We start from the raw sequence: 53,510 nt of genomic DNA on the forward strand, positions 1-53,510 counted from the left end.
CGGGGTCGGAGTGGGCGTCGGCTTCGCCTCGGCGCCGAACGAGTCGCGCTGGACGGTCCGCTCGACGGCGTCCGCGACGACGAGCCGCTGCGCGGAGTCGCCGTTGAAGCGCGCCGGGGCCTGGTAGTAGGGGGAGGCGACCGCGCCGCTGGACGGATCGACGACGTTCACCATGGCGAACGCGATCGACGCCGTGAAGGCCAGCACCGTCACCGGGATCCGAGCCCAGGAGCGCCGCACCGGGGTCTGGTGCGGGACCGCCGGGCGACCGCTGGTGCGGTTCGCGGGCGTGTGGGCGACGGAGGTCTGAGGATGCTGAGCCACGATTACGAAAGCATAACGGACGATGACCTGATCGGCCAGCAGATCCGGCTCCGGTCAGCGGACCGCCAGCATCACATCGACGACCGTGTCGAGCAGCAGGTCGACCTGCGCCTCGGCGTACCCGCCGCGCTGCGGGGCGAAGGAGACGGTCCGCACGTCGTCCACGGTCAGCACCGATCCGTCGCGGAAGTACCCGGAGATCCGGTCGGCGAAGGCGTCGACCTGGCGGATGTTGTAGCCCGTCGTGAGAGCGCCGGCCCGGGTGAACCGCTCGCGGGGAGCGCGGGCCAGCCGGTTCACGATCTCCTGGGCGGTCGACCGCGCGTCCGCGAGCCACGCCTCCTCGCCCCGGGCCGCGATCGCGTACTGGCGCTCCCGCAGGGCGAAGGCGTCCTCGAGGCGCTCAAGCGCCGCATCGACGTGGGGCGCGGAGTAGCCGCCCTTGCGCAGGGTGAACGCGGTGTGGCGCAGGTCGGCGGCGCGGAGGTCCGCCGGTCCCCCGGAGAGCTGCGAGTAGGCCTCGCGCGCCGACGCGAGGAAGGAGTCGACCTCAGCCGTGTCGTAGCCGGGACGGGACTCGCGGGCTCGGGGGAAGGGAGCGGTCATCCCGACATCATGCCAAGCCGCGCGCCGGGAGCGGAATCGGCACGCCCCGGCGAGGCGTGCGCTCAGTGGGCGAAGAGGAAGTACAGCACGTAGGCCGCTGCGGCCGACGGCAGGATCGAGTCCAGCCGGTCGAGGACTCCCCCGTGGCCGGGCAGCCAGGAGCTCATATCCTTGATGCCGATGTCGCGCTTGATCAGCGACTCGGCGAGGTCGCCGAGCGTCGCGGTGAGCAGCACCACGGCCCCGAACACCGCACCGACCCACCAGGGCTGGCCGAGCATCAGCAGGGCGAGCAGGACGCCGACGACGATCCCCGCTACGGCCGCACCGGCGAACCCCTCCCAGGTCTTCTTCGGGCTGATCCGCGGTGCCATCGGGTGCTTGCCCCAGGTGAGTCCGCTCACGTAGGCGCCGGTGTCGACGACGATCACGAGCACCAGGAACGCGAACGCCCAGAGCTGGCCGCCGGGCTCGGCGACGAGACGGATCGCGAAGGCGCCGAGGAAGGTCGTGTAGCCCTGGACGAACGCGCCGAGGCCGATGTCGAGGGCGAGGTCCCTCCGGCTGGAGGCGGTGCGCCGGAAGAGCTGCTCCCCCAGCCGCCAGAGGCCGACGAGGACGGATCCGCCGAGGACCGTGGCCCACGCGGCGCCGAGGCCGCCGTAGTAGGCGGCCGGCACGGCGACGACCGCCACGATCCCGGTCGGGATGCGCGGGATGTCGCGACCGGCGTGGCGCAGGGCGTTCGAGAGCTCCAGCGCCGCGAGCAGCACCACCACCCCCGCGAGCACCATGAAGAGCTCCTTGACCAGGAGGAGGCTGACGACCATCGCACCGCCGCCGAGGAGTCCGATCGCGGTCGCCGACACGAGGTTCCGGCCCGAGCGCGCGGTCAGGCGGTCGTTCGTCGCCTCGAGCTGGGCGCGGGTCGCCTCGAGCTGGCGCTCGACGTCGGCCCGGCCCTGCTGGGCGCGCGCACGCAGCGCGTCGCGGGTGACCATCCGGGATCCCCGGGCACCCGGGACGTGCGGAGACGGTCTCTTCTCGCCGCCCTCGGGTCCTTCGGGGATCTCGGGCACCGCTACACCTCGAGCAGTTCGGATTCCTTGCGCTTGAGCGCCTCGTCGATCGCGTCGACGTGCTGCTTCGTGAGCGCCTCGAGCTCCTTCTCGCCGCGGGCGAGCTCGTCGTCGCCGATGTCGCCCTTCAGCGCGTCGAGGTCGTCCTTGCCCTTGCGGCGGATGTTGCGCACCGCGATCTTGGCGTCCTCGGCCTTGGTGCGGACGATCTTGACGAATTCCTTGCGGCGCTCGGCGGTGAGCTCCGGCAGGGTCACGCGGATGATCGTGCCGTCGTTGGTCGGGTTCGCGCCGAGGTTCGGCATGTCCCGGATGGCCTGCTCGATGTCGCGCAGCGAGCCCTTGTCGTAGGGCGTCAGGACGAGCGTGCGGGCCTCCTGGTTCTGCATCGAGGCGAGCTGCGACAGCGGCGTCGGGGTGCCGTAGTAGCTCACCAGCACCTTCTGGAACATGCCGGGGTTCGCGCGTCCGGTGCGGACCGTGGAGAAGTCCTCCTTGGCGACCTCGACGGCCTTGCGCATCTTGGTCTTCGCGTCGGCCAGTACATCCGAGATCACAGGGAGCTCCTTAAGAGAGGGAAGTGGTCAGTCTAGTTCGAGACGAGCGTGCCGAGCTCGGCACCGCGGATGGCCTTCGCGACGTTGCCCGAGGGCTCCATGCCGAAGACCTGCATCGGCATGCCGTTGTCCATGCAGAGGCTGAACGCGGTGGAGTCGACCACCTTGAGGCCCCGCTGGAGCGCCTCCTGGTAGGTCAGCGCGTCGAGCTTCTTCGCGTCGGGGTTCGTCCGCGGGTCGGCGTCGTACACGCCGTCCACGCCGTTCTTGGCGACGAGGACCACGTCGGCGTGCGTCTCGAGCGCGCGTTGCGCGGCGACCGTGTCGGTCGAGAAGTACGGGAGTCCGGCGCCGGCGCCGAAGATGACGACGCGGCCCTTCTCCATGTGCCGGATCGCCCGGCGGGGGATGTAGGGCTCCGCGACCTGCGTCATCGCGATCGCTGACTGCACGCGCGTCTCGGCGCCCGCCTGCTCGAGGAAGTCCTGGAGGGCGAGGGCGTTCATCACCGTGCCCAGCATGCCCATGTAGTCGGCCCGGCCGCGGTCCATGCCGCGCTGCGAGAGCTCGGCTCCGCGGAAGAAGTTGCCGCCGCCGACGACCACCGAGATCTCCACCTCGGTCGCGGCATCGGCGATCTCGCGCGCCAGGGCGCTGATCACGTCAGGGTTCACGCCGAGCGTGCCGGCTCCGAACGCCTCCCCCGACAGCTTCAGAAGCACCCTGCGGCGCTTGCCCGTCGTCATCGCATCCGTCTCCGTCATGGACGTTTCCTCCCGTAGACCCGTACAAACCTATCCCGCGCGGAGCGGGCCCCGCGACCACGCCCGGGACCGCCCCGGGCAGAGCGAAGGGAGCCCGGGTCGACTGAACGACCCGGACTCCCTCCTGCAGTGCTGTTAGGCGCCGACCTTGAAACGGGCGAAGCCCGACACGGTCAGGCCCGCGTCGCTCAGGACCTTGCTGACGGACAGCTTGTTGTCCTTCGCGTAGTCCTGGTCGAGCAGGGCGACCTGCTTGAAGTACGCGTTCACGCGTCCCTCGATGATCTTCGGCAGGGCGGCCTCGGGCTTGCCCTCGCCGCGCGAGATCTCCTCGACGATGCGGCGCTCGTTGTCGACCTCGGACTGCGGCACGTCCTCGCGCGAGAGGTAGGACGGGTTCGCGAACGAGATGTGCTGGGCGACGGAGCGCGCGGTCTCGGCGTCCTCACCCGCGTAGCCGACGACCACGCCGACCTGCGGGGGCAGGTCCTTGTTCGTCTTGTGGAGGTAGATCGCGAAGTGCTCGCCCGAGACGGAGGCCACGCGGCGCAGCTCCACCTTCTCGCCGAGGATCGCGGCCTCGTCGTTGATGAGGTCGGCGACGGTCTTGCCGTCGGCGGGGGCCGCGAGGGCCTCCTCGACCGTGGTGGAGCCGGCGGCGACCACCGCGGCGAGCACGGCGTCGGCGAGGGCGATGAACTTCGTGCCCTTGGCGACGAAGTCGGTCTCGCAGGCGAGCTCGATCATCGTGGCGACGCCGTCCTTCTCGGCGGCGGCGACGAGGCCCTCGCTCGTCGAGCGGTCGGCGCGCTTCGCGTTGCCCTTGGCGCCCTTGAGGCGGAGGATCTCTACCGCCTTGTCCAGGTCGCCGTCGGCCTCGACCAGCGCGTTCTTCGTGTCGACCATGCCGGTACCGAGCTGCTCGCGCAGCGTCTTGACGTCAGCGAGGCTGAAATTTGCCATGTTCTCGGAACTCCTCTTGGTTCGGAAACCCTGTGGCGCCGTCACTCGCGGCGGGCTCACGGGAGGAGCCCAGCACGCCGAGGTGACGGCGGTTCTTACTCGTGGTGAACGTGCACCGACCGAGCGGGGGCCGGACGACCGCGGGTGCGGCGTCCGACCCCCGTCACGGAACGGGGTGTCAGGCGGTGGCGGTCTCGTCGGTCGAGGTCGCGGCGGCGTCGGCCTCGGGGGCCTCCTCCGCGGCGGGGGTCTCGGCCTCGACGACGGCCTCGTCGGCGGTCTCGGCCTCGGCGTCGGCGACCTTCTCGGTCTCCGCGCCGGCCTGCTCGTTCGGCTCCTGCACGTCGGCGGCGGGCGCACCGGTGGAGAGCAGCTCCTGCTCCCACTCGGCCAGCGGCTCGACGGCGGAGACGTTGCCCTCGGCCTCGGGCTTCTGGTGGCGCTGGATGAGGCCCTCGGCCGCGGCATCGGCGACGATGCGGGTGAGCAGGCTCACCGAGCGGATCGCGTCGTCGTTGCCCGGGATCGGGTACTGGACCTCGTCCGGGTCGCAGTTCGTGTCGAGGATGCCGATGACCGGGATGCCCAGCTTCTTGGCCTCGTCAATCGCGAGGTGCTCCTTCTTGGTGTCGACGACCCAGAGGGCCGACGGCGTCTTCGAGAGGTTGCGGATGCCGCCGAGCGACTTGTGCAGCTTGTCGAGCTCGCGCTTCTTGATGAGGAGCTCCTTCTTGGTGAAGCCGCTCTTCGACGTGTCGTCGAAGTCGAGCTCCTCCAGCTCCTTCATGCGGGCGAGGCGCTTCGAGACCGTCTGGAAGTTGGTCAGGAGGCCGCCGAGCCAGCGCTGGTTCACGTAGGGCTGGCCGACGCGGGTCGCCTGCTCCGAGATCGCGTTCTGCGCCTGCTTCTTGGTGCCGACGAAGAGGATGGTGCCGCCGTGGGCGACCGTCTCCTTGACGAAGTCGTAGGTCTTGTCGATGTAGGCCAGCGACTGCTGGAGGTCGATGATGTAGCTGCCCGAGCGCTCGGTCAGGATGAAGCGCTTCATCTTCGGGTTCCAGCGACGGGTCTGGTGCCCGAAGTGGACGCCGCTGTCGAGCAGCTGGCGCATGGTGACGACTGCCATGAGTCGTTCTCCTTGTCTCGGGGCCCGGGCGCACGACGGCGCCGAACTCCCGTTCGGTTGTCTGCGACGGCCGGTCGGCACGTCGCCCTGGCGCCCGGCGCACTCCCGCCCCGGCCGCGTGAGCGGAAAGGGACCGTGGGGAGCGGAGGCCGAATGGGCGCGCGTAGTCACCCCGACGAGCGAGGTGCTCCGTGGAGTCTAGCACCAGGACGGCCGCCTCCCCCGCTGCTGCGGGAGGGCGGCCGTCGGGGCGCGGGAGGCCGGTGCTACTTGCGCGCCGACTTCATCACGGTGCGGATGTGCAGGGTGTCCATCTCCTCCAGCGAGCGGCCCTTGGTCTCGGGCACGAACATGAAGACGAACACGAACGAGATCGCCGCGAAGGCGGCGTAGAGGCCGTAGGCCAGGGTGAGCGACACGTCCTGCGAGAGGATCGGGAAGGTCACCGTGATGGCGAAGTTCGCGATCCACTGGGCCGAGGCCGCCAGGCCGAGCGCGGCCGCTCGGATCCGGTTCGGGAAGATCTCGCCGAGGAGGACCCACACCAGCGGGCCCCAGGTCGCACCGAAGAAGACGACGAACGCGTTCGCCGAGACGAGGGCGATCGGCCCCCACGCGCCGGGCAGCGAGACGTCCTCTCCGCTGATCGTCGACTGGCTGAAGGCGATGGCCATCAGTGCGAGCGAGACGGCCATGCCGGCCGATCCGACCAGCAGCAGCGGCTTCCGGCCGACCTTGTCGACCAGGAAGATCGCCACGAAGGTGACGACGACGTTCACGACCGAGGTGAAGACCGAGATCGCGAAGGAGTTGGACTCGTCGAATCCGACCGCGCTCCAGAGAGAGGTGGAGTAGTAGAAGATCACGTTGATGCCCACGAACTGCTGGAACACCGACAGCAGGATGCCGACCCAGACCACCGGGAGCAGGCCGAGGGCGGGGCCGCGGAGGCTGGAGCGCTTCGCGTTCTCGGAGTCCTCGTCGATCTTCTTCTGGATGTCCGCGAGCGCCTCGTCGACCTCGTCGCGCGGCGTGACCGTCGCGAGCACCGCGCGGGCGTCCTCGGAGCGGCCGCGGGTCGCGAGGTAGCGGGGCGACTCCGGCAGGGTCAGGGCCAGGAGGCCGTAGATGACCGCAGGCACGGCACAGGCGATGAACATCCAGCGCCACGCGGCGACGCCGAACCAGAAGGGCTCGGAGGCGCCGTCCGCGCCGTTCGCGATGAGGGTGTCCGAGAGCAGGGCGGCGAAGATGCCGAGCGTGATCGCCAGCTGCTGCAGCGACGCGAGGGCTCCGCGGATGGCCTTGGGCGCGATCTCCGAGATGTAGGTCGGAGCGATCACGGAGGCGATGCCGATGCCGAGGCCGCCGACCACGCGCCAGAGCACGAGGTCCCAGACCGCGAACGCTGCGCCGGCGCCGATGGAGGAGATGAAGAAGAGCCCGGCGCCGAGCAGCATGACCTTGATGCGGCCCCAGCGGTCGGCGAGGCGGCCCGCGAGGTACGCGCCGAGTGCGCAGCCGAGCAGCGCGGAGGCGACGGCGAAGCCGATCAGCGCGGCCGAGAGCTGGAACTCGCCCTGCACCGCCTCCACGGCACCGTTCACCACCGACGAGTCGAAGCCGAAGAGGAAGCCGCCGACCGCCGCCGCGATCGCGAGGCCGATCACCTTCCTCTTCAGCTTCGCCGCCGAGGGGTTCGGGATGTCCGCTCTCCCGCTGGTCGTGTCAGATCGTCCGCTGGTCATGGTCGTCTCCGATTCTCGCCGCCGGTGGGGGCGGGGTGCCGCTCCCGAGCCGGATCACCGGCACGTTACTCCTCGCCGCGGCACCGCCGGGACGGGTTGCGCTCTCCCCCGGCCGATGTCCTCCCTCCACAGCCGGGCCCGTCGCGCTCTCCTCCCCTGATCCGCTCGGCCGACCACCGGTCCCGGACCGGCTCCAGGAGGGTGGCCGCATGCTCCGATCCCGACTCCTGCGCCCGGGCGTGTTCGCCCTCGCCGCTCTGCTCGTCGGGGCGCCTCTCGGCGCCTCGCCCTCCGGCACCTCGTCCCCCGGCCGGTCCGACCCGCGGTGGACCTCCCCCGTCGCGGGCTTCTCCGTCGTGGAGCCGTGGGGCGCGCCAGCGCACCGCTACGCCCCCGGGCACCGCGGGATCGACCTCGCCGCAGCGGCCGGGCAGCCCGTGGTCGCCGTCGCTGCGGGTACCGTGTCGTTCTCGGGCAGGGTGGTCGACCGGTCCGTGGTGAGCATCGTGCACGCGGACGGTCTGGTCTCGACGGTCGAGCCGGTCGACGGATCGGTGACGGCCGGGCAGGTCCTCACCGCGGGCCAGCCCGTCGGAGCAGTGGGTGCGGGCGGCCACTGCGACGGGAGGTGCGTGCACCTCGGCGTCCGCGAGGGTGGCGACTACGTCTCGCCGATGCGGTTCTTCGGCGGGATCCCCCGGGCGGTGCTCCTGCCGATGGACGACATGGCGCAGGGTGTTCAGCGAGTGGCGCGGAAGGGTGCGTCCAGCGACTCGCGCGTCCGGTCAGGCGCGGGGGTGGGCGAGGCGGTAGGCGTCGCGGATCCGCTCGGTCGAGACGTGGGTGTAGATCTGCGTGGTGCCCAGGCTCGCGTGGCCGAGCAGCTCCTGGACGGCGCGGAGGTCGGCTCCGCCGTCGAGCAGATGGGTCGCCGCGGTGTGGCGGAGGGTGTGCGGACCGGACGGTCCGGAGCCCTGCCCGCCGTCGAGGAGCCTCGCCACCACGCCGTAGACCGTGCGCGGGGTGAGGCGCGCGCCCCGCCGTCCCAGCAGCAGGGCCCCGCTCCCGTCGCCGGTGGCGAGAGAGGGTCGGGCGCGCTCCAGGTAGTCGACGAGCGCCTCCTTCGCGGGGACGCCGAACGGGACGACCCGCTGCTTGGCGCCCTTGCCGGTGACGAGCACGGTGAGCCGGCCGAGATCGACGTCGCCCAGGTCGACGGCGACCAGCTCGGAGACGCGGATGCCGGAGGCATAGAGCAGCTCGACGATCGCGAGGTCCCGCAGCGCCACCGGGTCATCGGTCGCGCCTCGCGCCGCGACCGTGTCGAGCACCTGTTCCGCCTGCGGGAGCGTGAGGACCCGCGGCAGTGTCCGTCCCGACTTGGGCGTCTTGAGGCGTGCGGCGACGTCGACGGGGAGCCGCTCGGTCCGATGCGCCCAGGAGGAGAAGGAGCGGACGGCCGCGGTGCGCCGGGCGAGGGTCGCGCGGGCGATCCCCGACTCCGACTCTCGCCAGAGCCAGTCGCGCAGCAGCTCGAGGTCGAGCTCGGCGGTGAGGAGCCGCCCCTTCTCCTCCGTGTGGGCGATCAGGCGCGCCAGGTCGGAGCGGTAGCCCTTCGCGGTGGCGGGCGAGAGGGACCGCTCATCGAGGACGTACCGGAGGAAGTGCTCGACCGAGTCGGCGAGCGTCTCGCCGGTCATGATCCGTCCGGAATCCGCGACCAGAGGTCGATGCGCCCCTGCTCGTCGAGCCTCTCGAGCCGCTCGATCAGGTCGGTGCCGAACCGCGTCGCGATCGGGGCCGGTGCCGTCGGCACGAACGAGGCGGCCACCGTCTCCGGGTGGACGTGGACGAGCGAGAGGCTCTGCGCTCCGTCGACGCCGGCGAGCTCCCGCTCGGGCGCTCCGAGGTCCATCGTGTAGCTGGTGGCGCCGGCGACGAGCACGGGCACGCCCGCGAAGGTCGCAGCCGTGGGGTAGTGCAGGTGGCCGCCGAGGATCGCGCGGACGTCGGTTCCGCGCACCACCTCCTCGAGGCGGTCGATCCCCCGCAGCTCGAGCACGGTCATCGCGCCGAGCGGCGTGGGCAGCGGAGGGTGGTGCAGGGCGAGGATCGTCCCCAGCGGGGCCGGTGCGGCGAGCTCGTCCTTCAGCCAGGCCAGCTGGGCGTCGGTGAGGTCGCCGTGGTGGAAGCCGGGCACCGCGCTGTCGAGCGCGATGAGCCGGAGCCCGCCGAGGTCGACGACCTGGTCCACGGGTCCCGCGCCCGCCGGGTCCTGCCCGAGCAGCACCCGCCGGAACGCTCCGCGCTCGTCGTGGTTGCCCATCACCCAGACGATCGGGCAGCCGAACCGCTCGCCGACCGGGTCGAGCTGCTCGCGCACGAGCAGGTAGGCGTCCTCCTCGCCACGGTCCGCGACGTCCCCGGTGACGACGATCGCGTCCAGGCGTCCGCCGCGCTCGGCCAGCCGGCCGACCGCCTGCGCGAGGCGGGCGGCCGTGTCGACCTTCCCGTAGAGCGGAGCGCCGTCGGCCAGCAGGTGCGTGTCGCTCAGATGCGCGATGACCCTGTCGGCGGCGCGGAAGTGCCCGAGCTGCGGGCGCTCTCCGCCGTGTCCTGCTGCCGTGGCGTCCATGCCGCTCCCCTCGCCGATGCCCCTTCAGCGTAGGGCGGACCGCCGACAGCGCCGCGGCGGCGGGGCCGCTCACCCGGGCGCCCGCTCCCAGTCCCCGTCCTCGGAACGGTGGACGCGTCCGTCTGCGAGGAGCGCACCCAGCGCCGACAGTGCCGAATCGAGCGATTCCCCGGAGAGCCGGGCGACGGTTGCGGCGTCACAGCCTCCTTCGGATTCGACGACGGCCAGGACTCGCGCCTCAGCCGCGGTCAGCGCTCGGCACGATCCGTCGGCGTCGCCGACGGCGAGCAGTTCGAGCACATCCGCCGGCGAGGTGACGCAGGTCGCCGCGTACTCGCGGAGGAGCCGGTGGCAGCCGGCGGAGGAGGCACTGGTGACCGGGCCCGGGACCGCACCGAGGGGGCGGCCCAGGGCAGCCGCGTGGCCGGCGGTGTTCAGGGATCCGGAGCGGGCGCCGGCCTCGACGACGACGGTGCCCACGGTGGAGGCGGCGATGAGGCGGTTGCGCTGCAGGAATCGCCAGCGGGTGGGCGTGGTGCCCGGTGGGACCTCGGTGGCGACGGCGCAGCCGGGTGTGGCGATGATGCGGTGGAGGAGGTCGGCGTGGGCCGTCGGGTAGAGGCGGTCCGCTCCCCCGGCGAGGAAGGCGACCGTCCGGCCTCCGGAGCCGAGGGCGGCACGGTGGGCGACCGCGTCGATCCCGAAGGCACCGCCCGAGACGACGGAGACGCCTCGCGCCGCGACGCCCGCGGCGAGCTCGGCGGCCACGTGCTCGCCGTAACCGGTCGCAGCGCGGGCGCCGACGAGGGCGAGGCGGTGCGTCGGATCGAAGGCGGCGGGATCACCGCGCAGCCAGAGCAGGAGTGGCGCGTGCGGCCCGAGGTCGTCGAGCGACTCGGGCCACACGGGAGCCCCGGGCAGGAGCAGCCGGGCGCCGAGTCGCTCGGCGATCTCGAGACGTCGGAACAGGAGCCTGCGGTCCAGGCGCGGTCGCCAGCGCGCCAGCCCCGACTGCAGGGCGGCGACCTCGGAGTCGAGGGGCGCGGGTGCCGGGCCTTCTTCGTCGGAGGGAGCGCGATGCGGGGGCGCGAGGATCTCCTCCGCGGACGACGAGGACACGACGTGGGCGAAGGCCTCGGCCGCGCCGACCCTCTCGATGAGGAGGGCGGCGACGGAGTCGCCGGGCTCGGTCAGAGAGTTCCAGCCGCACCGGGCAGCAGCGTCGACGAGTGACCCCCGACCACCGTCAGACTCATCGGTCGCCTCGCCGTCGGCAGCTGACCGGGGCTCGGCTGGACCGCTCGGCAGCAGTCGGCGAACAGCGTCGAGCTCCGCTCCGTCGAAGAGCGCGTCGGGCCGGATCACGCGGCACCTCCTCGAAGGACGAGCGCGCGCGCGAGGTGGGCTGCTGACGGCCGGTCGGCTGCGTCGAGGTCCGCGAGCGTCCAGGCCAGGCGCAGGACCCTGTCGTAGCCGCGCATGGTCACCAGACCTCGCTCCAGAGCCCGGTCGAGCGTGCGGGACTCGGCACTGGTCGGGCGCACCGCGTCCGAGCGCAGCCAGGCGCCGGAGACCTCCGAGTTGAGCGTCCACGGCGTGGAGGCGAGGCGAGCCGCTGCGAGGGACCGCGCCGCGGCGACATGGGCGCGAGCCTGCGCCGTCGACATTCCGGACGTGTCTCGACGTGCGGCCAGCTGAGCCGCGCTGATCCGGCGGACCGTCAGGCGGATGTCGACGCGGTCGAGCAGCGGTCCGCTGAGCCGCGCGAGGTAGCGGCGGCGGACCGAGGGAGCACAGGTGCAGGTCTCTCCGGGGATGCCGAAGCGGCCGCACGGGCACGGGTTCGCCGCGAGGACGAGCTGCACCCGCGCGGGGAACTCGGCGACGGCGTTCGCGCGGTGGATGCGGATCACTCCGGATTCGAGCGGCTGGCGCAGTGCGTCGAGGGCGACGGACGAGAACTCGGGGGCCTCGTCAAAGAATCTTGACGACTCCACGCAGGAGGCGCATACTCATGTTCAGTAATACGCATATGAAAGACCTGATCAGCCCAACTATCGACCAGCCAAATCGCCCCGCTGCGATCTACGTTCGCATCTCGAAGGACCGCGTTGGCGCTGGGCTCGGCGTCGAGCGTCAGGAATCGGACTGCCGAAAGCTCGCAGAGCGCGAGGGCTATGACGTCGTGACCGTGTTCAGCGACAACGACGTCAGCGCGTACAGCGGCAAGAGACGTCCTGGGTACGAAGGCCTGCTAGCAGCGATGAAGTCTGGAGCCGTCCAGGCAGTCTTCGCGTGGCACACCGACCGGGTCCACCGACGTCCCACTGAGCTAGAGCCCTATATAGAGGCATCGGATCAGTTCAACATCCCAACCTTCACCGTCCAGGCCGGCCCCCTTCGACTCGACTCCCCCAGCGGTCGGATGGGCGCTCGGATCCACGGCGCCGTCGCCAGCTACGAAGTTGAGATCGGCATCGAGCGACAGAAGGCGGCGAAGCTCCAGGCCGCGCAGAACGGTGAGTGGAGCGGTGGACAGCGGCCGTTCGGATGGCTCAAGGGATCGATGATCCTCGACGAGTCAGAGGCAGTCATCGTCCGCGAGATGATCGACCGCTTCATCAGCGGGGACTCCTGGCGGACCATCGCGCTCGATCTGAACGCGCGAAAGGTACTCACACAGCACGGCAAAGGCTGGAACGCCTTGAAGGTGCGCAACGTGGCGATCCGTCCGCGAAACGTTGGACTGAGAGACCACAACGGCACCGCGCTGTACGCAGCGAAGTGGCAGCCACTCATCGATCACGACACGTGACAGCGACTCCAGACGGCGATCCTCGTCAGCCAGAGCCACCACAAGCAGCGCGGGCCGTTCCGGAAGTACCTGCTCCTCGGCTTCGTCTACTGCGGCTATTGCGGTAACCGCATGAACAGCTTCAGCAAGCAGCAGCGCGACGGCTCCCACTCGCCTACCTACAGGTGCCGAGCACTCGACGACGAGAAGGGCCTGATTGGTTGCGGCAAGGTCTCGCGCGTCGGTGGTGCCGTCGAGGATCTTGTGAAGGAGGCGGTGCTTTTCCGGCTCGACTCGGATCACCTCGGACGCATGGTCGCCGCGTCCGCCACCGAATCCCCGAAGCTACGGACCCTGCTCAACGAGCGGCAGCAACAGCAGGTTCGTCTACAAGAAATCGTCACGCTCTACGGCAGCGGTGACCTCTCGTTCGACGAGTACAGGTCAGCCAAAACGACGGCCACCGCCCGCCTCGACAGCCTTAGCAAGCGCGTCGACACGATGACAGCGGCCTCCGCATTCGCGAATGTTCCTGTTGGCACGAGCCTGCGCGATGCGTGGGACACGGGTGATCTCCAGTGGCGTCGCCAGCTACTTGACCTGACGGTCGACCGAGTGTGGATCGATCCAACACCGAAGCCTGCTGGACGTAAGCAGGTGCGCTACAAGCGGTGGGTCTTTGATCCGGGATACGTACGTATCGTATGGAAGAGCTAAGAGACCAATCGTTCGTCTTCTTGCTCAGAAAATGAAGGCAACTGGTACCTGTCTATCGACGTTTTGACCGCTTCAAAGAAAGCGGCACGCTCGATGTTGACCTGCCGTATCCGCGCAGACTGCACAACGTCATATGCGGCTGCCTCAACATTCATTTCAAATGCGCTAAGGATCCCACGCTCTAAACGGTTGCGCCAGGTCCTGCTGTTGTGCACAATCCGAATTCTGTTGTCCAACGCTTCAAAGCCACGCTGCTCAGAGCGAAGAAGGGTGCTTAGACTTAGGTTATGGAGCCGGCAAAAGTTCTCTCGACGCTCCGTCAACTTTGCAAGCCCATCGTCTTTCTCTATCTCGCGCGGCCAAAGAGCATTATTCATCGCTGCCATATCACCAGCGTTCCGAACCTCGATAGTTGCCCATTGAAGCGCGACAACGAACTCTTCCCAGGTTCGAAGGTCGTAAAGCGGAGGAAGCTCTTGCATCGGGCGACCGGGCGGCTGAAACCCACGCCCAATGCTGAGCCGCGTCAGCGCCTTGACGGCCTCGGCCGAACGTCGCAGTTGCCGTGACTTCAAACTTTCCACGGTTGACATGTTTGACGGACCACCCTAGAGTGCGTTGGACGCAGAACCTTTCAGATCTGACAGGTTTTGGAGCTGACGTCGCGTTGAGTCAGCTGCCCCTGATTTTGCCACGAACGGAGCGCTGTGTACGAAGACAATCGCGGGATCAACCCAACTTCGTCCGCTGCGGTGCCCCTCGCACGCATCTGGGATGCGCTCATCGCCGGAGAGCTGGCCGACGACCGACGCGCAGTTGCCGAAGACATCCTGATTTCCCGACTTGTCGAGTTCATCGACACCGACCACCCCACCTGGACAGACGGAGGAAGAAGCGCGTGACGGATCCCGCAAGAAGCGGGCGACGCTCTCGCGGCCGTTCTCCGGCTGAGGAGCGCACGAGCGCGGCTCGCGGCCCAGCGTCTCTTCGACCCATCTCCCGCGCAACGGTAAGAATATTCTGCGCCCCTAACTGTATCTGAATATCTATATCCAGACGAAGAGAGGTTACCATGCCAACCGGAAATCCCCCCGAAAATGCCTTCTCAAACGCCATCGTGACTAAAAACGATCGTGAAGCCTCCCGTCTTCATCGCAGTATCGTGCGCGAAGGTGAAACGACTCGGATCATCGAAGACATCGAACGACGTCTGGTCGAAATGGATATATCCGACGTCAAGGAGGTCTACCAGGTAGCAATGCAGTCTTGCGGCGGAGACCCGGCACTCGCCGCCGCCGTCCTGCCGCTGTACGAGGCATATTTGATGAATAAGCAGCGCAAGATCATGAACCGCTCCATTGGCTACGGCCTGTTGTTCTGAATAGCATGGCTACTGCAATGTTTGTCGCCGTTCAACTGATCCTCTTGATGATTGTATTCTGCGCTGGCTGGGCTTTTGCGGACGAGTTGACAGACTCGATAAAGAAATTATCCGCATTTGTCAACACAAGATGGCGAAACGCGAGCACGCTGATTGCCGGCGCTCGGGAGTTCGCGCACGACGTGAAGCAGCTCCAACGCCTTCGAGGTATCCAACGCCGCGCTGATGCGATCCGACGGGGCGAGGCGGACGAAGCAACGCGAGCCGAGGCGATGATGAAGCTGTTCGCCAATGAAATGAAAAAGGGGTGAGCCGATGCGTCGAGCCTGGAGCGCCCTGGTCTTCTTCATCGTGGCCGTGATCCTGCTACAGATCGCCGCGGCCGCGCTAAAGCCCTACATGCCCCTCATCGGCGGAGCCCTCGCCGTCATCATCGTGATCGTCGCCGCTCTACTCGGCTACCGAGCGATTCGGTTCTTCTCTCAAAGGTAACTCTTGACGATTCTTCACAGTCGTCGCACAGTGATGGGCAGCCATGGCGCTGCTCATCACTGTGACCCTCCTTCTTCTTCTACCTGCAACCGCATGGGTGGTGTTGTCAGTAATGTCCAACAGTCAACGAGACGCCGACGCTTCACGACTCAGCTACACGATCACGTTCCCCGCCGACGTTCGCGCCGACTCGATCGCTTCCTGGATCGAGACACTCGCCGGTCCGCTCTCCACCAAGATGTTTGGTCCCGTCCCGTCCATCGTGTTCGAGACACGAGCCAGCGACAGCGGTTTCACGATCGGAACGATGCTGCCCAAGCACATCGCCGATCACATCGAGTCACAAGCTCGCGCCAAGATCCCGGGCCTCAACTTCGCCCGCGAAGAGACACGACCTGCGCGTTCGTTCGACGCTGCACTCGAGATCGGGATGCACTCCCCCTCGCGTCCTCTGAAAGTTGACGCCCGAGCGCTTTCCACCTCCATCCTCGCAAGCATGCAGGCTCTCCTACCGGGCGAAGAGGTGGTCGTGCAGTGGGTCATCGGTGCCAAACGTCGTGAGGCCCTACCCGCGAAGGACGCAAAGAATCACTCCAACGAGTTCTCGATTACCAGGAGCATCCTCGGGGCACCGAGAGCCAACAACGACGAGCTGGAAGAGCGGCGCAGGAAGCTCGGAACTACCAACTTCCTCGCGCACGGTCGAATCGGGGTGATCGCACCAACGCCGGAACGGGCAAAGCGCCTAGCCCTGAACGTCTTCCAGTCGACGTCGGCCTCCAGCACGCACTCGAACTACCTGACGAAGCGGCAGGGAACGCTCGCGAAGCTGACTGAACAGATCAACTTCGCGATGACACCCGCGCGCTTCAGTGCACAGTTCGACGTCGTAGAGACGGTCGGGCTCGTCGGATGGCCCATCGACAGCCCATTCATCTCGGGACTGCCTCACGCCGGCATACGTCTGATCGCTGCTGGTGCCAACATCCCCCGCGAAGGGCGCGTGATCGGCACGAGCAACCACCCGACAGACAAGCGGCCGATCGCGATGGACTACAAGTACGCCGTTCACCATACCTACATCGGCGGGCAGAGCGGAACCGGTAAGACCAGCCTGCTTGCAGAGCTCGCTCGCCAGGACATGGTCAACGGCTACGGCGTGATCTGCTTCGACATGAACAACACCGGATCAGCTGAGACGCTAGCCAACCGCATCCTTGACTTCGTCCCCGCTCACCGTATTGACGACACGATCGTCATCAGGCCGGCGATGAACCCGGGTTGGGCCGCAGCCTTCAACCCCCTCGACCAGGGCAACCCGATAACCGTCGCTCGCGACATCGAGGCGCTGATGACCGCGCTCTACAGCGAAGTTCAGGGCGTGCTCCTCCGGAAGCTGCTGTTCCACGGGGTGCAGACGCTCACCGAGGCGGGTGGCTACACACTCAACGACCTGCCCTACCTGGTTGCGCCGGAGACGCCGACCCAGAAGGAGTGGGCCGAGCAGGTGATGAAGGGCGCCAAGGATGCAGAGCTGAAGCGTTTCTGGTCCATGTGGCTGGCCAAGAAGGAAGACAAGCGCCTCGCTGAGTCCGGTCCCTTGCTGAACCGCTTCTGGCAGCTCACCACGCGCCCTGAAGCTCGCGACCTCTTCGGCCAAACACGAAGTTCCTTCAGCATGGACGACGTCGTGAAGCAGAACCGGATCCTCATCGTCGACCTTGCAGGGGTGTCCTCGGACACCGCTCTACCGATGGCCACGCTGCTCATCAACTCTCTCTGGACAAGTGTGAGCCGGAGTCGGCCAGAGAAGGCGAACTTCTTGTTCCTCGACGAGCTCCAGCTGATCAGCAAGCTCCCTGTGAACATCGATGACATGTTCAGAAGAGCGCGCCAGATGAACCTTGGTGTGAATGCCGCGACCCAGTATCTCGAAGGTCTAGACAAGCAGGTGAAGGCCGCCATTCCCAACACCGTGCGCAACCGCATCATCTTCCGAAGCGGCAACGAGGAGGCTCGGATGTGGCGGGACGAGATGGATCGCAGCCTGGTGACGGACCGGGATCTGCAGGGTAATGAGCCATTCGAAGCCTTTGCGCAGTTGAGCACCGAGCACGGTCGACCCTCACCAATTTCCATCAGAGCACACGCTCCGAGCCCACCGACCGGGACTCGGGCAGCAGTCCTTGAGCGCAGCCGGCGTCTCTACCTGAGACCGAGCGAAGAGATCCTCCGCGAGGGCGAGCAACGCCGCACGGCGAAGAAGCGACCCGATGACCCAAGTGGCGGACCGAAGCACGTCGGCTTCGACCCAACGAGACCCTGGGAGGGGTAGAACCATGGCTAGAACGGACGAGCTGATCTCCGACATCACCCGGAAGACCTACGAGCTGGAGTCGCTCGGTGACCGGCTGACGTCGGAGGCACGAGAGATGCGACGGGCGGCTGACCAAGTGCGGGCCACCATCGTTCGTATCACCGGTGACGACGAACCGCTCGACTACAGCAGCGGCCTTCGGGACGTCCTTGACGCCATGACGAACGGAGTCGAACGGGAGATCCAGCACCAGGTCGACTTGCTTCACGACCTGGCCAACTCCATCCAGGGATGACGAACGCCCCGCACAGCAGCTGTGCGGGGCGTTCGAATGCATTCAGCTAGTGCGCGGCTTCGTAAGCCTCAACGATCGAGGTCGGGATGCGACCGCGGTCGGAGACCTTGTGGCCGTTGGACTTCGCCCACTCACGGATCGCCTGGAGCTCCTTCGGGTTGCTCTTCTTGGCAGACGAGTTGGACGGCGCGGAAGAGGCGCCTGCGCGCCCACCGGTCTTGCGGCCGGCGTCGATGAACGTCGCCAGCGCCGCGTGAAGCTGCTCGATGTTGCTGTCGTTCAGGTCGATCTCGTACGAAACTCCTTCGAGCGCAAAGCGCACGGTTCCGCCCTTGCCATCTTCGATCGGGTTGCCGTCGAGGTCATCGACGAGTGTGAGCTTCTGAGCCATATCAGCCTCCGGGTAGTGAATGGTCGACCATGACTATACACAAATTCGCATTAGGAGCCGCCCTAGCGCGCTTGAATCGCCGAAGGTCTCAAAGACCCACGTCTGCGCTTGCACTGGCTTCACCGCGCCCTGAGTGACCTTGTAGCGCACTTCTTCCCAACGTCTGACGGTTTGCTTAGACTGCGTTCATGGATTGGCGCGAGTCGAGGGACGCTCTACTGGCCGCCGTGCCACATCCTCCGGGGGATCTTCTAGACCAGCACGGACCGGGTCTGTACGCATGGTGGGACCTGTCTGGAGCGCTGGTCCCGTTCTGGCCGGCCGAGCTGCTCCCGGTCAAGACCGAACGTCCGATCTACATCGGTTCGGCCAGAACGACGCTGGCGCTGCACGCTTCGGAGATGCACCTGCGGTCAACGCGACGGTCAGCCCTACGACGATCGCTCGTCGCGCTGCTCGCGGACGAGCTGGAGTTACGGGACCAGATCATCCCAGGGCCAGGCCAGAAATTTGGGCTGACGGAAGAGGGCGACTCGCTCCTCAGCTTCTGGATGGCGAACAATCTGCACGTGACGTGGGACGAGGCGTCGGAGCCGGGCGCGGTGGAGCGATTAATCGTCTGCAACTTGACACCGCCGCTGAATCAGATGGTTATGCAGGTCTAATTGCGTGCAATGGTCGATTCACAACCTTCGCGGGTTGTCAATCTTTCGACGGACCACAGTCTCCAGTATCTTTTGTCAGCGCTTTCAGCCGTCTTCCTGGAGCTCCCGAAGCAGACGACTGACCAGTGCATCACCTGATTCTGTAGTTGAATCCACAGCCGTGAAAAGTCGCTCCAGCTCATTGTTGAGTTCAAGGCTCTGATGGTCAATTAGACGTGCACTTGAGGAAACGGCTCCTGCCGTTTCCAACCGGTTGTCTACAATCCGCCAAAAAGCAAACTCATACGGACCCCGGCCGGCGGGGTCCGCTGATACGATCTCGTACATTGCACTCTTTTGTCTTGCAGAGTAGATGCGACCACGCAGTGACGGTGGTCGATTAAATTTCTTTCCGCTATCCTCATAGCGCCGCTCTTTCTCTGCCCAACGTAAGGCTGCATGCAAAGTCGCGCTTCGCAAACCGCGTAACAGTTTTACCCACGTTTCGTTGTCCATTATACCTTCTTCTCTAAGTCATACTTCAGTTTTACAGTTGCGAGACCAAGCTGTGGAACGAGAACATGCAATCGTTGGACAGGCTCGCCGATTCGCGTCTCGACTGAGTATTCGACGTTGCGGTACAACTCAGAACGAGCTGTGCTTGCCGCGTCGGCGCAGGCCTTGATCTCCTCAAGCAACTCGGTGAGCGCAGGGTCCGCCTCCTTGAGCAGTCCGTACGCCTCGTAAGCCTTTCCGCTAAAGTCACCAAGTGCCTTGCTGGCCAGGTCGGGATCGTCACGTCGAATAGCATCATTGATTTGGTCAATCCAAACCTCGAAAACCGACAGCACACCCACAAGCTGCGTCTTCATGACATCAGCTTTAGCTTCACGAAGAACTCTAGTGGCTTCTTTCAATGCACCACGGCTTCGAAGTAGCTGAATGATCGTGAATCCAATACCGAGAGCTCCTAATACGAAGCCCCACCAGTCAAGGACCCCAGGAACGTTCGTCGGGTCGACGAACATTGGAGGGGGAGGTGTCGACATGACGCCACGCTACCAGCGTCGGGCTAAACCACCATGACCGTCGCGATGGTGCTCGTGATGGAGCGCGTCGTGCTCGCTAGGTCCCACTGCACCGTCACGTCCGGCGACATGTCAGCCGTGGTGTCGAGCGTCGTCATCGCTCCGGCGTTGTCGATGTCCTGGAAGAACTTGCTCGCACCGATGGAGTACGAGGCCTCACCGCCGACGATCACCTTGCCGGCCGTGCCGACCTCGCGGACCACGATGAGGCAGTCGAAGGTGCAGGCCTTGTTCGTCGCGCTCGCGAGCAGCGCGGACGTCACCACCGAGGCGACGACCACTCCCCCGAGCTTGACGCGGATAGTCAGCGATGACCCGACGAGCGGTGTTGAGTAGATCCCCTCGCCGTGGATGCGGATGCGCTTGCCCACGGTGAGCGCGTTGGCCTTAATCAGGTTCGAGCCGACGCCGGTCCCGAGCAGGCTGGTCTCTGCTGCGGTGTTGGTGATCGTCCGGTTGGCCGTCTGCGAGAAGATCAGGCTGTCAGCGTTCGGGTTGTACGTCATCAGACGACCCTCCATGCAGACGGGAACGCCTTCAGTGTCACGGCTGAGCCGGACGGCAGCGTGTAGGTGTTGGCCGTAGTCACGTTGCCAATCAGCTCGGCGCCGCTGCCCTTGATTGTCGCGGCGGCGGCGTTGATGTTGACGAACTCGTACATGCGCCCCTGGCAGCCAGCGAGGGCCGGCAGAGTCTGGGCGGCGGTCGTGTTCAGCTCGACGGAGCAGTGGGTGGCATCGAGAGTGGTGGCGGCGGAGCGCTGGGTGACCGGCACGCTCATGGCCTTATTGCTCTGGAAGCCGTTCGCATTGACGCTCAGAACTGTCGCGTTCGTCCCGAGGAGGCTCATCTCGCCTGCGTCGTTGTCACTCAGCTTGTTCAAGATGTAGTGATTGTTCGTCGATAGAGCGTCTTCGTAGATCCCCTGATTGACGAAACCGTGAACCACGTTGTCAGCGACGGAAGTCTCTGTGCAGTTGTTCAAAATGATGCCGTAGTTGACAGACCTCGTAACGATACTGCCGCTCAGATATTCACCACTAATCAGGTTGTCCTTGACGGAGGCGAACCGTACCTTCAGCAGCTTGATCCCTCCGAAGCCGTCGCTCAGAGAGACACCTGATGCATCGATCACGTTATCGTGGATTTCTACATCGGTAGCTACAGATGTTGTCGATTGGTTCTGCACGTAGATGCAGGAGTTCTTGAGTGTGTTGTTGTTCAGACGGATGGTGCGCCCTGCAATAGAGGCAGCCGGTTTGATGAGCATGAATAGCACACCGTAAATCTTGCCGATCGCCGGCTCGACGACGTTGTCATTGCTGATCGACGCATACTGAATCGGGTACTGTTCGTTCCCGAAGGTGATGTTACCCTTCGTCTTATTGCCGGAGAAATCGTAGATGTTTGCCGCCACGAGGTCAATGGCGTTGGTGTAGTTGTTCGAGGCAGGATCTGTCGTGTCTTGTTCGACGATGCAGTTCCTGACCCACACTCGACGGACCTCTGCCGTTGACGAGTTAGCTGGACCACCACCGATGACGTCGTTGACCCCCTTGCCCTTCAGCTCGCAACTTTCGATCCAAACTTTGTCCGTTACGCCACTCCCCGTAGCTGTGACGAAGATGCCGAAGCCTCCGCATAGCGGCAGCTTCAGGCCATCCATCACGACCGTGGTTGAGTTCAGTACCTCAATCGCCTTCCAGTTTCCGGACTGAAGAGACGCGTCTACCGTGAAGTTCTCCATGCGAACGTTCGACTTGTCGCTGACACGAAGAACGGCCAGGGGTGACGATTCCTTCATCTTGAACGTGAACATTCCGCGAGTCACGGTATTTGTCTGGAGTCGCACTTCACCGGACACGAGATAGGTCTTCCCATCGATCCCACGCACCTCACCGCCACCCGCCGCATTCGCGGCAGAATAAGTGGCGTTCAAGAAGTTCGTGTCATCCACTAGGCCGTCACCTGTTGCGCCATACTCTTCGAAGTAGAAGACCCTCTGGTAACGCGGGTATATCCAAGACAGATTTCCCGACGCATCTGACCGCGCAAGACGGTCAGTGCCTGGAGATTGTGTGACCGCGATGCTGGCTGGGAAGATCGGCTTCGTGGAGAAGGTCTTGGTCCCAGTGATCGTTGCCGCTCCAGCGAGGGGAACCTTCGCGTCGAGGAGAGTCTGAGTTGCCGTGCTTATCGGCTTACTCGCGTCACTCGTGTTGTCCACGCTCCCTAGACCGACGTGTGCCTTCGTGATGCCGGTCGGCGTACCCGTGAACGCTGGTGAGGCCAGAGGAGCCTTCGCATCCAGCGCCGCTTGTAGCCCGACCACCGTCGACACCGCCTGGGTGCCCGTGTGCGTCGTGCGATCGCGGAGGCTCGCGTCCGCAGCGTTGACTGTCGCTCCAGCGGCGATCCCTGCGAGCTTCGTCTTCTCGGCCCCGGTGTAGTCGTTCGATGAGAGGCCGAGCCCACTTACCTTGTCGACTTTCGTCGCCAGCGCGCTGCTCGTCGCTGTCGGGATCGGCTTGTCGAGATCGCTCGTGTTGTCCACGTTGCCGAGCTCCACGTCACCCTTGGTCAGGCTGACGAACTCGGTGTCGTAGTTGGCGGAGGACCGCTTCCGCAGGAACTGCCCGGCGCTTCCGCCCTTGGCGACGCCTGGACCAGCCGGCCCCGTGGCAACGGCTGAGCTGGAAAGGGTGGTCGTGCGTACCTGCGGATCGCCCTTGGGAGGGGTGACCTGGACGACGTTGCCCTTGAGACGGACGCTGGTGACCTTGCCGGTCGAGCTGACGACGCGGACGTACCAGTTGTACTGCCCGAGCGGGATGAGAGATGAGTTCGGCACGGACGGCTGCGAGCTGAGCACGAAGTCGAGGGTGCGGGTGTCAGCCGCGAGGCTGGTCAGCTCTGCTGTGATGAGGGCGGCAGGGTCAACGACGGTGTCGGATGGCGCTGCCGTCTTCGGCACAACGTAGAAGTACGCACGAGCGCTCGTGAGATCACCGAACAGCGACGTGACCGGCACGCGGATGGTTTGGTCGTCTCCCCTGGTGATCTCTCCGAGCCTGTTCATTACAGTTCCTTGTTCTTCGGTGCGATGTAGACGCCGATGAACCCGATTCCCGCCGCTACCAGGATCGTGATTGCCGCGTTCAGCTCGTCCCCGAGGACGATGCCGTACTTTGCGAGTAGCGCCACGAGTACCGCGACGATTGCTCCTGCTAATGCTTTACTTGCTGTCATATGATCTCCTTTTACTTGATGTCTAACGCAGCCTTGATGGCCGCCAGTTTCTTGTCTGCACCCGCGCCGCTCTGAGCGCTCTGCGCCTCGTCGAGCTTGTCGCGAAGTGCACCGGCCAGGTTCTTGTAGAGCAGCCACTTTGGCTTGCCCGTGTAGTAGCCAAGAGCTGCCTTGTCGTCCGCCCACGGCGCGAGTCGAGCGAACGCATCCTTCACCTCGTCAGCACTAGGGACGGTGGTGCCAAGGATGTCGCCCTGCAGTTGCCGCACGTCGTTGCCGACGTAATACGGCACCTGGTCTTTGTTTGGAACTGCGTCTGCGTAGCGCGAGAACACGTCCCTCACCTGTGCTTCACTGGGTTTGATCATTTCTTCTCCTTTCGCTCTTAGGAAGCCGAGTAGCCCGGGTGCGAACATCGTGTTGATGCTGACCCTCAAGCTGCCGCCGTAGTTTTGATTGAGTAGCCGCCCGTTGTAGCGGATGCCGATGTGGCCCTCCGGCCCGGTCCACGAACCCGGATCGTCTCCCCAAACGGGGATGTCACCGTCGCGCTCCTGGCCGACCGGGACCCGGTCAAAGTGCGCGAGCACCGCCGGGTTGGACCAGTAGTCGACAGCGTTGCCCCAGACCGCGGTCTTGATCCCAAGTACCAGCTCCATGTAGAGGCGGACGTACGAGACGCACTGGCCCTTGTAGGTGCCGGTGCCGGGGTTGCCGTAGGACCCGCCGATCGGGTACGCGGCCAGGAACTGTTCAAGCGTCATGAGCGTGGCTCCTTCGGCTTGAGGTCTAGCGCGTGGAACATCAGAAGCAGGGCAAAGATGCTCGAGGTCAGGCCGGACCACTCGGGTGAGAGCGGCGCGACAAAGTTCCAGACCACAAGGATCGAGATGAGGGTGGTGGCTGCGGTGAGCCACCGGTAGCCCTTCGTCCAGGCGTTCACGGCGGCGAAGAGGTACGGGATGAGCCGTAGGAGTGCGACGACTGCGAACGTAATCATTGGGAGACTCCCGCCCACACGGTGAGAGCAGTTGCTACTGCAGCCGCGACGAGGGCAACCGCACTGACAAGTTCTTTAGACTGGAACCATCTTGTTGGAGTCATCACCTGCACGGTTGTCGCGTTCGGTGCGTTGATCTGTTGGGGCTGGCCGGGGTTGTCGCGCTGGTGCTGGGCAACGGCAATAAGCCCGGTCTTCCACTCCTCAATAGTATTAACCCTGCCATTAGTCTTGATTGCTTGCTTTTCGACGGCCTGTAGCGTGCTGTTCATTTGAACCAGGATCAGCATGATGTCGTTATTGGTCGGGTCTTTTGGTATGACGAAATCTGCCATTAGGCCACCTCGTAAGTGGCGGCGATCATCAGTTGGTCCCCGGCCGCCCAAGTCATGGGCACGGCGGAGGTGATGCTGGCGAAATTCGCGTACGCAGCACCCGCGCCGAAGACGCCGAGCTGGAGCTTGCTGGTGCTGGCGGTGTCGTTGATGCGCACCACGCCGTAGTAGGAAGCCGTGCCCGCGTCCTCGATGCTGAGGTTCCCGATCTGCTGGCGAACGTTGTAGGTCGAGCTGTAGTCGAGTGGGGCCGTGAACGAGAGTCCGCTCGACGGAGTGAACGAGCTGGTGGTACCGAAAATGAGCTTGCCCCTGATGTGCACCGTCTTCCCGATGACGACGAATCTGAAGTCGACGGTCGCGTTGCCGATCGTGAGGTCGGTCCACGTTGGGGTCCAGGAGCGCCAAGCATCGGTGAGAGTCGTGTTCCGCTGGTCGCTCACAGCAGTGACGGCACCTGCGCTGGTGGTGACCTTCGAGACCAGGACGTTGTTGGCCGGCGTCGCTGGTCGTGCCGTACCGAGCGCCTGGGGGTTGTACTGCACGTTTCCAGTGCTGTCCACGTAGACGTAGGTGTCGCGAGAGGCGGTGAAGCCGTACGACGCGACGGCAGGCACCGGCAGGCGCTTCCCCGCCACGTACGCCACACCACTCGTCATGGTCCCGTTCAGGCCGGACGTCGGCGACCAGATCAGGCCGGACGCGACGATGTTGCCGACGGTCTCGCTCTGCCGGGTCTCCGGGTTCGAGTTCGTGTCTGCTGCCGCCGCAGTGAGGGTGCCTGCGCTGATCTTCGAGCCGCTGAGGGCAGAGATGTTCGCGTCGTCGAGGTTGCCGTTGACGGCAGCAGCGATCGCGTTTGGTCCCTGGTTGATCAGGGTGTCAGTGAGCTCGTCATTTGGATTAGCTTGTGGGACGGTTACTACACCCATTTTGTCTATCTCAGTGCGACCCGTCCTAGTTACTACTAGAATATCAAGTTGTGCTCATGCGGTAAAGGCTAAAGCGCTGAAGTAGCTTCACCGCCACCATAAAGCATCGTGTTCTGCTGAGCCGCTGCAATGCGTGCACGGAGTCCTGCGAGCTTTGCCTGCGCCTGCTCGGGGCTATCAGTAATCTGAGGAAGTGTTTTGATGATGCCCTTGAGTTCAGTCTCGGACGGGGCGTCCGTCTTGCCCAGCGCTTGCAGGATGACCGGCACGTAGCTCTGAAGCTCGTCGTTGTAGAGCTTCGCAGAGCCGTTCAGACCAAAGTCCCCGAGCGTGTTCGCTACGCGTCCACCGAACACGCCGGAGCCGCCTCCTGCGTCTGCCAGACGGGTCTCAAGCTGCTGGAGCGCGGTCTCAGCGTTGCCCGCAGCGATGAGGTTCTTCTGCTGGACGCTGTTCAGTTCCGCGCCTGCTCCTTGCGATTCGAACTCGGTCGAGAGCGCGTACATGTCCTTCAGGACGTCCGCGCTGGCAGAGTCGCCAGCAGCCAGAGCCTGCATCAGTGCTTGGCCGAGCTCCTGCGACGAGTAGCCGGTGGGGTTAGTCGGAGCAACGTCCGGCGTCGTGCCAGCTGCCAACCCTCCGCCGAGCTGGCTAAAGGCCAGGGCTGTCTCAAGCGACGGGTCTGCTGCTGCGTCTTCGGACCCGGTGAGTAGCCGGCCCGCGATCTGGCGCCCAGCGAGTGGTAGAGCGCCCTGACCTGGGGTCGGCGCAACTCGAAGCGCACCGCCTGAGATCTGGCTCGCTGAGCGGAGGGTGTTCCCGGCAACGTTGGCTACCGGATTCTTGACCACGTTCGTCACAGCCTCGCCGATCATGCTCTTGACGCCGCCAGCGTTGAACGCGTTCCCGACACGTCCGCCGGCAGTCAGCGAGTTGCTCTCGCCCTCGTCGATGATCTTGCTCACTCGAACGAACGGAGCCATCGAGCCACGTAGGTCGCCCACGGTCTTGGCACTCATGACGTTCTGGTCCACGTACTTTGCCCACTGCGGGTTGTTGGGTTGGAGGTCGAGTAGCTGAGCCCTCAGTGCTGGTGTCAGGGTGTTCGATAATTGCTTGTTTGCACCTGCACCCGTGTAGAGCGCATCCTCCAGTTCGTCTCGGACCAGTTTGAGGACAGCTGCTTGGTCGGCCCGCTCTGGGGTCGACAGACGGTAGTTGTCACCCTTGCCAGTGAGGTCGGCTGCTCGCTTCTCGAGCGCGCGCATGGTTGACAGCACCTCCGTGGGGTTGAACTCAGTTGCCACTGAGCCCTTGGCGCCGCCTCGTAGCTTGTTCATCTGCGCGGTGAACACCGCTTGGACCGACTTGCGGTCCTTCTCGACGAGACCGTAGTTCTCTACGGCGTCGGTGAATACCTGCTGGACGCGGTCGATGTTGACTCCGCCTGCGCGTCCAACGGAGTCGGACACGGCCTTGGTGATGAGGCCCTCTGAGCCCGTGACCGCTGCCGCGAGCCGTTCGGCGTCGACCGGCTTCGTGATGCCCGCGTCAGCGAGTGTGGCGATGGTGCCCGCTGGGTCAGTGGAGCGAGCGAAGGGCTTGCTGATGGTTCCGTACTGCGAGAGCAGGGCCTTGTTGCCAGCGTTCTTTAGCCGACCACCCACTGAGGTGACCGATGGAGCGGCTGAGGCCCCTGCTGCAACAGTGCCGCCGGCTGCTGTGCCGGTGAGGTTCCCACCAAAGAGACGCTCGGCGGTCAGACCAGCCTGGTCATCGAAGCGACCGCTCGCCACGCCCTTGCGAACGGCACCTTTGCCGATGGTCTGGATCCCCGCCTCTTGGACGAGCTGACCCGCCGACTTGGAGCCGAGACCAGTGCCTACCTTGACGCCAGCACGAGCCAGCTTGAGGCCTGCACCGATCGGGAGCGATGTCGCACCGCCAATGAGCCCTTCCTTCAGGACGTTCTTGCCGAGGTCGTCACCGGTAATCGCGTTCTCCGCGAGTTCACCACCGGCTGATCCGATGCCACCACCGAGGAGTGCCCCGACGAGTCCACCGACGGCTGTACCGACGACTGGGACGACCGAGCCGAGGGCTGCGCCGCCCGCTGCGCCTGCGAGCGCGCCGCCGATCCCGCCTCCGGTACTGATCTGGTCAAGGAGGAAGCCCTTCTTCTTCTTGGCTGCCGGAGCTGGTGTTGCCTTGAAGTCGAACGCTGGTCTGCTGAAGCCGTTGTCCATCACACCGCTCCTAGCAGTTGAGGGAACTGCGTACGAAGGACGTTGAGGGTGGTCGGATCGTTCGGACGTGCTTTCAGTTGGTTGTAGGCGTACTGAGCAGACTTGTCACCCTGTGAGCCCATCTCGTACAAGATGTTGCCGATGCTCTGCTTCGTCTGAGCCGCGTACTGCGCCGCGGTGATCGGCGCGCCGTTCGAGCCCGTGAACGCGAAACCGCCCGCCTTGTTGCGGGAGACGGATGGCTGTGACCCGCCTTGACCTGCCTGGGCTTGACCGCCGAGGTAGCGGGAGATGTCTGCGACCGGAGAGGTGGCCGCTGCGCGAGCCGCGGCTGCCTGCCGCTCCTGCGCAGCCAGGTTCTCGTTGAACTGGCGGGTCTGCTCCGCGAATTGGCGCTCCTGTAGGTCACGCGCTGTCTCGCCCTCGTAGATCGACTGCGCTTGACTGCGCTTGTCACGAGCGAGCTGCTGTAGCGACTCCTGGAGGGTCAGCTCCTTCTGCGCTCCGGAGGACTTGAGGTTGGCGATAGCCGGCGCATAGTCCGTCGCGGCGTACTGGGCCTGCTCCCCCACTGGGATGCCCGAGAAGCCGAGCCCACGGCGGCGTGAGGCGTCCAGGATGTTGGTGTTGGCCTGGGCCAGCTTCGCGTCGGCCTGCGCGACACCCGCTTCAGTCTCACCTGGGATGGCGTTGAGACGAGTATTTATGATGCTTTCACTACCCGAGTAGCTTGGGTTCAATTCCGAGAGGATCTGGTCGAGGCTTCTGGCCATGAATAAGTTCTCGCGCGGCTCGTCCTAGTTGCCTTTAGAATAACACGCAGCAAGTGGAGTTTAAATAGGTCAGATTCCTGACTCTTGAAAGATCAGATACTTGTAACTCCAAACTAGGTCATCGAGGCCGTCGTTCAAGCTTGAGACGTTCGAGAGATCGATGTAGAGGTTCGTCGAGTCCGCGCGCGCCGACGAGAAGATCATCTCGCCAGTCGGACCGAGGTGGACATACGACGGTAAGTTCGAGAGGCCGGGGTACGTGTAGTACAGCCCGCTTGGGTTCTGTACGTAGACCATGAACGCAGGGATCGTCGGCTGCCCGTGCGGGATGACCTGCGTCACGACTCCCATGGTTGGCCAGCTCGCTGGCGGGCTCATGGTCACAGTGCCCGTCTTCACGATCTTCATGACGTTCTGCGAGGAGTCGAAGATCAGATCGTCCCCTGTGTCCGTCTCGGCGTTCTTCCCGTCCTTCGCCACCTTCAGTACAGGCTTGCCGCTCTCGGTGATTGCCATGTAGATCGAAGGCGTGCCCTGCTCGTCGTTCAGCACCAAGCCAAACTCCCCGCTCGGGAGGCGGCCTACGTTCATCTTGTCGTCGTCGTTCTTACGGTAGGTGAGCCCAAGCGTCTCTTCACTGGTCTTGCCGATCAGTAGCTTGTCAGGGCTGTTCTGTCCGCCAAAGGTCTTGAGGTTCGTCTCAGCGTCGAGCTTCGCGAAGTTGCGGTTGACCTGCGCAACGATCGCGGCTTGCGACGATGACGAGTTGATCTGGTTGAAGTTGTTGGCCATCAGTTCAGCCTCTGCGTTTCGATCGTCAGCACTTCACTGTCCAGCTCGACGGGTTCGCGTGCGGCGACGTGGCGGTAGCGGCGCTGGATGCGCTTGAACGTCCCAGGGATCGTGAGCCTCGGCTCGACCATGCGCTGGCCGGCCAGGCGGACACCGGTGTTGAGTCTGAGCCCGGTGTTCAGCCGAGCCCCACTGCCGGAGACGTCGACGGACGAGTACGAGGGTGCGCCCGCGAAGTCCTTGTCGTAGCCCACCTCGACGGCGTAGGAGCCGGTGACCGAGGGGAACTGCGGGTAGTGCTTCGGTGCCCGCTTGCTGGAGGCGGGCGTGTCGAAGTGGTTGTAGGCGGTCCTGAGCTCGTACTGAAGCTGATCGCCCAGATTGTGGTGGTCGTTCGTCGACAGCTCGCCGTAGTAGATCGCTGCCACGCGGTTGCTCGCCTGGAGGAAGACGTCGTCCTGCGCGTAGCGGCTGAACGTCCGGCCGATCGGGGTACCTAGGTCGAGCGCTTCGAAGCAGTTGAGCAGGAGGTTGTAGACGAAGCATCTGGTGTTGGCGGCGGCTCCCTGCGGTCCGTGGAAGACGTAGAGGCGGTTGCGGTACAGCTCCAACTGGATGGTGCTCTTGTTTGGGATCGCCAGGTAGTCCTCCAGGAACGACTCCGCCAGGTTGCGGCTCTCGGTCCCGTTGAACATGTGCACGCCCTCCTCGTCGGCATGGAAGATGTAGTTCGCGTCGAAGACCACCGACTCCTGCGAGAAGGTCCCACGTTGGTCCGGCGCCTCGTCGAGGTTGAACGTGTCGTTGTCGGACCCGTTGAGCTGGAACTTGTTGCGCTTCGCGAACAGGTAGAGCACGCCGTTCAGCTTGGCGAAGGCGGTCAGGCCGTCGTAGCTCTTCGGAGCGGGAACGTAGATGAAGTCAGTGCTGGTGTACCGGTCGTACTCTGCGAAGTTGGAGTAGAAAATCCTGGTACGGTCCTCGACGTCGTTGAAGAAGAGCAGTCCCTTGTGCTCGATGATGAGGTCTGGCGTGTATGGCGCAGCGGTGATCTGCGTCCACTCGTTGAAGTCGTACTTCCAAGGCTTCTCGAGCCCGTTCACCCAGTACGTCGCGTCCTGGACCATCTGAGTCCGGACGTGGGTCGCTGGCTGGCTGAAACCCGACCTCACGACGGCGGTAGCGCCCGTTGTGTCGTTGACGGAGTAGACCGAGCCGCCGGCCGAGAACAGGGTGACCTTCTGGCCGTTCGATCGGTAGGCACGCAAGAGCCCCTTCACTCCCCCAGCGGGCGATGAGTACACCGCGACGTTGGCGGCGACGGAAGTGGTGGACCAGGCTTCACCGGCGGTCGCGCTCGACAGTGCCGTTGCGGCTGAGCCGGTGGTGCTGACCTCGTACTCCCCCACGTTCGCTGACTGACCGCGGATGGTCACCCAGAAGACGGTCAAGTTACTGATGTCGGGAGCAGCCGCGAAGCGGACAGTTCGGTAGGACCACGCGCTGGACACGTCAGCAGCTCGGATCGAGCTACGGGCGAGCACAGCCCCTGGGACTCCCCCTGCGTCGGCACACAGCTCGACGAGGACGGTGCCTCTGCTCGTTGCCGTCGAGCGGATGCGAACTTCAGCGCGGGTGATGCGCTCGGTCTTGGTGCTTGTGAGCTTCTGAGACAGCGCCTGCGAGCCGCTGACCGTCAGGACGGATGCTGAAGCAATTGACGAGACGGACGCGTTCAGCGCCTCTCCTACGGGCACCGAGTAGTGATCCAGACCACGGCGCGTCTGGTAGCGACCGATCTTGACGAAGCGGACATCGTACGCAGCGGCCAACTCGGTGACCTTCATGTCGTCGTTGTCCTTGTACGTGTTCACGCCGTCCTTGAAGCTGATCGCCCTCGTCTGCCCCTTCGAGGATGAGAGCGGAGGGATCGCAGTGCGGTAGCCGAAGCGCGACTTAACCACGTCGTCCTCGTAGCGATGACTTGCCGACACGGAGCTGACGGAGCCCGTACCGCTGAAGCATGTCCTCCGCGAGGTCCTCGACCCTGCGGTCGTGCAGAGCAGCCACGTCGAAGTTCTCCCGGTAGCGCTCAACGCCGGCCAGCCCGCCCTCGACGAGGAGGTTGCTGAACTCCTCGGGGATGAGGGGCGCGCTGTCGTCACTGAGACGAGGAGCGGCCACGCGGTAGCGCAGCCAGATCGTGTAGTCAGTGTCGAATGGTCGGTCCCAGTACAGCTCGCCGCCGTAGTCGGTGTAGGTCGAGGGGCGGCCGACTGGGTTCGTGTCAGGGACTGGGTTTCGCTCGAAGAACTCGGTTGGCTCGATAAACTCAGGGTGACTCAGGCTGGCAGCTTGGTCAGCACGGCTCAGGACGAGCTGCAGGATCTCCTGGTGGCCGCTGTCGTACGCGAAGGTGGTTGAGTCGGCGTAGAGCGTCTCGACAAGCCGGGCCTCGGTGAACGGGAAGCGGTGGCGGTTCAGCACCTCGTCCTGCGTGTCCTGGAGATACCCGCGGACAAGGTCACGACTGAACGACGAGTCCTTTGCTCGAGCGATTACTTTGTCGATGAGAGAGGACACGTTGTAGTCGGCCATATGGTACCCGCGACTCGTCCTAGTTAAACCTAGAATAACAAATTGCCGTGCGACTGCCTAGGTGTCGTGTACGATGCGCTCATGCCTGAGACGTCAGAACCGGTCCGGAGATGGCTCCCTCCAATTGTGGTAAGCGTCGTCGTCGGAGCCGTTGTTGGCCTCGGCGTGAATCTCGTGCAGACCGGTATAGAGAACGACAACGTTCGACAGAACGAGGTCGACAACTTCCTGCGCGCCGAGCGGATTCGAGCGTACTCCGACTTTGGCAAGGCTTTAGAGGCGCAATCAACTCTGGTAAACGACATCCTCTTTGACGTTTATGGCGACGATGAGTACTTGCCCGATGAGGCCGTGAGAGACCAGCTACGCATCGAAGACGGAACCAAAGGTGTCGCGTCCGCAATAGCGTCCGTTCAAATTCTTGGATCGAACCGTGCCGTCATCGCCGCTGAAGACGCTCTAAAAGCGCAGAAAGAAGCGTTTTACTCGATGAACGCCGCGCTGCTTGACGCCATCGGCCCAGAGCCGAGTATCAAGATTGGTGAAGACAGCTGGGTCGTCGGCTATGCCGCGGCTCTCGGATGCCGAACTGGTCGTTCAACGGCCGAGTTCACCCGACTAGTGCGGCTGGACCTGGGTGCAGAGCCAGCCCCGTCTTCGACAGATACGGTTCAGTGCACAGAGATTAGCTACTACGCAAAAGACATTGGGCAAGTGGTTCCTTAAATAAAAGAGCGACCTGCTACGGTCGCTCTCTTTGAGGAGTGGTGTGTCCTACTTCTTCGCAGATGCCTTCTTCGCAGTAGGGTTTGTCTCACCCGTTCCGTGCGTTGCCCCGATCAGCTCCGCCTCAGGCGTGTCCTGGTACTTCAGCTCAGCCGCGTTGATCGCGTCCTCCTTCGCACGGTGTGCGTCGAAGCGCTCGTCGTCGTTGAGACGTCGAAGCGTCAGCTCTTCAGCTTCTTTCTTGATCTGATCAAGGTAAGAGTTCTCTTTAGCCATGGTTGATCCTCTCAGCTACTAAGCCGCAACGCGGTGAGTAGCGATCGCGTTAATTTTGGTAGTGAGCACGAATGCGTCGTAAACGATTCGTCCTTCGAGCAACCAGCCGTTGTAGCCGGGTGCGTTCTTGTGAGTGATGTAGTCCGTGAGGACCATCGGGCTCACCATCGCGTCTGGGTGGGTGATGATGAGGTCCGTGTTCGTCGGCATGTAAGTGCCTGGAACGACCACAGCGTCCACGCCGTCAATCTGGCCCAGAGAGCCGGTCTTGCGGTCTTTGTAGGCGTCGTCGCTCGCGAGAACGAAGTTGCCTTGCTTTAAGCAAGTTGTAGTACGTGGCAGTCATGAACGCGACACGTCCGGTCGTTGGCACGATGTCATCAGTGATGTCAGCGTTCAGCGTCAGGAAGTTGTTGTACGCGTTCCCAGCAGTCGTCGCACCAGGGGTGACGAGCGTGCTCTTGCCGTTCGCGACCGCAGCGGCGCTCAGCGCAGCGAGGCGGTACGTGTCGATCTCGGGCACGACCACTTCGCGGATCTGACGAGCGAGCCACTGACCGCTGGCCATCACACCTTGCGACTCGTCGTTGTTGCGGCGGTCGATGACGGTGCTGAAGGCACGGTCACGGGCGAGTGTGAGGGCTTGCTTGGTTGTTCCGGCGTCGGTTGGTGTTCCGTATCGGTTCGCGCCGGTGCGGGCGTAGTTGCCGAGAGCGGTTGTGTCGACTGAGTAGATGTTGACAGTTGTGACGCCGTCAAAGTCATAGTCTTGGTTTACAGCGCGTTCGGTCAGGTTGGTCTGACTGAAGCGTTCAGCCACCTTCGGGCTGTATTTAATTGCGAGGTTTTGAGCCATTCATGTAGGTCCTGCTTAGGGTTTTTCGAATCCAGCGAGGAACGGGTCTTCTTTCGGTGGGGTTGCGGCCGTGGCTGCGCTTCCAGTAGGTGAAGTCGCTCTCTGCTTGTTCGCAAGCGTTTCGAGTGCCTCCTGACCACCTTGTCGCTTGATCGCACCCGTATCGACGGGCTTCGCCGGTACTGCTAACGCGCGGAACTGATCGAGTGTCAGCCGGCCCTCGTTGAGGAGCGCTGCTGTCTCGGGGTTCGCCTCGGCGTACTTGCCCATGGCGGTGTCCTCTTCAGCGGTGACGTTGGCTTCGACCTTCCATTGGTTGATCGTTGCTGCGTTCTGGAGCTGAATAGCTATCGCGTAGGCCTTCTGCGCCTCGGTAGCGTCGGGATCGACTGCTGCGGTGGTGTTGACTTGCTTGGCAAGCTCTGAGGCTTGCTGGGTAGACGAGTGCATCTTCTTCTCGATCTCGCGCCAGGACTTGGCGATTGCCTCTTGCCCCTCGGGAGTACTCGGGTCGATGCCCTTTTTGTCTAGCCACGCCTTGTAGTCGAAGTCATCAGCGGGAGCCTCGGGCTCGTCTGCTGGTTCATCTGGCTCGGGCGCTTCCGGCTCGTCGGTGTCATTTGGTGTTGGTTCTACGGGCGTCGTATCCGCCGCTGCTGGCTGCTCTACAGGTTGTGCCTCTGGGGCGCCTGGTTCCTGAGGAGTAGCAAGGGTTATGGGTTCATCCATGTAACCGTCTCCATGCTTACTTCACCCCTCTCTATTGGTGGAGAGGTGCTGCGGGAGCACGAGCTAAGTAACCAGGACGAATTGCTTACTTTGTATTGGGCTCGTACTGCCCCAGCACACCTACACGATCGGCTCGGGTGTCTCCCTCCCCCGCACGGCAGCCTTCAGCCGCTCCAGGAGCGTTGGGTCGGCCAGAACGTTGCGGCTGGTCGTGAAGTAGTCGATCTCGGACTGCACGGTCGCCGCCTTCGTGGCCGCGTGCGCGCGGTACGAGTCGTTCAGCTCCGTGTTCATGGCGATGTCGATGTGCCGCTTGCGTGACGCCTCCAGGCGAGCCAGGTAGTGCTGGCCAAAGCGGGAGCTAGCGAACGCCGTTGCGTCCGTCGCCAAGTCAAGACCGCTGTACTCAGACACCGGGGACTCCTACGGGTGCAGGAGCGCCGCCGAGGGCAGCGGGATCAGTGGGTAGGCCGGCCAGCGCTGGGTCTGGCGTGATGATGGCTTCGATGTCTTCCTTGTCCATCTTGAACATCTTTGGGTAGAACCGCTTCTTCGCCTCGACGAGGTTGTTCGTCGGATCCTGTATGACGGCCTGGTAGGTCTCGCGAGCTTCCTTGCGGCTCTCGGCCTGTTTGGACTCAGCGTCCACTTCGAGCGTGATGCGTGGCTTCCAGTCGCCTGCGATGTCGGCAGGGTCGAACACAGCGACGCCCTCCATGAGGTCGGGATCGATCGCCGTCACGTCGAAGCCGTACTCGATGAGCACGTCAGCGCCGGTCTTCTTCGCCTCGGGCGCAGAAACGACCAGGGGCTCGGTGACGTACAGCTGGATCATCTTGAGGAGGATCCAGTACTTCCAGTACAGTGCGTCGCCGGTGAAGATGCGCGCCTTGCTCTCGATGCGTGCGCCGGTCTGCTGGAGCGCGGAGCCGACCTCGAACTTGGTGCGGTCCTTCTCGCTGAGCGTGCCGTTCGCAGCCTCCGAGATGGCCGTGGCCTCGCGGATGCCGTTCTTGATGTCGACGCGGTTGTTGAACGAGTTCGGCGGGATGACGCCGGCAGGGATGTTGGCGAGCGAGCCAGGCTTGAACGGGTAGACCGTGCCTGGGTCGTCGTTGATCAGGTCGATGAAGTCGATGTAGTCGGGGTCCAGCTCACGCTGCATGGCGAGCTGCTTGATGATGGCGTCGCCCTCCATGTTGGTCATGTCGTTGAGGCGCTCGACCTCCTTGGCGATGGCGTTCAGCTCGCTGGAGGCGTAGAACAGGCTCTTCTTCCGGTAGTTCCGGTAGAAGTAGAACGGCACGATGCCCTTCGCCTCGGACTTCGCTCGAGCCTGCGCCTTGGTCAGTGCCTCAGCGTCATCGGCCGGCACGGCGTCGAGGTAGCGCTTGAGGAGCATCTGCTCGTGACGTGCCTTGTACGGGTTCACGACGTCCTCGATGACGTCTTGGCGGTTCTTGATGGTGACGACGCGGTCCACGTCCCAGATCTCCAAGATCTCGTCCTGGTCGTCCTTGGCCGAGCTCAGCGTCGAGCCAGCGAACATCTCCTTGAGCTGCGCGTCGGACGGCTCGTCGTTCGCGGTCGTCGCGGTGGCCTCGGCCGTCTTCTTGAAGCGCGGGACCAGCTCGCCGTACGTCTTGCTCTTGGGATCGGTGTCCACGACCTCGTAGTCGTCCAGCGCTCCCTTGCGCACGAAGTAGCGGCGGCCGGCGTAGTAGCCGTGCTGCTGGAGCTGCGCCGGGTTCTTTACCGTCGGGTCGACGATGGCGTCGCGCATTGCGAACGTCTCCTCGTGCGGGTGATCGATGTCCCAGATGAGCATGTTGGCGTCCATGCCGACCTTCAGCACCTCGCGGTAGCTGTCCTCCTGGTTGAGGTCCCACTGGTCGTCCTCGGCGTACTCATCGATGAGCGCGTTGAGCGGCGCGATGTCGGTCTTGCGCATCGGATCGCCGGACGTGTAGTCGATGCGGATCTCAGCGTTGTTGAGCGCGCTGGTCATCGTCTCGATGGTGCTGAACGGGATCGGCACGAAGGTGTCGGTGGTGCCCACGTAGGAGGCGTGGACGCGCTCCTGGTCGTAGAGCTTGTTGTCCCGGTCCCACTTGTCGTGCCAGTTGGCCTTCTGGTAGTCGTAGGAATCTTTGTACCGCTTCAGATTCTTCTGAAGTACGGAGTCGCTAGAAGTGGTGTCGCTGCTATTGGTTTTGCGTTTCGCCATGTAGTGCCTTTATGCCCTTCAATATGAAGCAGCGCACGTCTTTTGTCCATAGCGATTTCACCAACCTCGGGGCCGTTGCTTGGCGCGAGCCACCCAGTCGGCGGTCTTGATGCGCGCTTCGCCGGCCGTGGGCTTCAGCGTCTCGTTGCCGTAGCGCGTGGCGTCCAGGAAGTGGTTCCAGAGGTCGATCGGCGTGTTGAGGATGCGCCCCTCCTTGTCCGTCATCCACATGTAGTTCCGGTACTCCTTGATGCCGTTGGTCGAGCGCTTCGTGATGCTCACGCGCTGGTCCTGGAGCTTCTGGATGCCCTGGAGCACGCTTCCCTGGCCCTTGTTGGCCGCGAGGACGTTGACGCCGTAGCTCTTCAGCTCGTCGATCGACTTCGGCTCGCTGCTGTCCGCCACGACGAGCGTGCGCGGCTGCGGCAGGTTCAGGAGGATGTCCGCGATCTGCTTGTTGCTGAGGCCCTTCTGGTACGTCTGCTCGTCGAGGATGATCCCGCCGTTGTAGCTGTAGATGTCTACGAGGGCCGTCGGGTCGTTGCTGTACCCGAAGTCGAGGCCGCGTCGCTCGAGGCGCGCTTCGTGCGGCACCTCATCGACGATCTGCCAGTCGGTGAAGACCTTGCCCTCCACCTCACCGAGCTGTCCAAGGCCGTACACCTGCCACCACGCCTTGTTGTTGCGGCGGGCCTCGATGCTCCCCACGATCTGCGGGTCGAGCGCCTCGTTGTCGACGTAGGTCAGCGTGATGAAGTCGTGCTCGCGGTTCGGAGCCACCTCGTCGTACCACCAGAACTCGTTGGTCGGGTTCCAGTCGAGCCAGACCTCGCTCTTGGTGCGCACCTCCAGCTGGTCGAAGGCACCGTGGCTGACGTTGTTGGCCTCGTTGACGTATAGCCGGTCACGACGAGGGCCGCGGACCTTGCTCGGCTGGTCGGCGCTGAAGAACTCGATCTTGGAGCCGGTCTCGTACGTGTAGATGGAGTCGGTGGCGTTCCAGCTCGGGTCCTGCCAGTAGCCGTGCGCCTCCATGATGTTGCGGAAGTCGCGCATCGCCCCGCGCTTCAGGTGCGGGTAGGACTCGCTGACGATGGACGTCAGGGTCGGCGTGCCGTCGGACTGCGCCTTGTCGATGAGGATCGTCAGGATCGAGATCGTCTTGCCTGCGGACGTACCGCCGGCCACGCCTTTGATGCGCTGCCTCAAAGCGAGGAGCTTACGAGTCGCGGTGGTCGCTTGGTACATCACCACTCACGTGCTGCGTCAGACCGCCCAGAATCGGCGCCGGTAGCTCCTTGCCCTTTGTCGTGAGGTCCGTCTCACGCTTCTCGACGTAGCCGTGATTCGCGAGGACCAGCTTGACGATGGTGCTGTTCCACTCGCCCTTGAGGCCCTTGTTGAGCGCCTGGTAATGCTGGAACGTCTTGATTCGAGCTAACGTCTCCGAGAATCGGCGACCAAGCGCACTGTCGACATCGCGCCACAGGTAGAGGCTGGACTCAGCGACGTCGAGGAAGATCGCGAGGCCGACGTTGCTCGGCAACTCGAAGCGAGCCATCTCACCGATATACTTCCCAGCGCGTTCTACCAGTTCTTTTGTGAGCTTCGTAGGTCTTGCCATATACTATTGGTTATACCATAGTCCCATTGATCGCGACAGAGGGATTTGAGAGCGCAGGGTAATCGCGTATTGCCTGTTTGCCTGATATGAAGCGATTAGCTACAACCTCGCGGTACCAAGATGCGCCCGCAGCATCTTGCATTACCACTAAGTACTCGCCAATCTCAACATCCCTCGGATACGTGAAGGTCGCAACCACGCGAGCCCCAGGAGGTACGGTTGGTTGCCATGTACCGGAACTACCAAATGCGTTGCGTCCAGACGGCGACGGCACGAAGCTGAATAGCTGTAAGTGCACGTTCCCTGCAACGTCTTCTGCTCCAATCACAAAAGCGAATGGAATTGGTGCCGTCCCAGTGTTCACGAGGCTTATGAAAACCGAACGAGTGTCTTCGTCATGCAACGGAGGTCGTATCTCTCGGCGCGTGACGAAGTTGTCTGCGTACTTGTAACGCTTGTCACGCTTTTCTCGCTGGTAAAGAAACAGGGCGAAAAGCACCGCCGCTAGCGTCCCCAGTCCGCTAACCCAGTCAGCAACGCTACCCCAATTCATCAGCCTTCAATCTCCTTCTTCTTCGCCCTCGCTGCCGACCTTGCTGCGATGATTTTGCGCATTCGCCGCTCAGAAAACCACGTCCTCAGAGAGCGAAAACGCTTACCCCTCATTTGCCGCTGCGCAAACTGACCTTCGGACAGATAATAATTCCCTCTAATAAGTCGATGCCAGTGAGCACCGTTTGAATCCCAGAAGGAAATTACTGGATCATACGTCTCAGGGTCAATGAAAAATTCGATCGACGTCGTCTTACTGACGCCTGGCTTCACCACGTTCTCCATAAGTTGTAGATCGAGTTCACTAACGGTTTCCGTCTGGTAGTTGTTGTGAACATCGAAAAAAGACACGTAAGCCATGTAAATGGCCGTATCGCCGGTGTTGTGAATGCGCACCTCGAAGTACACTTCGCCGGTTTCATCATCGCCCACGAGTGCTGTCGCCGCGAAGAACTTGTTCGCAAGTAACCGCTTCTTGCCTCGAATGTCCGAGCGCCACAAGAAGATGCCCCCGCCGAAGGTGAGAGCGGTGGCGATCGAGCCGACCCATTCCGCCCAAGATCCAGGTTCCATGCCCGGAGCCTAGCGGTGACCTCCGACGACGTAGTTCAACAGCTCCTTGGCGTGACACCGCCGGCATCCCCGCACGACGAGGTATGCCGAGCCAGTGAAGCGATCGTTCTCGACCGTCACCGTCTGCTTGAACGTCTCCCACGTGTGAACACAGGTCTGCGGACCGACCCGGGCAGCCCGGCGTGCCTCGGTCGCCTGCTTGATGCGAGCGTGGAGCCCAGCCCGCAGCTGGTCGAGGCGCCCAGGGTCTACCACCACGTCGTTTCCTTGAAGACCGTGCCGAAGTTGTTGGTGCAGTGACCGGTGCAGGCCCAGTACGCAGCAGCTGCGGACCACGAGCCGTAGCGTCCGCTCATGTACTCGGTGAACCACTCATCCTGGCACGCGTAGTCGGACAGCGAGCACGGAAGCTTGCTGCACGGCAGGGCCTGGCCGAGACCGCAGGCTCCGGACGACGCGTTGATGGCGTCAGTCCGAGTGCCACTCTCATGGTGGTAAATGAACGCCTTCGCCTCGGCCTCCGTATCGACGGCCGGCGTCGGCTCTTCAACGGGCGCTGTGGCCTGCGGAGAGACTGCCAGTGGCTCGAGGAGCGCTTCTGGCGCGTCTTGGGCCGTCTCGCTCTGCGGCGCGGTAGAGACGGCTTCTATCGCGCTTGGTCTTTTGACACGACCTGCATGTCACTGACGACGTTCTGGCGAGCCTGGCTATGGATCTCGATCCCGGCGAAGTAGCCAAAGATGGTTCCGGCTGTTGCGAAGGCCAGCGCCGTGACAGCGACGGTCAGAACGAAGGTTGAAAGGCTGAGTCGGGTCGGTGCCTTCGTGAAAATTACGTGTGGCGCTTTGGTGTGTGTTGTACTCATATTCAGTTTTCCTTGTTTAGTTGTACTTACTTGACTGTGACGAACGTGATCTTGCTCGGCGTTCGGTAGTCAGTGATTGCTATTAGGTCAGTCATGTTTGTGTTCCTGTTTATTTGACTGCCTTTAGTTAAGCACGAACGTTACGAATAGTCAATACTATTCATTCATCCGCGGCAACACATGCTCTTTTATGTTTCTGTTCAAGATCCGTGCAGCACGGCTAGGCTTCCTTGGTGGAGTAAAGGAGGTCGTAAACAAGGTGACCCCGACCGCCATAATGGCAAACGAGATCAAGAGGCCAATAAGCGGATCTAGGTCGTTAGCGACAAGCCACTTCTGGAATGGCCAGAACTTGATGCCGAGGACATTGAAGGCTATTGGACCTACGACAAACGAGATAATGCCGCCCGCCCATCGCTTGATCCTGTTCCGAATCCACGGCCTATGCCACTCGCGGTAGTATGAACGTACAACTACGTCACTGATTTGGCTCGAGATCTTCATGCTCGGCTCGCCACTGACCAACAGCCTGTAATGGCGCGCCATGTCTTTTCGCACCAAGCCAGGCGAAAGTGAAAAGTGACCGTCGGCCGACATGCTCATGACGAGGTTGGCAGCGTTATGCTCATGCCCACCCTTCAATTCGTCAAAAACTTCGACGTTGAAGTCGACCGTGAGATCGAGGACCTGGTCAAATTGAGAATACTGAATATCTTTCTTACCCGCCGACCAGACGTAGACGTCGAGAATACCAGGGTCCGGGACAGGCACCCCCTGGACCGCGTACTCCAACTTTGGAAGGCCTGGCGATAATGCTCGCTCGGACGCAATACTGCGGTAGTCATAATCGACCCAGAGCTCATAATCGTCGGCGACGTGGCGCCAGCGATCGAAAAGCCACTGGAACAGGACACCCAAGATTGCGCCCACCACAAGCAGGACCACCGTCTCAAACCACATAGGGGCCAGCCTAGATGTCAGATCCGACGTACAGCGTTTGCCCACCCCCACGCATCGAGCTTCGTCCCGTCCGACATACTCCACTCAACGTGCACTGCCCGATCGTTCCACTCGACAGCAAACGCCTCCGTGATGACGGGCTGCTCCTTGAAGCGCACCCAGGCTCGCACGGGGACGGCCGGCCCCCGCTGAACGGGGTGATTGGCGACGTCGAGCTCCTCGCTGGTGAGGGACACCGGGACCGGGCGTACCGCTGCCTCCGTCACGCGCTGCTGCCTGAGGCGGTCGTAGTGGTCCTCGTAGCGTCGGTTACTGCCCATGGCCTCAGACCGTAGTCGAACGTACGTTCGAACGCGAGGCAGTGCGGAGTGTCCTACGGTGGTGCCATGACAACGGCAGAGACGGTCGACGCGATCCTTCCCCTCCTGTCGATACCGCTCTTCACTGCGACCGTTGTCGCCCTCGTACCAATCGCGATACCGACGATCCGTTGGAACCGCCGCCTGAAAAATGAGCTTGCGGTACTTAAGGATCTTCCTGAGGGCGAGCAAAAGGATCGATTCGAACGCCGCGTAGTGGAGCAAGCGAAGCGCCTAAATGACTACCACGAGCTGATTCCAGTACACGAAAAGATCCTCACATGGGTCTCAGTTCCCGTCTTCGTTGGTCTATCGACGATCGTCATGCTGCAATGGGATGCATTCGGGAAGTTCTCGCTTCTCGATAACATTCTGACGGCTCTAGTAATTCTCTTAGGATTTGGTGCCACTTTGGGCGCCTTCACTGGACGCACCTCTGGCCTCATGAACGGTGAAGCGTATCGCACCTACATGGGTAATGAGATCAAGGGCATGAAACGACAAGCTGCGAGAAGGAGTGCACGTCGTAGGATAAGGGGTATGAAGAAAGCGGAAAAACTCGCCAACGCGAACAAGCCCCCTGTCGAGCGCGTAGCAGGCTCGGGGAGTTAGTACTGAAGCATTCCCTGAGTGGGGTGCAGTCGGTGGGTTCTTCAGGGATGGCTTGAGTAGCAACTCCCCAGTGAGTTAAGGATCTAATGACGACGTAACAGACTGATTCATACGGCTACATGGCGCTAGCAGCTTTACACTCCCTTTTCCATAAGTGGTTGAGGATGAGCAACTGCTAGCCGACCACGCGAGAGCCTTCAGTGCACCTCAGCATTGGAAATAGTCCAACTCGTGTGGACATGTAGCCGTATGAACTGAACCGGAATGTAAAGGTGCGCGGGTTGTTTCTCTTTGATCCCATCAGTACAAAGCAGGCTTTACGATAGCCGAAAACGTTGAGCTGTTTTACCGTGCCATTTTACGTCTGCACGGAAGCCAACAGTCAGGGACTCCCGAGACTACAAAAGAACCGCCCTTAGTAGGACGGTTAGCTCTCAGTTCACGTTCTATTATGAAGGAACGTAGTTAGATTGCAACCCCCTACAGGCCGAACTCAGGACGAAGCAATCTTGAACTGAGAGCTTCGTGCTTTTTACTATGATGCACATCGTTACTTAAGTCAATGATTTCTCCGGCAAAGAAGATCCTTCGGTACCAGGAAGCCCGCTAGCCGAATATCAGCGGCGCGAACTCATGGGTCGTAGAGACCATGAACATCTTTGACTCTTCCGCCCCGTACTGCTTGATCCAGTACCTCAGCTTGGCCGCTCGCTCGTCGTCTGGCGCTATGAACAGTACGAACGGCACGAACGTCTCAGCGGCCTCCAGAGCCGCCAAGTAGCCCGCGAGCTTGTCGTTGATCTGCGTCTGGCGCTCCGTGCCCATGTCGATCTCGACCCAAAACGCCAGGTTGCGGCGCTTCGCGATGTCGGCGATGTCTATGAACAGGTCTGGTCGGACGATGACGTTGCCGACCTTCCGATGGCTGTCGGGTTCCGTCTCGAAGTTGTCGATCCGGAGCCGGCCCTTCTGCTCGTACTCCAGGAGGGCGGTGTAGGCGTCCGCGATCGCCATGGAGTGCAGCTTGACCGCTCTGAAGGGCCAGTAGGCCCCCTCTCGCCCACACAACGCCCAACCTTGCCGCCCGAGCTGGTAGACATACTGCCCGCTTCCCGCCCCCGTACCGCCGATCATCCTCCGCTCCAGGCGGGCCAGGAACTTCGTCTCGACGAGCCGGTTGAGTGCTCGATACATCGGGGTGTCAGACGATCCAGTGAAGTGCATCGTTCGGATGTGTCCTGCCGCGAGCTGCCCGAAGCGCCCAACTGACAGGACTATTTGGCGGTCGCGGTCGAGGAGAATCATGGAAGTGACTATGAGACACACCAGTACGCGTGTCAACGAGGCGCGGATCCCCGCCAGCACGCCGATCCTGCGTGGGCCGAAGCGCACGTCTCCCCCACAGCCACTGTCACACCACGGTAAGCGACGTAAAAGCGACTCCACGGGCCTGTGGATAAGCCCATACCATTCCGTGCGACAAAAGTATTGACTATTCGCAGCATAAGCGCATAATGAGTTGCAGGAAGAAGGCGGGACACTAAGTCGGTCCGACAGCCGATCATCCGGGCTCATCAATAGCAAAACAAGGGGGACATCATTAGGAAGCGATCACATGGAAGAAGGCACTTGGAAAATCGACCGCGCTAGCTACGGCAGCGGGGCAACGAAAGTCAAAGCAACAGATCAGTGGGATCCACTCATGCGAGCGGCACTCAAGGAACTAGGACAGCGAGAGACGGAACGAACCGGACAGAAGATATCGGTCGTCACACTACTCGCGAACCTCAGCGTCCGGAACGGCTCGTTCGCGATTGAGAAGAGAAAGGAGCTGCGACAGATACTAATTCAACTGAAGAAGGAGAACACTCATGGCAGAAGGGATCATCAAAGGTAGTCAAATAGCAGCAGCGCTCGTCGCGTTTCGCGGTGACATGCCTGTGGTCAAGCGGTCGTCTTCCGGCCAGGCAGGGAGCCGCAAGTACAAGTACGCCGACCTCGCGACCGTGGAAGCTACTGCACAGCCACACTTGAAGAAGAACAAGCTCGCCGTCACTCAACCGATCGACGAGGCCGACAACGGCTCGACCTACCTGAAGACCATCATCCGTCACGAGTCTGGTGAGCGCGAGGGGACGCGCATCCGCGTTCCGATCGAGGGGGTCTCCCCCCAGGATGTCGGCTCCGTCATCACCTACTACCGCCGCTACGCGTTTAGCGCCGCGCTCGGGATCGCTGTCGAAGGCGAAGACGATGACGGAGACGCCGGCAAGGATGCGAAGCTACCGACCACGCGAACGCCTTCGACGACGAAGGCTGCCAGCGAGAAGCAGATCGGTCTCATCGAGACGTTGGCGAAGCGCAAGGGCAAAAACCAGGAGTGGGTGGTCAACACCCTCGAGCGGGTCAGGAGCAGTGCGGACGCGTCGACGGTGATCGACAAGCTCGGTGAGCTAGAGGACGCGCAGTAATGCAGGTCTTCGAGTACTTCAGCGACCGTGAACAGGAGATGCGCGCCGAGGGCGACATCCTTGAGCACGAGGCACAGACGGTGGGCACCTGCCGTGCATGCCTCGCCCACAGCACAACGCTCGACAGTGACGGCCTCTGCGCCGCCTGCGAGGAACAGCCAGCACGAGCACAGTTGCTCGCCCTGCTGGCACCAAGACAACTAATGGGCACAGCCCAAGGAACCACCAAGTGAGTAAAAGGCTAACCAAGATCAAGTTCCACTCGATCGCACGAGACATCAAGGACGGCCGCAGGAGCGTCGCTGAGATGGCGGAGTTCCATCACGTGTCAGGTCAGACGATCCGCGCAGTGAAACGAACGAGGACGTGGCCGGCGTTCGTCCTGGCAAAGCAACAGCGCATGTCCTACATCGCCAACGCGAAGGACCAGAAGTTCCACGACGCGCAGAAGGCTGGGCTCAACCCGGTCCGGCGTGCGGCCGCTCCGAAGCTGACGCCTAACGAACAGCGCCTTCAGGACGGGCTCGACCAGCTCGGTCGGTTCATCACCCGTGAGGAGTTCGAGACGGCCAACCGTGAGCTGCACGCTCGCCTCGACATGCAACGGGACGCTCTCATCAGCAAGAAGAAAAAGCGGTCCTGGCCGTGGGGCCGCCGCTGATGGCAGGCACGGTCGAGGGCGGGCGGAAGGCCGCGGCGAAAAACCTCGCCAACGATCCGAACTTCTATAAGAAGATCGGTCGCATCGGAGGTCGCAACGGCACTACGGGCGGCTTCGCGGCCAACCCCGAGCTGGCGAGCGTGGCAGGGAAGATCGGCGGAGCAAAGTCTCGACGCCGGAGGATCGCCGCTGCCTAGACGTCGCTCGCCACGGAGCAGTGGCGGCACACGAACACCAGGACGTCGAGGGACCGGTCAGCGTTCAGCGCGCGGATGAAGCCAGGCTCCAGCCGGCGCCGCTCACACGCGATGCAGTAGTACCGATCGAGTCCCTGCGACTCCATGTAGGCGATCACGCGGTCACGGAGGGAGTCCGGACGCTGGATCGCCTGACGCGTCGGTCGTCGACCCAAGCGCGTCGCAACGAGACGCTGCACCTGGCGCTCCGAGATCGAGAGCCCCAGCTCCTCCTTGATGAAGCGAGCTGACATGCCCTTCTGGGCGTAGTAGAGGATCTCCTCGATGTCGTAGCGGTTGTGCATAGATAGAACCATTTAAACACAGGGAGGCCGTATGGCACTATTACACATAGGCAACACGAAAGAATCAATCGATAACGCAGCAAGCGGAGTCATCGGTGTCTTGAAGGCAGGGTTCGACTACCATGCGGATCAAGAAACCGTACAGGCCGCACTTTCATCGCTAGCAAAGCTTGGTGAAGTACACAACGTTAGTGTCACGAACAGCACCTTCAGCACGAGCGCTAGCCCGGCTATAGCCATGGGTGCCGGCGAAGATCCCGAGGATGACAACGACGACGATGACGATCAGTCGGAATAGCGTCGAGCCGTAAAAGGTATCTTCTGCGACGTACCCACCAGGGGTCGCAGAAGCGACAGTAGCCAGAGCACGGAATCGCACTTTGTCAATTAGTCGGAAAGTTGGACAGCAGCCCGCGTTCGTGGCCTTGTATGCATCGCACACCACGACCGGCTGAGTCTGTCAAAGATGACGGCGACGTCGACTTTTCCACAGGTCGCGGCTCGAACCGAGCGTGCGGGGCACTAATACGTGTCGTACACCCGCCCGTTCGGCCCGAGCTGTGACATGCGGCCGCTCAGTAGAGCGTGATGATGTGCTTGTCCTCATCCAGCACAACTCGCTCCCCAGCGAAGTGCACCTGAACGATGCCGGAACCCCACTTGATCATCTCGATCACGGCCGCCGTAGCGCTGGCGTCAGCGGATCCCTTCAGCTCGATCTCGATGATCCGCCCAACATGCTCGGGTCCAAGGTCTTCCGGCTTGATGATCTCTTCAGATGTCATCAAGCCAGGGTAGAACAGAACTTCATAACTGAACACCGAAGGAGGTGACATGAACCAAAACCAACCAACTACAACCCGAAGCCGCCCGATGATCGCGCTCCTCCACCGCATCCTGCATGCCATCGGACGTTGCCCACGACAGCGCGCTGGCTACCGCTGCTCAGGAGCACCCCGACGCTGCGGGTGGAACCAGTGACCGAGCGGCGTCCGGCTCAACCGTCCATCGACGTCCCCAGCAACGCGGAGCTGCTGGAGTCGATCCTCACCGTCGAGGGGTCCTTTGGAGACAGCTACAACCGCTTCCACGCGTACTCGCTCCGCAACCTCGGGTTCCTTGCAATGCAGGGTTGCCCGCCGGAGCCCGTGGCCACGTTCAAGCGCTGGCAGGAGCTGGGCTACCACGTGGAGAAGGGCGAGCGGGCTTACTCGATCCTTCGACCGATCACCGTGAAGCTGAAGGGCGACGAGGCTGTAGAGCCAGCGGCAGACGCGCAGCACGACCAGCCGAAGATGATGCGCCGCTTCAAGGTGGTGCGTGCGCTCTTCCACTACGGCCAGGTGGCCGGCGAAGGCGAGCTACCTCCGTACGTGCCACCAACGTGGGACGAAGCAGGAGCTCTCAAGGCGCTGGACGTGACCGTAGAACCGTTCCGCCTCTTCAACGGCAACGTCATGGGGTACGCCTACGACCGGACCATCGCCGTCTCCCCTGTTGCTCCGTACCCGTTCAAGACCAAGATGCACGAACTCGGCCACGTGGTAGCCGGTCACACCGAAGACGGCGCAGATGACGAGGACGACCGCGAGGCGATGCACCGAGGCATCAACGAGTTCCAAGCGGAGTCCACCGCCTACCTGGCACTGCACCAGCTCGGTGCGGAGGCTCAGATGAACGCGAGCGAGAGCCGCGCCTACGTGAAGCACTGGCTACGAGGTGGCGATCCGAGCGAAGTGGACGTCCGTCAGGTTTTTAGCGCGACAGACCGGATCATCCGGGCCGGACAAATTAGCATTGACCCAACTGACTAGAAATGCGAATATCAAAGCAGCCCTAGAAGGCTCAAAGCGGTCAGCGTCAAAACGGTGGCAGACGTTTCAATTCGCTCGCACCTTTCACAACCGGATCAACGACAGAAATGCACGCGGGAAGCGTGAAGGAAGAACGCTAGGCCAACGTTTAGGCCGATGAGAGCGGTGGCCGAGAGGTACCGCATGGGGATGTTCCTCTCCAATAACTCTCCCAACTGCGACGTTCGAATCGTCGCCCCACGATGCAGTCGTTGATCCATCCGGCTCGTTCACCGTCGCCGCCCATGTTGAGGGGCGGGGACCGGACGCTCCGGATGGACGTGCGATTTAAGTTCCCCTTGTCGTACGTTCCAGTCTCAGGTCGACAGGCAACTACCCTCCGCCTGTCGACCTCCTAGTTCCACGCATACCTCGCAGGTGCGTGGAACTAGGAGGAATGAACTATCGAATCGATCCCTACAAGCCGCACTGATACCGCTCTGTTCGCGCTGGAGACTCTCTACGCAGTACAGCCGGCCGAGACACGCTTGGAGCACGCTGCCCGCATCGAGCAGCATCACCAAGACCTCGTGCAACGCATCGGGTGGGTGAACCTCCTCCGGGAGGACCGGACAACTGGCATACCCGAGGACGAGGCGAGTCCTGAGTTCTGGGCGTGGGCTGAGGAGATCGCGGACACCACCGACCGCGATCTTGACGAGCTGGTCCGGTCGCTCGGGCTCCAGGCGCAAGCTGCTCTCGCTCAGCTCTCGCTCGCTGGTCTGACTGAACGAACACTGCTTCTTCGGAGTCGCAAGCAGGGTGACGGGCCGCTCCATGCGTAGGGCAATGCTTCCAAACTCCGAGTCGGTGATCCAGCAGCGGGTCTGCCTCTACCTGAAGACTCACTACCCAGACGCGATCTTCCGCTCTGACTTCGCCTCAGGCTTGAAGCTGTCGATCGGACAGGCGACGCTCCACAAGAGTCTCCAGTCCAGCCGCGCCTGGCCGGACCTCGTGATCTACGAACCCAGGCGCAGCTACCAGGGGCTGTGCATCGAGCTGAAGCGCGAAGGAGTGGCGGTCTTCAAGAAAGACGGGTCCCTGCGCGCAGACGAGCATCTGCACGAGCAGGCCGCGATGCTGGCCGCCCTCCGTCACCGCGGGTACATCGCGGACTTTGCCATCGGTTACGACGCGGCCGTGCGCATGATCGAGGACTACTTCGCCTGATCGCTGGTGCGACTGCGTGACCGACCGGTCGCGCTGAACATCCACGATCAGGGAGGCGTCATGACGACAGCACTCGTTCTACCGGCAACCGAAGAACCGTACCTCTGTGACCTCACCAGCGCAGAGCAGATCCACTCACTCGTCAACGGCTGGTTCGAGATCCTCGACCTCGTCCAGCCCGGAGCGACGCTCTGGATCAACGACGAAGCCGCGCTGACCAACAAGCCCTTCAACCAGCACGCGATGTGGCTGCTCCTGGCCCACTCGCCAAGCGTCACCACGAGCCCGTTCCTCCGCGGCTCGATCGTCCTCACTGGACCGATGCGCACCAACGAGGACGGGCTGAGCGACGTGGACGACTACTTCGTCGACCTCGTCATCCGCGGCTCCCGGTTCACCGCCGAGGTGTGGCTGAAGGACGCGACCGACTGGAAGGACATGAACATGCCGTTCGACACCTGGAAGTCGGCGTACCAAGCCGTGCTGAGCCTGAAGGAGCGCTGGCCTGATGTCGAGCGCACCCGAGTTCGTCCGCTCCCCTGAACGTGAAGAGCCCCGCAGCCAGCGGGGCTTCTTCTTTGCGACACGCCCGGGATCTTGACATCCGAAGACAAAAAAGAACGTCTTCCGAAGAAACGCTCTGCACACCACAGAGCACTATAGGGCGCCATAGGGCTTGTTAGCCGTGAACGGTGAAGCGAGTCGGATCGGTCTCGGCCCCTTGTTCGGCTGAGGCGATCGTTAGTGTGGTTGCTAGTAGGGGTAAGAACGAGACGGACGCGGAAGTACGGCTCGACATCGGTGAAGGAAGGAAAGCATGTACAAGGACGAGTTGAAGAAGGAACGAGACGGCGACGCCTGGCGACGAGCAGGGGGTGTCGCAACTATCGGGAACGCGGTCGTTAATCTGATCCGCATCTTCGTCAGGGATTGAAATGGCCCCCACCTTCCGCGAGCAGTTGGGACGCTCAAGCGGAAGGTGGGGGCGTAGGTGGGCCGTTCAGGAACCGGGCTTGTAGCCCTTGCGGCGACCCTTGAGGCCGTCGGCGCGCTCCAGCACGGCGCTGAGGTTCGGCGCGAGCTTGTTGAACTCGGCCAGCGTGACGACCATCTCGGTCGTCCGTCCGTTGCGGATCTCCAGCGACACCAGGTTGGCGGCGGGCTTGAGGTCCTTGACCTCGATCGGGAGAGCGTCGAACTGCTTCGGCTCGTCGAGATCGGGGTGGCTGCGGACGATGATCGTGACGATCTCGTCCTCGGTGGCTTCGGCACCCGTGAGGTCCGAAACCCTGATCTGGCGGAACCCCATTCGGGATCACACTCCTTATGTTGGGACGGGCACCGGGTGTGCTCGTCATGCCACTACTAAGAAGCATTTGTCTCGCCCCGTAAACCGTAGAAATTACAACAGACTTAACGACCCCCGTTTGAGACAATAGAAGTACATATGCAAGACCAGTTCGACCTCACCGCCTATGTCACCGCTTCCACTCACGCGAGCGGAGTCCCTTTGAAGGTCGAGGACCAATCGGTCATCACCTCGACCGCGACCATGGTCGCAGCACGACGCGCTGAACACCTCCCCGTCGCCGCCTAACGGCGCGGGACGTCCGATCGACCAGAGCCTCGTCCGATCCGATTTCGGGTGTCTCAGCCCCCCTCGGCGCGTGGTGTGCTTGGCTACTTGTTACGTCGTCGAGGAACAGCACTCCCCGGGTGGCGCGGGCGACCGCGCCGGGCCGGATGCGGCCGCTGCCCCCGCCGACGATCGCTGCGGACGAAGCGGAGTGGTGCGGACTCTCGAACGGCGGTCTGCGCACCAGCGCGCCACCGGTCGGCGCTCCGACCAGCGAGCGCATGCAGGTGGCCTCGAGCGCTGCATCGTCGTCGAGGTCGGGGAGGATGCCCGGCAGGCGCGAGGCGAGCATCGTCTTCCCGGCGCCGGGAGGCCCGAGCAGGAACACGTGGTGCCCGCCCGCCGCCGCGACGACCATCGCCTCGGCCGCCTCCTCGTTCCCCACCACGTCGGAGAGATCGAGGCGGGCCTCCGGCTCGGACACCGTCTCAGACGGCGGCGCGGCCTCGGGGAGCACCGGCACTTCCCACTCGGCTCCGTGCCAGACGGCGGCCGCCGCCAGCGAGGAGACCGCGATCACCTCGACGCCGTCGACCAGCTCCGCCTCGAGCCGGTCCTCGACGGGGACCATCACGCGGCGCCTGCCCTCGCGGGCGGCCGCGAGCACCGCGGGCAGCACGCCCGGGACGGAGCGCAGCCGGCCGTCCAGGCCGAGCTCCCCGATATGGACGACCGCGGCGACCGACTCCGCATCGACCTCACGGAGCGACGCGAGCGCGGCCAGCCCGATGGCGAGATCGAAGGCGGAGCCGTGCTTGGGCATCGCGGCCGGCGAGAGGTTCACGGTGATCTTGTACTCGGCGATGGTGCTGCCGGAGTTGATCGCCGCCGAGCGCACCCGCTCCTTCGCCTGCGCGAGCGCGGCGTCGGGCAGGCCGATGATCACCATGCCCGGGGTGCCGTCGGCCGAGTGGGCCTCCACCCCGACCACGGCTCCCGCGAAGCCGACGAGACCGACCGCGGAGGTCCTCCCCAGGCCCATCAGGCCACCGCCCGCAGGTGCCGGATCTGCGACGGGACTCCCCCGGGAGCGACGATGCCGACCGCGTCGATCCGCAGATGCCGGGAGCGCTCGTGATGCTCGTCGGCCCAGGCGTAGGCGAGTCGCCGCAGGCGCTGCGCCTTGGCCCGCGTGATGGCCTCGACCGGCAATCCGAAGCGCGTCGACGAGCGCGTCTTCACCTCCACCACGACCAGTGCCGACCCGTCGCGGGCCACGATGTCGAGCTCGCCCTCGCGGACCCGCCAGTTGCGGTCGAGGATCTCGAATCCGTTGTCTCTCAGGTGCGCCGCCGCGATCTCCTCGCCGCGCCGCCCCAGTTCGTCCTTGTCCATGCGTCCTCCTGCCGGAAGCGTGCCGGAGCAGGAACGAGCGCTGTACGGCCGGGAGGGGATCCGGGGAGAAGAGGGCCGAGGAGGCGGGTGGGGAGGGACGTCGGGCCGGGGTCTTCGGACGCCGCCGGGGGCGGCTATGCGACCAGCAGGAGGAATCCGCGTTGCCTGAAGACGAGACCCGCGGAGCCGCGCATCCGAGAGAGCTCCGGAGCGGGGTGGGGCTCCGGGCACCGGGTCTCGATGCGCCGGCGGAGGCGGCTACGCGACCAGCAAGGGGTCCGGAGCCTGCCGCGACAGCGTCCTACTCGTCGAGCGCGAGCTCCTTGGGGAGCTCGAACTCCTTGCGGGAGAGCTCCTCGACGTTGACGTCCTTGAAGGTCAGCACGCGCACCGACTTCACGAAGCGGTCGGAGCGGTAGACGTCCCAGACCCACACGTCGCGCATGGTCAGCTCGAAGTAGAAGTCGTGCTCGGTGTCGCGGCGGACCAGGTCGACCTCGTTCGCCAGGTAGAACCGGCGCTCGGTCTCGACGACGTACGAGAACTGCGAGACGACGTCGCGGTACTCCCGGTACAGTGCCAGCTCGACCTCGCGGTCGTAGTCCTCGAATTCGTCCTCATCCATCGTTGGACAATCCTACGCCGAGCCGACGGGCACGAACGCCGGGAGCGGCTCCTCGACGCTCTCCCGCGACTTCGACAGCCAGGTCACCCGGTGCAGCGGGGACGGGCCGACCCGCTCGATCCCCGCCCAGTGCGCGGCGCTGCCGTAGCCCTTGTTGCTGTCCCAGGCGTAGTCGGCGAAGTCGTCGTGGTGGCGCACCATCTGACCGTCCCGGCCCACCTTCGCGAGCACGGAGGCGGCGGAGACGGCGGCGCAGTCGCGGTCGGCCTTCACACGGGTGACGATCGTCAGCTCGGCCGCCCACTCGCCCAGCGCGGGCGTCAGCCAGTCGTGGGCGCCGTCGAGGAGGACGACGGCGGTGGCGAGGTCGACGCCCTGGTCGGCGAGGCGCTCGATGCCCCTCGACGCGGCGCGGCCGAGGCCGGCGATGATCCCGGTCTCGTCGATCTCGTCCGCCGAGGACTCGCCGATCGCCCAGGCCGAGACCCACTTCGCGACTCCCGGCAGGAGCGCCTCGCGGCGGGCGGGAGCGAGCATCTTGGAGTCGCGGAGCCCCTCGGGGAAGCGCCCGCAGCGGCTGCCGATCGACACGACACCGACCGACACCGGGCCGGCGATCGCGCCGCGGCCGACCTCGTCGCAGCCGATGACCGTCTCGTAGCCCTGCCGGAAGAGGCGCCGCTCCTGCGTCAGCGTCGGCTCGGCGACGACCACCTAGCCCTGCCCGCTCTGCGCGTCGTCCGAGCCCTCCTCGGAGGCCTCGGTGTCGACTCCGCGGAACACCGACGGGTAGTCGTCGAGCCACGCCCACTGCTGCACGGGCCAGGTCACGAGGATCGCGCGGCCCACGACGTTGTCGATCGGCACGAAGCCGCCGCCCGGCTTGTCGGTGTTGTAGCGGGAGTCGGCGGAGTTGTAGCGGTTGTCGCCCATCACCCAGAGCGAGCCCTCGGGCACGACGACGTCGAAGGGGGTGGCCGAGACCGCCTGCACCCCGTCCGGCAGCTTCA

At 63.4% G+C, this 53,510-nt stretch carries 67 protein-coding genes and 1 pseudogene (2 of these 68 only partly in view); 20 read left to right on the top strand and 48 right to left on the bottom strand.

Annotated elements, in window-relative coordinates; genetic code table 11:
* The 8 genes from C5C71_RS01710 to C5C71_RS01745 all read right to left on the bottom strand — a co-directional run.
* Window positions 1-324, bottom strand: the 5' end (the start) of a protein-coding gene (locus C5C71_RS01710; RefSeq protein WP_258059467.1) for a lytic transglycosylase domain-containing protein. It extends 414 nt beyond the left edge of the window; only the first 324 of its 738 coding nucleotides appear in the window; it begins with the start codon at window positions 322-324; its stop codon lies off the left edge, out of view.
* Between the two features lie 54 nt (window positions 325-378).
* Window positions 379-930 (bottom strand): DivIVA domain-containing protein, encoded by a 552-nt coding sequence (locus C5C71_RS01715; RefSeq protein WP_104226865.1) that lies wholly within the window; start codon window positions 928-930, stop codon window positions 379-381.
* A 62-nt stretch (window positions 931-992) separates the two neighbouring features.
* On the bottom strand, window positions 993-1,931 hold the full coding sequence (locus tag C5C71_RS01720; protein ID WP_104232500.1) for a phosphatidate cytidylyltransferase: 939 nt from the start codon (window positions 1,929-1,931) through the stop codon (window positions 993-995).
* Window positions 1,932-2,011: 80 nt separating this feature from the next.
* Window positions 2,012-2,566 (bottom strand): ribosome recycling factor, encoded by a 555-nt coding sequence (frr, locus tag C5C71_RS01725; protein ID WP_104337013.1) that lies wholly within the window; start codon window positions 2,564-2,566, stop codon window positions 2,012-2,014.
* 32 nt (window positions 2,567-2,598) lie between these two features.
* Window positions 2,599-3,312, bottom strand: coding sequence for a UMP kinase (gene pyrH, locus C5C71_RS01730; protein WP_374952923.1), 714 nt, complete (start codon window positions 3,310-3,312; stop codon window positions 2,599-2,601).
* 153 nt (window positions 3,313-3,465) lie between these two features.
* The gene (gene tsf / locus C5C71_RS01735; protein ID WP_104223895.1) at window positions 3,466-4,293 is read right to left on the bottom strand and encodes a translation elongation factor Ts; all 828 of its coding nucleotides are present in this window, start codon (window positions 4,291-4,293) and stop codon (window positions 3,466-3,468) included.
* 178 nt (window positions 4,294-4,471) lie between these two features.
* Entirely contained in the window at window positions 4,472-5,419 is a 948-nt protein-coding gene (gene rpsB, locus C5C71_RS01740; protein ID WP_104223896.1) for a 30S ribosomal protein S2, read from the bottom strand.
* 266 nt (window positions 5,420-5,685) lie between these two features.
* Window positions 5,686-7,167 (bottom strand): sugar porter family MFS transporter, encoded by a 1,482-nt coding sequence (locus tag C5C71_RS01745; RefSeq protein ID WP_104223897.1) that lies wholly within the window; start codon window positions 7,165-7,167, stop codon window positions 5,686-5,688.
* 209 nt (window positions 7,168-7,376) lie between these two features.
* On the opposite strand from C5C71_RS01745, the pseudogene C5C71_RS18100 reads away from it, so the two are divergent.
* Window positions 7,377-7,829 (top strand): annotated as a pseudogene (locus tag C5C71_RS18100) (murein hydrolase activator EnvC family protein); the annotation flags it as partial.
* 123 nt (window positions 7,830-7,952) lie between these two features.
* Here C5C71_RS18100 and C5C71_RS01755 read toward each other — a convergent pair.
* The 4 genes from C5C71_RS01755 to C5C71_RS01770 form a co-directional block, all read right to left on the bottom strand.
* The gene (locus C5C71_RS01755) at window positions 7,953-8,867 is read right to left on the bottom strand and encodes a tyrosine recombinase XerC (protein WP_104288326.1); all 915 of its coding nucleotides are present in this window, start codon (window positions 8,865-8,867) and stop codon (window positions 7,953-7,955) included.
* Window positions 8,864-9,802 carry a phosphodiesterase gene (locus tag C5C71_RS01760; protein WP_104337014.1) on the bottom strand — a complete coding sequence of 313 codons (939 nt, stop codon included), beginning with the start codon at window positions 9,800-9,802 and terminating at the stop codon, window positions 8,864-8,866. Before C5C71_RS01760 ends, C5C71_RS01755 begins: the two co-directional genes overlap by 4 nt.
* A gap of 69 nt (window positions 9,803-9,871) precedes the next feature.
* Window positions 9,872-11,167, bottom strand: a complete 1,296-nt coding sequence (gene dprA, locus C5C71_RS01765; RefSeq protein WP_258068573.1) for a DNA-processing protein DprA — start codon at window positions 11,165-11,167, stop codon at window positions 9,872-9,874.
* Window positions 11,164-11,799, bottom strand: coding sequence for an ATP-binding protein (locus C5C71_RS01770; RefSeq protein ID WP_104337015.1), 636 nt, complete (start codon window positions 11,797-11,799; stop codon window positions 11,164-11,166). The genes dprA and C5C71_RS01770 overlap by 4 nt, the downstream gene beginning before the upstream one ends.
* 35 nt (window positions 11,800-11,834) lie before the next feature.
* Between C5C71_RS01770 and C5C71_RS01775 the strand changes: the two genes are divergently transcribed.
* Window positions 11,835-12,617 (top strand): recombinase family protein, encoded by a 783-nt coding sequence (locus C5C71_RS01775; RefSeq protein WP_181065622.1) that lies wholly within the window; start codon window positions 11,835-11,837, stop codon window positions 12,615-12,617.
* Window positions 12,618-12,686: 69 nt separating this feature from the next.
* Window positions 12,687-13,313, top strand: coding sequence for a zinc ribbon domain-containing protein (locus C5C71_RS01780; RefSeq protein ID WP_258068593.1), 627 nt, complete (start codon window positions 12,687-12,689; stop codon window positions 13,311-13,313).
* Here C5C71_RS01780 and C5C71_RS17135 read toward each other — a convergent pair.
* Window positions 13,310-13,906 carry a hypothetical protein gene (locus C5C71_RS17135; protein ID WP_146084386.1) on the bottom strand — a complete coding sequence of 199 codons (597 nt, stop codon included), beginning with the start codon at window positions 13,904-13,906 and terminating at the stop codon, window positions 13,310-13,312. The genes C5C71_RS01780 and C5C71_RS17135 overlap by 4 nt on opposite strands.
* 114 nt (window positions 13,907-14,020) lie before the next feature.
* Between C5C71_RS17135 and C5C71_RS17140 the strand changes: the two genes are divergently transcribed.
* From C5C71_RS17140 to C5C71_RS01790, 6 genes are all read left to right on the top strand, one after another.
* Complete coding sequence (locus tag C5C71_RS17140) at window positions 14,021-14,215, top strand: hypothetical protein (protein WP_146084387.1); 195 nt, start codon at window positions 14,021-14,023, stop codon at window positions 14,213-14,215.
* Between the two features lie 170 nt (window positions 14,216-14,385).
* The gene (locus C5C71_RS17145) at window positions 14,386-14,694 is read left to right on the top strand and encodes a hypothetical protein (RefSeq protein ID WP_146084388.1); all 309 of its coding nucleotides are present in this window, start codon (window positions 14,386-14,388) and stop codon (window positions 14,692-14,694) included.
* Window positions 14,695-14,699: 5 nt separating this feature from the next.
* Complete coding sequence (locus C5C71_RS17150; protein WP_181065623.1) at window positions 14,700-15,005, top strand: hypothetical protein; 306 nt, start codon at window positions 14,700-14,702, stop codon at window positions 15,003-15,005.
* 4 nt (window positions 15,006-15,009) lie between these two features.
* On the top strand, window positions 15,010-15,186 hold the full coding sequence (locus C5C71_RS17425) for a hypothetical protein (RefSeq protein WP_181065624.1): 177 nt from the start codon (window positions 15,010-15,012) through the stop codon (window positions 15,184-15,186).
* Between the two features lie 43 nt (window positions 15,187-15,229).
* On the top strand, window positions 15,230-17,521 hold the full coding sequence (locus tag C5C71_RS01785) for a type IV secretory system conjugative DNA transfer family protein (RefSeq protein WP_104337018.1): 2,292 nt from the start codon (window positions 15,230-15,232) through the stop codon (window positions 17,519-17,521).
* Window positions 17,522-17,525: 4 nt separating this feature from the next.
* Complete coding sequence (locus C5C71_RS01790; RefSeq protein WP_104337019.1) at window positions 17,526-17,798, top strand: hypothetical protein; 273 nt, start codon at window positions 17,526-17,528, stop codon at window positions 17,796-17,798.
* Window positions 17,799-17,844: 46 nt separating this feature from the next.
* Here C5C71_RS01790 and C5C71_RS01795 read toward each other — a convergent pair whose 3' ends face one another.
* Window positions 17,845-18,189, bottom strand: coding sequence for an Lsr2 family protein (locus tag C5C71_RS01795; RefSeq protein ID WP_104337020.1), 345 nt, complete (start codon window positions 18,187-18,189; stop codon window positions 17,845-17,847).
* Between the two features lie 188 nt (window positions 18,190-18,377).
* Between C5C71_RS01795 and C5C71_RS01800 the strand changes: the two genes are divergently transcribed.
* On the top strand, window positions 18,378-18,854 hold the full coding sequence (locus C5C71_RS01800; protein ID WP_146084390.1) for a GIY-YIG nuclease family protein: 477 nt from the start codon (window positions 18,378-18,380) through the stop codon (window positions 18,852-18,854).
* An 84-nt stretch (window positions 18,855-18,938) separates the two neighbouring features.
* Here C5C71_RS01800 and C5C71_RS17155 read toward each other — a convergent pair whose 3' ends face one another.
* From C5C71_RS17155 to C5C71_RS01850, 14 genes are all read right to left on the bottom strand, one after another.
* The gene (locus C5C71_RS17155) at window positions 18,939-19,349 is read right to left on the bottom strand and encodes a hypothetical protein (protein WP_146084391.1); all 411 of its coding nucleotides are present in this window, start codon (window positions 19,347-19,349) and stop codon (window positions 18,939-18,941) included.
* The gene (locus C5C71_RS17160) at window positions 19,349-19,882 is read right to left on the bottom strand and encodes a hypothetical protein (RefSeq protein ID WP_146084392.1); all 534 of its coding nucleotides are present in this window, start codon (window positions 19,880-19,882) and stop codon (window positions 19,349-19,351) included. Before C5C71_RS17160 ends, C5C71_RS17155 begins: the two co-directional genes overlap by 1 nt.
* Before the next feature lie 23 nt (window positions 19,883-19,905).
* Window positions 19,906-20,427 carry a hypothetical protein gene (locus C5C71_RS01805; RefSeq protein WP_104337022.1) on the bottom strand — a complete coding sequence of 174 codons (522 nt, stop codon included), beginning with the start codon at window positions 20,425-20,427 and terminating at the stop codon, window positions 19,906-19,908.
* The gene (locus tag C5C71_RS01810) at window positions 20,427-23,000 is read right to left on the bottom strand and encodes a right-handed parallel beta-helix repeat-containing protein (protein ID WP_104337023.1); all 2,574 of its coding nucleotides are present in this window, start codon (window positions 22,998-23,000) and stop codon (window positions 20,427-20,429) included. Before C5C71_RS01810 ends, C5C71_RS01805 begins: the two co-directional genes overlap by 1 nt.
* A complete protein-coding gene (locus C5C71_RS17825; protein WP_258068577.1) occupies window positions 23,000-23,125 on the bottom strand; it encodes a hypothetical protein in 126 nt (41 codons plus the stop codon). Before C5C71_RS17825 ends, C5C71_RS01810 begins: the two co-directional genes overlap by 1 nt.
* 56 nt (window positions 23,126-23,181) lie before the next feature.
* Entirely contained in the window at window positions 23,182-23,934 is a 753-nt protein-coding gene (locus tag C5C71_RS01815) for a CHAP domain-containing protein (RefSeq protein ID WP_104337024.1), read from the bottom strand.
* A complete protein-coding gene (locus C5C71_RS01820) occupies window positions 23,931-24,170 on the bottom strand; it encodes a hypothetical protein (RefSeq protein WP_104337025.1) in 240 nt (79 codons plus the stop codon). The genes C5C71_RS01815 and C5C71_RS01820 overlap by 4 nt, the downstream gene beginning before the upstream one ends.
* Complete coding sequence (locus C5C71_RS17165; RefSeq protein ID WP_146084393.1) at window positions 24,167-24,505, bottom strand: hypothetical protein; 339 nt, start codon at window positions 24,503-24,505, stop codon at window positions 24,167-24,169. Before C5C71_RS17165 ends, C5C71_RS01820 begins: the two co-directional genes overlap by 4 nt.
* Window positions 24,505-25,437, bottom strand: coding sequence for a hypothetical protein (locus tag C5C71_RS01825; RefSeq protein WP_104337026.1), 933 nt, complete (start codon window positions 25,435-25,437; stop codon window positions 24,505-24,507). Before C5C71_RS01825 ends, C5C71_RS17165 begins: the two co-directional genes overlap by 1 nt.
* A gap of 68 nt (window positions 25,438-25,505) precedes the next feature.
* Window positions 25,506-27,683: a hypothetical protein gene (locus C5C71_RS01830; protein WP_104337027.1), complete on the bottom strand. Its 2,178-nt coding sequence runs from the start codon at window positions 27,681-27,683 to the stop codon at window positions 25,506-25,508.
* Entirely contained in the window at window positions 27,683-28,456 is a 774-nt protein-coding gene (locus C5C71_RS01835) for a hypothetical protein (RefSeq protein ID WP_104337028.1), read from the bottom strand. The genes C5C71_RS01830 and C5C71_RS01835 overlap by 1 nt, the downstream gene beginning before the upstream one ends.
* A gap of 69 nt (window positions 28,457-28,525) precedes the next feature.
* A complete protein-coding gene (locus tag C5C71_RS01840; protein ID WP_104337029.1) occupies window positions 28,526-29,248 on the bottom strand; it encodes a hypothetical protein in 723 nt (240 codons plus the stop codon).
* Window positions 29,248-31,212 carry a hypothetical protein gene (locus C5C71_RS17170; protein WP_146084394.1) on the bottom strand — a complete coding sequence of 655 codons (1,965 nt, stop codon included), beginning with the start codon at window positions 31,210-31,212 and terminating at the stop codon, window positions 29,248-29,250. The genes C5C71_RS01840 and C5C71_RS17170 overlap by 1 nt, the downstream gene beginning before the upstream one ends.
* Window positions 31,205-31,846, bottom strand: coding sequence for a hypothetical protein (locus C5C71_RS01850; RefSeq protein WP_104337031.1), 642 nt, complete (start codon window positions 31,844-31,846; stop codon window positions 31,205-31,207). Before C5C71_RS01850 ends, C5C71_RS17170 begins: the two co-directional genes overlap by 8 nt.
* Window positions 31,847-31,927: 81 nt before the next feature.
* On the opposite strand from C5C71_RS01850, the gene C5C71_RS17175 reads away from it, so the two are divergent.
* The gene (locus tag C5C71_RS17175) at window positions 31,928-32,572 is read left to right on the top strand and encodes a hypothetical protein (RefSeq protein WP_146084395.1); all 645 of its coding nucleotides are present in this window, start codon (window positions 31,928-31,930) and stop codon (window positions 32,570-32,572) included.
* Window positions 32,573-32,620: 48 nt separating this feature from the next.
* Here C5C71_RS17175 and C5C71_RS01855 read toward each other — a convergent pair whose 3' ends face one another.
* From C5C71_RS01855 to C5C71_RS01895, 11 genes are all read right to left on the bottom strand, one after another.
* On the bottom strand, window positions 32,621-32,848 hold the full coding sequence (locus C5C71_RS01855) for a hypothetical protein (protein WP_104337032.1): 228 nt from the start codon (window positions 32,846-32,848) through the stop codon (window positions 32,621-32,623).
* An 18-nt stretch (window positions 32,849-32,866) separates the two neighbouring features.
* Window positions 32,867-33,088 carry a hypothetical protein gene (locus tag C5C71_RS01860; protein WP_146084396.1) on the bottom strand — a complete coding sequence of 74 codons (222 nt, stop codon included), beginning with the start codon at window positions 33,086-33,088 and terminating at the stop codon, window positions 32,867-32,869.
* A 4-nt stretch (window positions 33,089-33,092) separates the two neighbouring features.
* Entirely contained in the window at window positions 33,093-33,704 is a 612-nt protein-coding gene (locus tag C5C71_RS17180) for a hypothetical protein (RefSeq protein WP_146084397.1), read from the bottom strand.
* Window positions 33,705-33,719: 15 nt separating this feature from the next.
* On the bottom strand, window positions 33,720-34,433 hold the full coding sequence (locus C5C71_RS17185) for a hypothetical protein (protein WP_146084398.1): 714 nt from the start codon (window positions 34,431-34,433) through the stop codon (window positions 33,720-33,722).
* Between the two features lie 120 nt (window positions 34,434-34,553).
* On the bottom strand, window positions 34,554-34,847 hold the full coding sequence (locus C5C71_RS01865; RefSeq protein WP_104337034.1) for a hypothetical protein: 294 nt from the start codon (window positions 34,845-34,847) through the stop codon (window positions 34,554-34,556).
* Window positions 34,840-36,660, bottom strand: coding sequence for a hypothetical protein (locus C5C71_RS01870; protein WP_146084399.1), 1,821 nt, complete (start codon window positions 36,658-36,660; stop codon window positions 34,840-34,842). The genes C5C71_RS01865 and C5C71_RS01870 overlap by 8 nt, the downstream gene beginning before the upstream one ends.
* Before the next feature lie 57 nt (window positions 36,661-36,717).
* A complete protein-coding gene (locus tag C5C71_RS01875; protein ID WP_181065625.1) occupies window positions 36,718-37,869 on the bottom strand; it encodes a PBSX family phage terminase large subunit in 1,152 nt (383 codons plus the stop codon).
* Window positions 37,870-37,879: 10 nt separating this feature from the next.
* On the bottom strand, window positions 37,880-38,284 hold the full coding sequence (locus C5C71_RS01880; RefSeq protein ID WP_104337037.1) for a terminase small subunit: 405 nt from the start codon (window positions 38,282-38,284) through the stop codon (window positions 37,880-37,882).
* Between the two features lie 552 nt (window positions 38,285-38,836).
* Window positions 38,837-39,409: a hypothetical protein gene (locus tag C5C71_RS17190; RefSeq protein WP_146084400.1), complete on the bottom strand. Its 573-nt coding sequence runs from the start codon at window positions 39,407-39,409 to the stop codon at window positions 38,837-38,839.
* Between the two features lie 1,021 nt (window positions 39,410-40,430).
* Window positions 40,431-41,234, bottom strand: a complete 804-nt coding sequence (locus tag C5C71_RS01890; protein ID WP_104337039.1) for a hypothetical protein — start codon at window positions 41,232-41,234, stop codon at window positions 40,431-40,433.
* Window positions 41,235-41,251: 17 nt separating this feature from the next.
* Window positions 41,252-41,554, bottom strand: coding sequence for a hypothetical protein (locus C5C71_RS01895; RefSeq protein WP_104337040.1), 303 nt, complete (start codon window positions 41,552-41,554; stop codon window positions 41,252-41,254).
* A gap of 66 nt (window positions 41,555-41,620) precedes the next feature.
* Between C5C71_RS01895 and C5C71_RS17200 the strand changes: the two genes are divergently transcribed.
* Window positions 41,621-42,205 (top strand): hypothetical protein, encoded by a 585-nt coding sequence (locus C5C71_RS17200; RefSeq protein ID WP_146084401.1) that lies wholly within the window; start codon window positions 41,621-41,623, stop codon window positions 42,203-42,205.
* Between the two features lie 606 nt (window positions 42,206-42,811).
* Here C5C71_RS17200 and C5C71_RS01900 read toward each other — a convergent pair.
* Window positions 42,812-43,510 (bottom strand): replication-relaxation family protein, encoded by a 699-nt coding sequence (locus C5C71_RS01900; RefSeq protein ID WP_181065627.1) that lies wholly within the window; start codon window positions 43,508-43,510, stop codon window positions 42,812-42,814.
* Window positions 43,511-43,820: 310 nt separating this feature from the next.
* On the opposite strand from C5C71_RS01900, the gene C5C71_RS17205 reads away from it, so the two are divergent.
* From C5C71_RS17205 to C5C71_RS01920, 5 genes are all read left to right on the top strand, one after another.
* Window positions 43,821-44,102, top strand: a complete 282-nt coding sequence (locus C5C71_RS17205; protein WP_146084402.1) for a hypothetical protein — start codon at window positions 43,821-43,823, stop codon at window positions 44,100-44,102.
* Entirely contained in the window at window positions 44,077-44,676 is a 600-nt protein-coding gene (locus tag C5C71_RS01905; protein ID WP_104337042.1) for an ERF family protein, read from the top strand. Before C5C71_RS17205 ends, C5C71_RS01905 begins: the two co-directional genes overlap by 26 nt.
* On the top strand, window positions 44,676-44,909 hold the full coding sequence (locus C5C71_RS01910) for a hypothetical protein (RefSeq protein ID WP_104337043.1): 234 nt from the start codon (window positions 44,676-44,678) through the stop codon (window positions 44,907-44,909). The genes C5C71_RS01905 and C5C71_RS01910 overlap by 1 nt, the downstream gene beginning before the upstream one ends.
* A 167-nt stretch (window positions 44,910-45,076) precedes the next feature.
* The gene (locus C5C71_RS17210; RefSeq protein WP_146084403.1) at window positions 45,077-45,337 is read left to right on the top strand and encodes a hypothetical protein; all 261 of its coding nucleotides are present in this window, start codon (window positions 45,077-45,079) and stop codon (window positions 45,335-45,337) included.
* Window positions 45,337-45,534 carry a general stress protein gene (locus C5C71_RS01920; RefSeq protein WP_104337045.1) on the top strand — a complete coding sequence of 66 codons (198 nt, stop codon included), beginning with the start codon at window positions 45,337-45,339 and terminating at the stop codon, window positions 45,532-45,534. Before C5C71_RS17210 ends, C5C71_RS01920 begins: the two co-directional genes overlap by 1 nt.
* Here C5C71_RS01920 and C5C71_RS01925 read toward each other — a convergent pair.
* Together C5C71_RS01925 and C5C71_RS01930 are read right to left on the bottom strand one after the other, a co-directional pair.
* The gene (locus C5C71_RS01925; protein WP_104337046.1) at window positions 45,531-45,878 is read right to left on the bottom strand and encodes a hypothetical protein; all 348 of its coding nucleotides are present in this window, start codon (window positions 45,876-45,878) and stop codon (window positions 45,531-45,533) included. The two genes, C5C71_RS01920 and C5C71_RS01925, sit on opposite strands and share 4 nt — an antisense overlap.
* Window positions 45,879-46,453: 575 nt before the next feature.
* Entirely contained in the window at window positions 46,454-46,663 is a 210-nt protein-coding gene (locus C5C71_RS01930; protein WP_146084404.1) for a hypothetical protein, read from the bottom strand.
* Between the two features lie 192 nt (window positions 46,664-46,855).
* Here C5C71_RS01930 and C5C71_RS01935 point away from each other — a divergent pair, with 192 nt between their 5' ends.
* The 3 genes from C5C71_RS01935 (at window position 46,856) to C5C71_RS01950 (ending at window position 49,447) form a co-directional block, all read left to right on the top strand.
* The gene (locus C5C71_RS01935) at window positions 46,856-47,692 is read left to right on the top strand and encodes an ArdC-like ssDNA-binding domain-containing protein (protein ID WP_104337048.1); all 837 of its coding nucleotides are present in this window, start codon (window positions 46,856-46,858) and stop codon (window positions 47,690-47,692) included.
* An 849-nt stretch (window positions 47,693-48,541) separates the two neighbouring features.
* Window positions 48,542-48,904, top strand: a complete 363-nt coding sequence (locus C5C71_RS01945) for a hypothetical protein (RefSeq protein WP_146084406.1) — start codon at window positions 48,542-48,544, stop codon at window positions 48,902-48,904.
* A 60-nt stretch (window positions 48,905-48,964) separates the two neighbouring features.
* Window positions 48,965-49,447, top strand: a complete 483-nt coding sequence (locus C5C71_RS01950; RefSeq protein WP_146084407.1) for a DUF3846 domain-containing protein — start codon at window positions 48,965-48,967, stop codon at window positions 49,445-49,447.
* Window positions 49,448-49,904: 457 nt separating this feature from the next.
* Here the strand turns inward: C5C71_RS01950 and C5C71_RS01955 are convergent, their stop codons facing one another.
* The 6 genes from C5C71_RS01955 to lepB form a co-directional block, all read right to left on the bottom strand.
* On the bottom strand, window positions 49,905-50,213 hold the full coding sequence (locus C5C71_RS01955; RefSeq protein WP_104337052.1) for a hypothetical protein: 309 nt from the start codon (window positions 50,211-50,213) through the stop codon (window positions 49,905-49,907).
* 226 nt (window positions 50,214-50,439) lie between these two features.
* Complete coding sequence (locus tag C5C71_RS01960; protein ID WP_104337053.1) at window positions 50,440-51,522, bottom strand: ATP-binding protein; 1,083 nt, start codon at window positions 51,520-51,522, stop codon at window positions 50,440-50,442.
* Window positions 51,522-51,875, bottom strand: coding sequence for a YraN family protein (locus C5C71_RS01965; RefSeq protein WP_104223901.1), 354 nt, complete (start codon window positions 51,873-51,875; stop codon window positions 51,522-51,524). The genes C5C71_RS01960 and C5C71_RS01965 overlap by 1 nt, the downstream gene beginning before the upstream one ends.
* A gap of 301 nt (window positions 51,876-52,176) precedes the next feature.
* On the bottom strand, window positions 52,177-52,500 hold the full coding sequence (locus C5C71_RS01970) for a DUF2469 domain-containing protein (protein ID WP_055792576.1): 324 nt from the start codon (window positions 52,498-52,500) through the stop codon (window positions 52,177-52,179).
* Window positions 52,501-52,512: 12 nt separating this feature from the next.
* A complete protein-coding gene (locus C5C71_RS01975; RefSeq protein ID WP_104250529.1) occupies window positions 52,513-53,214 on the bottom strand; it encodes a ribonuclease HII in 702 nt (233 codons plus the stop codon).
* Window positions 53,215-53,510 carry the end of a signal peptidase I gene (gene lepB, locus C5C71_RS01980; RefSeq protein ID WP_104226871.1) on the bottom strand. It continues 517 nt past the right edge of the window, so 296 of the gene's 813 nt are visible here — the last part of the coding sequence; the start codon falls outside the window, past its right edge; the stop codon is at window positions 53,215-53,217.

This window comes from Rathayibacter sp. AY1C1 (assembly GCF_002932105.1).
Classification (GTDB): Bacteria; Actinomycetota; Actinomycetes; order Actinomycetales; family Microbacteriaceae; genus Rathayibacter.

Coding starts and splice junctions, on each gene's coding strand:
- C5C71_RS17145 (WP_146084388.1), top strand. CDS start 14,386: ATGCCAACCGGAAATCCCCCCGAAAATGCCTTCTCAAACGCCATCGTG.
- C5C71_RS01910 (WP_104337043.1), top strand. CDS start 44,676: ATGCAGGTCTTCGAGTACTTCAGCGACCGTGAACAGGAGATGCGCGCC.
- C5C71_RS01755 (WP_104288326.1), bottom strand. CDS start 8,867: ATGACCGGCGAGACGCTCGCCGACTCGGTCGAGCACTTCCTCCGGTAC.
- C5C71_RS01905 (WP_104337042.1), top strand. CDS start 44,077: ATGGCAGAAGGGATCATCAAAGGTAGTCAAATAGCAGCAGCGCTCGTC.
- C5C71_RS17205 (WP_146084402.1), top strand. CDS start 43,821: ATGGAAGAAGGCACTTGGAAAATCGACCGCGCTAGCTACGGCAGCGGG.
- C5C71_RS01920 (WP_104337045.1), top strand. CDS start 45,337: ATGGCAGGCACGGTCGAGGGCGGGCGGAAGGCCGCGGCGAAAAACCTC.
- C5C71_RS17190 (WP_146084400.1), bottom strand. CDS start 39,409: ATGGAACCTGGATCTTGGGCGGAATGGGTCGGCTCGATCGCCACCGCT.
- C5C71_RS01785 (WP_104337018.1), top strand. CDS start 15,230: ATGGCGCTGCTCATCACTGTGACCCTCCTTCTTCTTCTACCTGCAACC.
- C5C71_RS01970 (WP_055792576.1), bottom strand. CDS start 52,500: ATGGATGAGGACGAATTCGAGGACTACGACCGCGAGGTCGAGCTGGCA.
- C5C71_RS01900 (WP_181065627.1), bottom strand. CDS start 43,510: ATGATTCTCCTCGACCGCGACCGCCAAATAGTCCTGTCAGTTGGGCGC.
- C5C71_RS01790 (WP_104337019.1), top strand. CDS start 17,526: ATGGCTAGAACGGACGAGCTGATCTCCGACATCACCCGGAAGACCTAC.
- C5C71_RS01825 (WP_104337026.1), bottom strand. CDS start 25,437: ATGGGTGTAGTAACCGTCCCACAAGCTAATCCAAATGACGAGCTCACT.
- C5C71_RS01950 (WP_146084407.1), top strand. CDS start 48,965: ATGACGACAGCACTCGTTCTACCGGCAACCGAAGAACCGTACCTCTGT.
- C5C71_RS01775 (WP_181065622.1), top strand. CDS start 11,835: ATGAAAGACCTGATCAGCCCAACTATCGACCAGCCAAATCGCCCCGCT.
- C5C71_RS17155 (WP_146084391.1), bottom strand. CDS start 19,349: ATGGACAACGAAACGTGGGTAAAACTGTTACGCGGTTTGCGAAGCGCG.
- C5C71_RS01880 (WP_104337037.1), bottom strand. CDS start 38,284: ATGGCAAGACCTACGAAGCTCACAAAAGAACTGGTAGAACGCGCTGGG.
- C5C71_RS01760 (WP_104337014.1), bottom strand. CDS start 9,802: ATGGACGCCACGGCAGCAGGACACGGCGGAGAGCGCCCGCAGCTCGGG.
- C5C71_RS01955 (WP_104337052.1), bottom strand. CDS start 50,213: ATGGGGTTCCGCCAGATCAGGGTTTCGGACCTCACGGGTGCCGAAGCC.
- C5C71_RS01965 (WP_104223901.1), bottom strand. CDS start 51,875: ATGGACAAGGACGAACTGGGGCGGCGCGGCGAGGAGATCGCGGCGGCG.
- C5C71_RS17185 (WP_146084398.1), bottom strand. CDS start 34,433: ATGGATGAACCCATAACCCTTGCTACTCCTCAGGAACCAGGCGCCCCA.
- C5C71_RS17165 (WP_146084393.1), bottom strand. CDS start 24,505: ATGGCAGATTTCGTCATACCAAAAGACCCGACCAATAACGACATCATG.
- C5C71_RS17160 (WP_146084392.1), bottom strand. CDS start 19,882: ATGTCGACACCTCCCCCTCCAATGTTCGTCGACCCGACGAACGTTCCT.
- tsf (WP_104223895.1), bottom strand. CDS start 4,293: ATGGCAAATTTCAGCCTCGCTGACGTCAAGACGCTGCGCGAGCAGCTC.
- C5C71_RS01805 (WP_104337022.1), bottom strand. CDS start 20,427: ATGACGTACAACCCGAACGCTGACAGCCTGATCTTCTCGCAGACGGCC.
- C5C71_RS17425 (WP_181065624.1), top strand. CDS start 15,010: ATGCGTCGAGCCTGGAGCGCCCTGGTCTTCTTCATCGTGGCCGTGATC.
- C5C71_RS01835 (WP_104337028.1), bottom strand. CDS start 28,456: ATGGCCAGAAGCCTCGACCAGATCCTCTCGGAATTGAACCCAAGCTAC.
- C5C71_RS01795 (WP_104337020.1), bottom strand. CDS start 18,189: ATGGCTCAGAAGCTCACACTCGTCGATGACCTCGACGGCAACCCGATC.
- C5C71_RS01830 (WP_104337027.1), bottom strand. CDS start 27,683: ATGGACAACGGCTTCAGCAGACCAGCGTTCGACTTCAAGGCAACACCA.
- C5C71_RS01890 (WP_104337039.1), bottom strand. CDS start 41,234: ATGTGGTTTGAGACGGTGGTCCTGCTTGTGGTGGGCGCAATCTTGGGT.
- C5C71_RS01720 (WP_104232500.1), bottom strand. CDS start 1,931: ATGGTCACCCGCGACGCGCTGCGTGCGCGCGCCCAGCAGGGCCGGGCC.
- C5C71_RS17150 (WP_181065623.1), top strand. CDS start 14,700: ATGGCTACTGCAATGTTTGTCGCCGTTCAACTGATCCTCTTGATGATT.
- C5C71_RS17180 (WP_146084397.1), bottom strand. CDS start 33,704: ATGGCTCAAAACCTCGCAATTAAATACAGCCCGAAGGTGGCTGAACGC.
- C5C71_RS01820 (WP_104337025.1), bottom strand. CDS start 24,170: ATGATTACGTTCGCAGTCGTCGCACTCCTACGGCTCATCCCGTACCTC.
- C5C71_RS17175 (WP_146084395.1), top strand. CDS start 31,928: ATGCCTGAGACGTCAGAACCGGTCCGGAGATGGCTCCCTCCAATTGTG.
- C5C71_RS01930 (WP_146084404.1), bottom strand. CDS start 46,663: ATGACATCTGAAGAGATCATCAAGCCGGAAGACCTTGGACCCGAGCAT.
- C5C71_RS01840 (WP_104337029.1), bottom strand. CDS start 29,248: ATGGCCAACAACTTCAACCAGATCAACTCGTCATCGTCGCAAGCCGCG.
- C5C71_RS01810 (WP_104337023.1), bottom strand. CDS start 23,000: ATGAACAGGCTCGGAGAGATCACCAGGGGAGACGACCAAACCATCCGC.
- C5C71_RS01895 (WP_104337040.1), bottom strand. CDS start 41,554: ATGGGCAGTAACCGACGCTACGAGGACCACTACGACCGCCTCAGGCAG.
- pyrH (WP_374952923.1), bottom strand. CDS start 3,312: ATGACGACGGGCAAGCGCCGCAGGGTGCTTCTGAAGCTGTCGGGGGAG.
- C5C71_RS17135 (WP_146084386.1), bottom strand. CDS start 13,906: ATGTCAACCGTGGAAAGTTTGAAGTCACGGCAACTGCGACGTTCGGCC.
- C5C71_RS17210 (WP_146084403.1), top strand. CDS start 45,077: ATGTCCTACATCGCCAACGCGAAGGACCAGAAGTTCCACGACGCGCAG.
- rpsB (WP_104223896.1), bottom strand. CDS start 5,419: ATGGCAGTCGTCACCATGCGCCAGCTGCTCGACAGCGGCGTCCACTTC.
- C5C71_RS01800 (WP_146084390.1), top strand. CDS start 18,378: ATGGATTGGCGCGAGTCGAGGGACGCTCTACTGGCCGCCGTGCCACAT.
- C5C71_RS01855 (WP_104337032.1), bottom strand. CDS start 32,848: ATGGCTAAAGAGAACTCTTACCTTGATCAGATCAAGAAAGAAGCTGAA.
- C5C71_RS01850 (WP_104337031.1), bottom strand. CDS start 31,846: ATGGCCGACTACAACGTGTCCTCTCTCATCGACAAAGTAATCGCTCGA.
- C5C71_RS01715 (WP_104226865.1), bottom strand. CDS start 930: ATGACCGCTCCCTTCCCCCGAGCCCGCGAGTCCCGTCCCGGCTACGAC.
- C5C71_RS01745 (WP_104223897.1), bottom strand. CDS start 7,167: ATGACCAGCGGACGATCTGACACGACCAGCGGGAGAGCGGACATCCCG.
- C5C71_RS01815 (WP_104337024.1), bottom strand. CDS start 23,934: ATGACGCTTGAACAGTTCCTGGCCGCGTACCCGATCGGCGGGTCCTAC.
- C5C71_RS01960 (WP_104337053.1), bottom strand. CDS start 51,522: ATGGGCCTGGGGAGGACCTCCGCGGTCGGTCTCGTCGGCTTCGCGGGA.
- C5C71_RS01925 (WP_104337046.1), bottom strand. CDS start 45,878: ATGCACAACCGCTACGACATCGAGGAGATCCTCTACTACGCCCAGAAG.
- C5C71_RS01870 (WP_146084399.1), bottom strand. CDS start 36,660: ATGGCGAAACGCAAAACCAATAGCAGCGACACCACTTCTAGCGACTCC.
- C5C71_RS17200 (WP_146084401.1), top strand. CDS start 41,621: ATGACAACGGCAGAGACGGTCGACGCGATCCTTCCCCTCCTGTCGATA.